The 43633-nt window shown below is 66.5% G+C and carries 39 protein-coding genes, 2 tRNA genes and 2 pseudogenes; 14 read left to right on the top strand and 29 right to left on the bottom strand.

Annotation, left to right across the window (positions count from 1 at the left end):
• The coding region (locus D5S19_RS33280; RefSeq protein ID WP_233574093.1) for a hypothetical protein at nt 1-361 on the top strand (361 nt) is incomplete at its 5' end.
• A gap of 197 nt (nt 362-558) precedes the next feature.
• Here the strand turns inward: D5S19_RS33280 and D5S19_RS22735 are convergent.
• From D5S19_RS22735 to D5S19_RS22690, 10 genes are all read right to left on the bottom strand, one after another.
• Nucleotides 559-1305, bottom strand: coding sequence for a M48 family metallopeptidase (locus D5S19_RS22735; protein WP_120025426.1), 747 nt, complete (start codon nt 1303-1305; stop codon nt 559-561).
• Nucleotides 1302-4601, bottom strand: a complete 3300-nt coding sequence (locus tag D5S19_RS22730) for a type I restriction endonuclease subunit R (RefSeq protein ID WP_233574092.1) — start codon at nt 4599-4601, stop codon at nt 1302-1304. The genes D5S19_RS22735 and D5S19_RS22730 overlap by 4 nt, the downstream gene beginning before the upstream one ends.
• 294 nt (nt 4602-4895) lie before the next feature.
• Nucleotides 4896-5069: a restriction endonuclease gene (locus D5S19_RS34230; protein ID WP_120025425.1), complete on the bottom strand. Its 174-nt coding sequence runs from the start codon at nt 5067-5069 to the stop codon at nt 4896-4898.
• Between the two features lie 964 nt (nt 5070-6033).
• Nucleotides 6034-7215, bottom strand: coding sequence for a restriction endonuclease subunit S (locus D5S19_RS22720; RefSeq protein ID WP_120025424.1), 1182 nt, complete (start codon nt 7213-7215; stop codon nt 6034-6036).
• Nucleotides 7208-9607 (bottom strand): type I restriction-modification system subunit M, encoded by a 2400-nt coding sequence (locus tag D5S19_RS22715; RefSeq protein ID WP_120025423.1) that lies wholly within the window; start codon nt 9605-9607, stop codon nt 7208-7210. The genes D5S19_RS22720 and D5S19_RS22715 overlap by 8 nt, the downstream gene beginning before the upstream one ends.
• 433 nt (nt 9608-10040) lie before the next feature.
• A tRNA-Ala gene (locus D5S19_RS22710) sits at nt 10041-10113 on the bottom strand.
• Between the two features lie 72 nt (nt 10114-10185).
• Nucleotides 10186-11052 carry a divisome protein SepX/GlpR gene (gene sepX, locus D5S19_RS22705; protein WP_120025422.1) on the bottom strand — a complete coding sequence of 289 codons (867 nt, stop codon included), beginning with the start codon at nt 11050-11052 and terminating at the stop codon, nt 10186-10188.
• A 161-nt stretch (nt 11053-11213) separates the two neighbouring features.
• On the bottom strand, nt 11214-11873 hold the full coding sequence (locus D5S19_RS22700) for a GNAT family N-acetyltransferase (protein ID WP_120025421.1): 660 nt from the start codon (nt 11871-11873) through the stop codon (nt 11214-11216).
• A 12-nt stretch (nt 11874-11885) separates the two neighbouring features.
• Nucleotides 11886-13241, bottom strand: a complete 1356-nt coding sequence (gene glp, locus D5S19_RS22695; RefSeq protein ID WP_233574091.1) for a molybdotransferase-like divisome protein Glp — start codon at nt 13239-13241, stop codon at nt 11886-11888.
• A complete protein-coding gene (locus D5S19_RS22690) occupies nt 13238-14143 on the bottom strand; it encodes a UTP--glucose-1-phosphate uridylyltransferase (protein ID WP_120025420.1) in 906 nt (301 codons plus the stop codon). The genes glp and D5S19_RS22690 overlap by 4 nt, the downstream gene beginning before the upstream one ends.
• Nucleotides 14144-14167: 24 nt before the next feature.
• Between D5S19_RS22690 and D5S19_RS22685 the strand changes: the two genes are divergently transcribed.
• From D5S19_RS22685 to mscL, 4 genes are all read left to right on the top strand, one after another.
• A complete protein-coding gene (locus D5S19_RS22685; protein ID WP_120025419.1) occupies nt 14168-14752 on the top strand; it encodes a 5-formyltetrahydrofolate cyclo-ligase in 585 nt (194 codons plus the stop codon).
• Between the two features lie 94 nt (nt 14753-14846).
• Nucleotides 14847-15203 carry an FmdB family zinc ribbon protein gene (locus tag D5S19_RS22680; protein ID WP_120025432.1) on the top strand — a complete coding sequence of 119 codons (357 nt, stop codon included), beginning with the start codon at nt 14847-14849 and terminating at the stop codon, nt 15201-15203.
• Between the two features lie 129 nt (nt 15204-15332).
• Nucleotides 15333-15992 carry an RcpC/CpaB family pilus assembly protein gene (locus D5S19_RS22675; RefSeq protein ID WP_233574090.1) on the top strand — a complete coding sequence of 220 codons (660 nt, stop codon included), beginning with the start codon at nt 15333-15335 and terminating at the stop codon, nt 15990-15992.
• Nucleotides 15993-16064: 72 nt separating this feature from the next.
• Nucleotides 16065-16481, top strand: a complete 417-nt coding sequence (mscL, locus tag D5S19_RS22670; protein WP_120025418.1) for a large-conductance mechanosensitive channel protein MscL — start codon at nt 16065-16067, stop codon at nt 16479-16481.
• Between the two features lie 3 nt (nt 16482-16484).
• Here mscL and D5S19_RS22665 read toward each other — a convergent pair whose 3' ends face one another.
• The 10 genes from D5S19_RS22665 to D5S19_RS22620 all read right to left on the bottom strand — a co-directional run bounded on the left by D5S19_RS22665 (nt 16485) and on the right by D5S19_RS22620 (nt 25822).
• Nucleotides 16485-16628, bottom strand: coding sequence for a hypothetical protein (locus tag D5S19_RS22665; protein ID WP_199730642.1), 144 nt, complete (start codon nt 16626-16628; stop codon nt 16485-16487).
• Nucleotides 16629-16719: 91 nt separating this feature from the next.
• Nucleotides 16720-17220, bottom strand: a complete 501-nt coding sequence (locus D5S19_RS22660) for a MogA/MoaB family molybdenum cofactor biosynthesis protein (RefSeq protein WP_098513089.1) — start codon at nt 17218-17220, stop codon at nt 16720-16722.
• 724 nt (nt 17221-17944) lie between these two features.
• Nucleotides 17945-19231, bottom strand: coding sequence for a S1C family serine protease (locus D5S19_RS22655; RefSeq protein ID WP_407641776.1), 1287 nt, complete (start codon nt 19229-19231; stop codon nt 17945-17947).
• A 481-nt stretch (nt 19232-19712) separates the two neighbouring features.
• A complete protein-coding gene (gene galT / locus D5S19_RS22650) occupies nt 19713-20870 on the bottom strand; it encodes a galactose-1-phosphate uridylyltransferase (RefSeq protein ID WP_120025415.1) in 1158 nt (385 codons plus the stop codon).
• Nucleotides 20867-21667, bottom strand: a complete 801-nt coding sequence (locus D5S19_RS22645; protein ID WP_120025430.1) for a DeoR/GlpR family DNA-binding transcription regulator — start codon at nt 21665-21667, stop codon at nt 20867-20869. The genes galT and D5S19_RS22645 overlap by 4 nt, the downstream gene beginning before the upstream one ends.
• 108 nt (nt 21668-21775) lie before the next feature.
• Nucleotides 21776-23179 (bottom strand): sensor histidine kinase, encoded by a 1404-nt coding sequence (locus tag D5S19_RS22640; protein ID WP_120025429.1) that lies wholly within the window; start codon nt 23177-23179, stop codon nt 21776-21778.
• Nucleotides 23180-23193: 14 nt separating this feature from the next.
• A complete protein-coding gene (locus D5S19_RS22635; protein ID WP_120025414.1) occupies nt 23194-23886 on the bottom strand; it encodes a response regulator transcription factor in 693 nt (230 codons plus the stop codon).
• A 52-nt stretch (nt 23887-23938) separates the two neighbouring features.
• Complete coding sequence (locus tag D5S19_RS22630) at nt 23939-24559, bottom strand: trimeric intracellular cation channel family protein (RefSeq protein WP_120025413.1); 621 nt, start codon at nt 24557-24559, stop codon at nt 23939-23941.
• Nucleotides 24560-24650: 91 nt separating this feature from the next.
• The gene (locus tag D5S19_RS22625; RefSeq protein WP_120025412.1) at nt 24651-25055 is read right to left on the bottom strand and encodes a cold-shock protein; all 405 of its coding nucleotides are present in this window, start codon (nt 25053-25055) and stop codon (nt 24651-24653) included.
• Nucleotides 25056-25168: 113 nt separating this feature from the next.
• A complete protein-coding gene (locus D5S19_RS22620) occupies nt 25169-25822 on the bottom strand; it encodes a response regulator (RefSeq protein ID WP_120025411.1) in 654 nt (217 codons plus the stop codon).
• Nucleotides 25823-26088: 266 nt separating this feature from the next.
• On the opposite strand from D5S19_RS22620, the gene D5S19_RS22615 reads away from it, so the two are divergent.
• Both D5S19_RS22615 and D5S19_RS22610 read left to right on the top strand, forming a co-directional pair.
• Nucleotides 26089-27243, top strand: a complete 1155-nt coding sequence (locus D5S19_RS22615; RefSeq protein ID WP_120025410.1) for an acyl-CoA dehydrogenase family protein — start codon at nt 26089-26091, stop codon at nt 27241-27243.
• Nucleotides 27244-27313: 70 nt separating this feature from the next.
• Nucleotides 27314-27386: transfer RNA gene (locus D5S19_RS22610), tRNA-Arg, on the top strand.
• A gap of 50 nt (nt 27387-27436) precedes the next feature.
• Here D5S19_RS22610 and D5S19_RS33880 read toward each other — a convergent pair.
• From D5S19_RS33880 to D5S19_RS22595, 4 genes are all read right to left on the bottom strand, one after another.
• On the bottom strand, nt 27437-28195 hold the full coding sequence (locus D5S19_RS33880; RefSeq protein ID WP_325050307.1) for a hypothetical protein: 759 nt from the start codon (nt 28193-28195) through the stop codon (nt 27437-27439).
• 222 nt (nt 28196-28417) lie between these two features.
• Nucleotides 28418-29158, bottom strand: a complete 741-nt coding sequence (locus D5S19_RS33875; protein ID WP_325050306.1) for a DEAD/DEAH box helicase — start codon at nt 29156-29158, stop codon at nt 28418-28420.
• Nucleotides 29155-29301 (bottom strand): hypothetical protein, encoded by a 147-nt coding sequence (locus tag D5S19_RS33275; protein WP_233574089.1) that lies wholly within the window; start codon nt 29299-29301, stop codon nt 29155-29157. Before D5S19_RS33275 ends, D5S19_RS33875 begins: the two co-directional genes overlap by 4 nt.
• Before the next feature lie 255 nt (nt 29302-29556).
• Nucleotides 29557-32895, bottom strand: coding sequence for a DEAD/DEAH box helicase (locus tag D5S19_RS22595; RefSeq protein WP_120025428.1), 3339 nt, complete (start codon nt 32893-32895; stop codon nt 29557-29559).
• Nucleotides 32896-33108: 213 nt separating this feature from the next.
• On the opposite strand from D5S19_RS22595, the gene D5S19_RS32090 reads away from it, so the two are divergent.
• A complete protein-coding gene (locus D5S19_RS32090) occupies nt 33109-33264 on the top strand; it encodes a hypothetical protein (protein ID WP_158605611.1) in 156 nt (51 codons plus the stop codon).
• A gap of 178 nt (nt 33265-33442) precedes the next feature.
• On the opposite strand, the gene D5S19_RS32545 is transcribed toward D5S19_RS32090, so the two are convergent.
• On the bottom strand, nt 33443-34588 hold the full coding sequence (locus tag D5S19_RS32545) for a PucR family transcriptional regulator (protein ID WP_199730636.1): 1146 nt from the start codon (nt 34586-34588) through the stop codon (nt 33443-33445).
• A gap of 152 nt (nt 34589-34740) precedes the next feature.
• Between D5S19_RS32545 and D5S19_RS33870 the strand changes: the two genes are divergently transcribed.
• Both D5S19_RS33870 and D5S19_RS33865 read left to right on the top strand, forming a co-directional pair.
• The gene (locus D5S19_RS33870; RefSeq protein WP_325050305.1) at nt 34741-34977 is read left to right on the top strand and encodes a hypothetical protein; all 237 of its coding nucleotides are present in this window, start codon (nt 34741-34743) and stop codon (nt 34975-34977) included.
• Nucleotides 34893-36329 carry an alpha/beta fold hydrolase gene (locus tag D5S19_RS33865; protein ID WP_325050304.1) on the top strand — a complete coding sequence of 479 codons (1437 nt, stop codon included), beginning with the start codon at nt 34893-34895 and terminating at the stop codon, nt 36327-36329. The genes D5S19_RS33870 and D5S19_RS33865 overlap by 85 nt, the downstream gene beginning before the upstream one ends.
• Nucleotides 36330-36746: 417 nt before the next feature.
• Here the strand turns inward: D5S19_RS33865 and D5S19_RS32085 are convergent, their stop codons facing one another.
• From D5S19_RS32085 to D5S19_RS22565, 3 genes are all read right to left on the bottom strand, one after another.
• On the bottom strand, nt 36747-37100 hold the full coding sequence (locus D5S19_RS32085; RefSeq protein WP_158605610.1) for a putative quinol monooxygenase: 354 nt from the start codon (nt 37098-37100) through the stop codon (nt 36747-36749).
• A gap of 28 nt (nt 37101-37128) precedes the next feature.
• A complete protein-coding gene (locus tag D5S19_RS22570) occupies nt 37129-38886 on the bottom strand; it encodes a CocE/NonD family hydrolase (protein ID WP_120025407.1) in 1758 nt (585 codons plus the stop codon).
• A 251-nt stretch (nt 38887-39137) separates the two neighbouring features.
• Nucleotides 39138-39761 carry a TetR/AcrR family transcriptional regulator gene (locus D5S19_RS22565; RefSeq protein ID WP_120025406.1) on the bottom strand — a complete coding sequence of 208 codons (624 nt, stop codon included), beginning with the start codon at nt 39759-39761 and terminating at the stop codon, nt 39138-39140.
• 70 nt (nt 39762-39831) lie between these two features.
• On the opposite strand from D5S19_RS22565, the gene D5S19_RS22560 reads away from it, so the two are divergent.
• Together D5S19_RS22560 and D5S19_RS34225 are read left to right on the top strand one after the other, a co-directional pair.
• On the top strand, nt 39832-40725 hold the full coding sequence (locus D5S19_RS22560) for an NADP-dependent oxidoreductase (RefSeq protein WP_120025405.1): 894 nt from the start codon (nt 39832-39834) through the stop codon (nt 40723-40725).
• Nucleotides 40726-40921: 196 nt separating this feature from the next.
• Nucleotides 40922-41758, top strand: coding sequence for an aspartate/glutamate racemase family protein (locus tag D5S19_RS34225; RefSeq protein WP_120025404.1), 837 nt, complete (start codon nt 40922-40924; stop codon nt 41756-41758).
• Nucleotides 41759-41923: 165 nt separating this feature from the next.
• Here D5S19_RS34225 and D5S19_RS34220 read toward each other — a convergent pair.
• Nucleotides 41924-42910: pseudogene (locus tag D5S19_RS34220) on the bottom strand (RNA-guided endonuclease InsQ/TnpB family protein); the annotation flags it as partial.
• 41 nt (nt 42911-42951) lie between these two features.
• Between D5S19_RS34220 and tnpA the strand changes: the two are divergent.
• Both tnpA and D5S19_RS22540 read left to right on the top strand, forming a co-directional pair.
• Nucleotides 42952-43216, top strand: a pseudogene (gene tnpA, locus D5S19_RS22545) (IS200/IS605 family transposase); the annotation flags it as partial.
• 71 nt (nt 43217-43287) lie between these two features.
• The coding region (locus D5S19_RS22540) for a transposase (RefSeq protein WP_147397490.1) at nt 43288-43633 on the top strand (346 nt) is incomplete at its 3' end.

Below are 43633 nucleotides of genomic sequence, written 5' to 3'. Positions count from 1 at the left end.
CTTTCGTGCAGCACCGCTTCAGCCACCTACTACATCAGGCGACCTCCAGCGCTCGTGGCACACAGGCTTTTACCAGGAACGCGTTGTCCTTCTCCAGCTCATTCACCTGGCGGCGCAGGCGCTGCAGTTCGGCCCGCTCGGCCGCCTCCAGGGGCTTGTCCCCGTGGACCTCGGCCGCGTCGATCCGGCGTCGTTCGTCTTTGACCCACTGGAAGGAAATCCGCTCCTACCAGAGCCAGCCCCATCGAACCGCAGCGTTAAACAGCCGACCGCTTCACTGACGTCGGCAGACGAGGTCGCGGAGCTCAGTGCGAACGTCATCGCGAGCATGACAATTCTCGCTATGCTCGTCGAGGGGTGACCGATGCTGGCTGGCCCCGCGGGTGCGGTGCGCGACCTTTAGATATGCAATTTCTTGTCAACGTACAGCAACTAATTGTTCTCCGACTAGATACGACCCGCAGCACGGAGTCGCCCTGCCTGTTTGATAGGTCTTAATCGATTGACAGCTTCAAAAGGTCTGGTCCGACCCACGCCCGTTGGACTGGAAAGACCAGCTCAGTCGTGTATCCGGCGAACACTAGCAGGGATCCACAGACTCGTTCCGGCTTCAGACAACCGGGACTTTCTTTGATCGTAGTCAGGTAGAACTCGCCGTACCGCGGCCCAGAATCTCGTTGTGTGATTAGGCTCATCGACGTGTGCTAGTTCATGCACAATCACATAGTCAATCAGGCTCGGGGAAAGCTGCATGATGGCCCAGTGCAGGTTCAACCGCTCGCCCTTCCCGAGCGATCCCCACCGATAGCCGAGGTCACGTACGTCGAGTTGCCGAGGCCGCGCTGCCATTTTGGCCGCCCACGGCTCGATACGCGCCGGCAGCCAGTGTAACGCCTCCTGCCGGTACCAGGCGATTAGCTCCTCGGCGCCACGGCCGGCCTCCGCCGACTCTCTCGACATTCGGAGCCACCCGTCCCGTAGCTGGACCTCGGGCTCGTCGCCAAGTCGCAAGCGATAATGACGGCCGAGCAGGTCGAATCCTTCGCCGGAGAGGAACTGCTTGGTGACCGGAGTGGCGACCAGCCGGTCTTTGTCGGCGAGCTTCCGATAAACCCAGGCTGCCCTCGCCCGCGCCCAATCCACCAACGCGGACAACTCCGCGTCCGCGGGCGCGCGCAGGACTAGGTCACCGTCCCGTTCGATGGTGATGCCAAAGGTCGACCGCGCCGCTGAGGCGCGCACCGCGAAGTCGAGCCCACCGACGCGGACTGTGAGAGGCAGGTTCGAGGAAGCGACCGGGATCATCGTCCCCCAGTAAACCTTGAGTGGTTGGCTCTGGCCAACTCCAACACGCTGGTCGACAGATCTTCGAGCCGGTCGAAGTCGAACAGGTCGTCTCCGGCGACATTGACGACAAGTCGGTCAAAGATCCGCATCCGCAGCTGGTCCTGTTTGAACGTGTTGCCCCAGAAGCCGACGAGCTGGATGTCCTGCCTGATGTGGAATATCACGTCGACTGTGGCAGCACGCACGGCGCTGTCTCTGTCCTCATCGAGAGCGCAGTCCTTGGTCAGACCTGTCACCGCACTACGCAGGAGGTCGTACAACGCCGCCTCCACCGGTGAAAACTCCCCGTCGCCAGCTTGGCGGCCCGCACGCGCCTCCTCGACAAGCGGCCACAGTGCCTGCACCAGCTCCTCCGCCTGGTCCTTCAGGTCTTGCAGGATTCTCTCCAATCGTTCGGAGAGCCGATCGTAGAACTCGGGATCCTCATCACGGTGTTGGTCGATGTGATGCCGGATCGCGTGTTCCATCTCGGAGGCCCTGGCCCGCGCATTGGTCATGGCGCACACCTTGCGATCGAAGTCGGCCGCAGTGACGGAGACCGGTGGAATCGTCTGGTCGACTCCATGTGCAATCACGTAGTCATCGATGAGCTGGCGTACCTTCGCGCCGTACAGCGAAACGTCGAAGCCATTCAGATCGCGGTAGCGGTTGCGGGCCTGACGCTGGATGTTGCCGAACGTCTTGAACGGCACGATGTGCGGCTTGGCATCCAGTCGCGGGAGCACGATCTCCATCGTCTCGGCGAATTGCTTGAGCGCGTCCTCGAACTCGGTGCGCAGCTTCTCGTCTTCAAGTAGCTGAACACATTTCTCGATGTCGTCCGGCGTGTCAAAACTCGTCACGCCCCGCTCAGCGAACAGCTTTCTGACGATGTGTTCCCGTTCACGCAACTTCGGGATCTGCTCACGGATGTCGGCCAGCACACCTTCAAGATCATCACGTGCATAGGCGGCCAAGGCGGCCCGCAGGTTGTTAGCAACCCCGAAGAAGTCGATGACATAGCCGGCCCGTTTGCCCTTGCGCGACCGGTTCACCCTAGCGATCGCCTGGAGCAGCTCGGCTTCCTTGATGTGCCGATCCAAGTAGAGCACCTGCTCTACAGGCGCGTCGAAACCGGTCAACAGCATGGACTTGACGAGCAGGAACGCCACCGGTGATGTCTTCTCCGGATCGCTGTTGCCGCCGGTGGGCAACGGCTTCTTGAAGTCCTGGATGGCTTGATTCTGCCGCGGCTTGTTGGTCCAGCGCGACAGTTCCGCCTCATCGTTGTGCTGGCCAGAGATGACCGGTACGAAGTCGAGCCGCGCGATGAGGTCGCGGTGACGCCATCCCCGGACCAGTCGGGCGGTCGGACCGCCGCGTAGGGCGTAGTCCTCGGCTGCCTTGGCAGTGCGCATACCGGGCGGGAGGCTGTCGAGCTGTGCCAGCAGTTCTCGTTGCGCCTTCTGAAATGCCCCGCGGTAGCGCACCGTCGCTGTCCTGCTAGTCGCCACTACCTGCGCTTTGAAGCGGTTGGGCAGGATTGTGTCCACATAGTGCGCGAGCATGTTGCGGGCCTTGGCCTCGATCAGGTTGGGCGCCTCCAGCACGTGGCCCTTAGTCGCCCAACGCTGCTTGATCCGCTCCAATTCTTCTGGAGTGCGCTCAACGAACATATCGTCGAACAGCTCGTCTAGATCATCATGATCGCGTACCGAGCCACGTGTCGTTCTGCCTTCATACAGAATAGGTACCGTCGCACCGTCCTCTTCGGACTGCTTGATGGTGTACCTGTCGATATAGGTGCCAAAAATGTCCAGGGTCTTCTTCCGCTTGCCCATGATGATCGGCGTGCCGGTGAAACCGATTCGTGCACAGTTAGGCAGCGCGGTCAGCAGGCTCATGTGCAGGTCGCTACCGTGGGACCGGTGCGCCTCATCGACAAGCACCAGGATGTTGTGATCAGTGTTGAGCTCACCGAGATCGGCGAACTGCTTGGTGAGTTCAGCGGCTTCGGCGGCTTTCTCCTGCTTGGTCGAGCCATCTGGGTCGCGGTGCTTCTGGATCATCGCGAAGACCAGGTCCTTGCCCTTCCGGGCTAGGTGTCTCTTGAGATCCTTGACGTTCTTGGCAACCTCAACCGTCTCGTCGGCGAGCTCCGCGGTATCGCTGAGCTGCTGTTGAAGCTGTGCGCGGTCGGTGATCACCACGACCTTGAAAGATCTCAGCGCGGGATCGCTGCGCATTGCCTTGATCAGGAAGACCATGGTCAGGCTCTTACCGGAGCCCTGGGTGTGCCAAATGATGCCGCCGCGTCCGTCATCAACCCCGGGCGCTTTGGGCTGGCCGGTTTTGAGCCGCTCGATGGCTCGGCGAACCGCCCGGTACTGCTGATAGCGGGCGACTACCTTGATGGTCTGGCCGTCATCGGTTTGAGTGAATAGCGTGCAGTGCCGGATGAGGTCGAGCAACCGCTCTGGCCTCAGCATACCCGCGGTGATCTGCTCCTGGAGGGAAAAGGGCGTTGCGTGGCTGACCTCGGCGCTCACCTCGTCCTCCGTCGCCGGTTCGATGGTCTTCCACTGTGCGTAGTGGTTCGGCGCCGCGGTGATCGTGCCGGCCCGAGCGTCGTCGAAACAAGTGCCGATCATGAGCTGGTTGGTATGGAACAGCCGCTCGTTACCCTCTGTGATGTCCCCACGTCGATTGGCGTACCGCCGCAGCTGGTCGATGGCGTGCATGAGCGGGTCGGTAACCTGCCCCGCCTTGGCCTCGATCACCACCAGGGGAATGCCGTTCACGAACAACACCAGATCAGGGATGATGGCCTTCCGGTTGTTTGCGGGCAACTGCACGCGGAACTGGTCCATCACCACGAAGTCGTTGCGTTCCGGATGTTCCCAGTCGATGTAGTCGACACGCACCTGCCGCTGCCGGGCACCACTGGGCGGCGCGACCTCGATGCCACCAATCAGCAGGGCCGTCAGCTCCTGGTTGATCTCCAGCAGGTCCCGCCCCGCCGGTCGTTGCAAAGCGCCCACCATCTGCGAGATGCGGGCATCATCCAGCCATGGCTCCCCGTCCGCGCCAAGGTTGATCTTGCGGAGTGCTGCCCGCAGCCGGCGTTCGAGCAGCACATCCCGTGTCGAGTCACGCTCAAGATACCTCCCGGCGACCCTGCGGCTCTCGACATGCTGCCATTGCATCGCCACCAGCTGCTCGATGAGCGGCAGCTCGGCCACCATGCGTTCGGACAGCGGCTTGTTAGACGCCATGCAACCTCCCTGTTACCTGAACATGGTGCAGGAAAATCATCGATTGGGTGAGTGCTTTCCACTACGACTTGGCAAGAAATTACTGGCGGTCCGTCAACAATGTAGTTGATCACTCAACCTGATTCTTCGACAAGGGCCCAGACCTGCTTCAGCAGCAGATCGGCCTGGATGCCCGCAGGGAGCTGTCACGGCGATGGAAGATCCCTGCCAGCACATCGTCGGCATTTCGCAGCTTGAGCACGAACCGGTGCGCGTTCAGCAGGTCACGAGCCGATTTGGCGACTCCGCCCCACACTACGAGTAGCCCAGGTCGGCCTTCTGCCCAGAGACCGCGCCGAGCAGCTGTTGTACCACGGGACTGCCGACCTGAGTGGTGCCGGATTTGGCCAATACGACAAGTCTCGGCGCGTCCAATCTCAGCAGACCGGTACCTGCAAGATTGTCAATGCCGCCGTCCGCACCTCCCAGCGAGGCGTCGCGTGAATCCCTGCGCCCGCAGAATCGCTGCGATGAGCGCGGTCAGCCGGTGACCGGTGAACACCTCGCCAACCTTGGCAGTGGCCTGATCGCGGGCGTACCGCTCGATATCAAATATCCGAAGACGATTCACCTTCGGTAGCGTCGTCGCTGACGGAACTCTTGGGTCGCGACCCTGTCGGCTTCTCCACAGGGACGAGCTTCGCCCTAGGATCACGCTTGGTCCATAGCAACTCGGCGGTGCGCCGCGTCCCGTCGTCTTGGTGAGATCTCACAGATGGTCGAGAACGCACCGAGTGTGCGTAACCGGTCCTGCTTGATGACGGTTCTCGACACATCGGTAACAACCCACTCAACCGGACAAATATGGTGACGCTCCGGATCAGGCTCATCGAGATGCACGCAGTCGCCGAGAATACAGCCAATAGCGAGTTCTAGGCCCGGCCTCAGCGACATGACCACGAGGTTATTTTTTACATGACACCGCGCAGCGCCCACAACTGGCTAGTGAAAGTACGAAAACGCGGCTTCCTTCAACGTCGGCAGGCCTGCACGAGAACAACAGCGACGAGTTCCTGACCGTGCGCGTCGGCCAGGTTATCCACTTCACCGGACCCACCGCCGGTATAGCCTTTGTCGAGCGCTCACCCGATTCCGCTCACCCGCCTTACCGGAACACGCTACCCAGGCCGCGTGCATTTCTCCTTTACCGTGATCTCACCATGCCGCAGCAGACAGAAGGGTCAATTGCCAGGGCTCGGACCTAGTCGGATCGGCTTCACTGCACGGCGCGATCTTGCATACCTGTCTAACAGTTCACGCGCAAACAGGGCCTCGTAAGAGCTGTTCACGCAAACCGTTCCTTATCGGCTGCACCAACCGACCTTGACCCAGGCGCGCTTTTTCCGTCCTGACGTGTCAGGGCGATTCACCACTTCTGGTCGGCCCATGACGATCAAACTTTTACTCGCACCCGCCCAGTCAGCAAGTCCCGCATCAAACCGAGTTTCAGCCGTCGAAGCTTGGTCAGATCATGCATTTCAGCGATAATCCGATCGTCGGCAGCGCCAAGAATAGACATGATTCTGCGCTGTTCGTTGATCGATGGCACAGGAAGTTCAAGGTTCCTAAATTGATTCAGGTGTATATGCTTCAGTCCGCTGCCAGAAGATTGCGAACCCAGCTGACGATAGAAATACTCACTAACAAAGAATAATGCAATAAACTCTGGCATCACCACTGTCGGCCGAGGCCTGAGCATTGCAACGGAAACAAAGATACTAAAAGCCCCATGCTGTTTGCCAACGACCCGAGCAACGCCAAGCGTTCCATCCTTCGAAACAAGGACGTCACCCGGCCGAGGGTCGGCACGGACGGAAAACGCCCTATGATCACTTGCTGTGATATAGCGACACGGACTAAGTGAGATGCCGCGAGTACGCGTCAGGTTCTCCACCGTAACAAATGGAACACCTTTCTCAACATATCGCGGCGTGGCATGGACCCCATCGACGATCTTGGTTGTTAACTGCCCAAGGGTAAGGAGGCGCCAATCCTCTTGAGCGGATTCGAAAGACAATAGATTATTGAGAAGGCCCTGCTTAGCCTGCTCAAGCTTCGCGATCATCCGCTCGGTGGAGCGGATCGACTCATCGACCGCGTCGAGAATGTCTGCAATCTTCCGTTGCTTATCGAGGGATGGAACCGGTACTGAATACCGGAGAACATCGGACTCATTCACGGCAGGATAGTTGGATCCAGCTTCAAATTTTCGAGACTCGCGTTTAACTATATCGCTCATTATGAGATGGTAAATGTAGCGGGAGTGCGAGCGAGAATTCGACCTCAAGACCGCAAAGCCGGTGGAAGCAACACAGGTTTCGTCAGTGTCGACATAGGCATGGGAGCACAGTGCAGGCCGGACGGTTCCGTAAAGAATGTCGCCACGTCTAACCAGTCGCCTGGCCCGGCTTGGAGCTGAACGAAACGAAAATCTGCCAACAGCAGGCCAGTTGATCGATCCCCTGTCAACAGATCCTAGATCAATGTATTTGAATACGAATTCCGGAGGAGTTCTTGCACTCAACAGGTCAGGACTTGGGTCTACCAGGTCCCTAATCTCACCAATACTATTCATAGCCAAGCTCCCGGAGAAAAAGGTTGAGCTTCATGGCTGCAGCGTCGCGATCAGCTTCGATCTCGTGAAGCGGTACCGTGTACTTCTCTGCCCAGTTCTCCAAAGCAGTTGCGATTCTACGACGCTGGGATACAACCTGCACGTCAAGATGCACGGATACCTCATTTCGGAGGACGGCCAGTATGAGGTCGCGTTCAGCCTCTCGACCGAGAATTTCGCGGGCCATACTCAGGCTTCCAGGGAAGCCCTGGCGGATGGCCTTCCACTTCTTTCTGGCGGCGGTCAGCTCTTTCTTGCGTTTCGCCAATTCAGCGTCGGAGACAGCGAGTTCGGCGGGTTCATCTTCGTCGTCCCCGGCGGCGCCCGATGCTTCCTTGACCTTGGCTTCGATTTCGGCGCGGGCAGCTTCGGCGTCGGCCAACTCGCGGAGAAAGTCTGGCACTAGGAACGGGACCAGTTTGTGATTAAAGGGATCGAGTTTGGATTCGGTGTCCTCGAAGCCATAGAGCACCGTGTCGATCCAGGCGTCAATCAGGCCGCCGAAGCCGCTGGTGGCCAGGGTACGCAGGTCGTATTGGACGCCGTCCCACCAGCGGACGATCACGCCGGCTGTCTGGTAGTGGTCGAGCAGGCCGACCGGTTCAATCGTCTCTGCGAAGGCGTCGAGTAGTTCACGGCGGGCGAGCATCAGTTGCTTAGTCTCGGGCAACCGCTCCAGGACCATGACGTGCTGGCCCCACCACTTGTCCATGGCCGCGTGTAGTTCGGCCTCGCGAGTCTGCACACCGACGCTCGACTCGACGATGTCCTTCAGGTCCGTCTTGGACAATCCGTCGGCGAAGTCAAGGTAGTCGGCGTCGCGGTCAACGAAGACTCGCTCACAGGGGTCGAAGCCGTGGGCAGTGAACAGCTTGGCCTTCGCAGCTACCTCGGTCCGGGGGACGCCGCCGTGAAGGTGGGCACGAACGTCATGGGGTTCCGGGGGCGGGGCGTTGTCGGCGTATCGGCGGATGTTGAGGTTGTCGTCGTTCTCCCTCAACTCCTCGCGGGTGACGACCTTGGCGTAGCCCGGGATATCCTTGAACGCCTCATACGCGGTGACGATCTTCTCTGCATGTTCGGGGAGCAAGTGGTTCTGGGCGCGGCCGGCGACGAATTCGGCGTCGGCGTTTATGAACAGGACTTTGCCCGTCTTCTCCGCGGGTTTCGAACCGGGAGAACGGAACACGATGACACAGGCGGGGATACCGGTGCCGTAGAACAGGTTCGACGCAAGACCGATCACGGCTTCGATCGCGTCGTCGTCTAGCAGCTTGGTGCGGATCTCCCGTTCAGGGCCCCCACGGAAGAGCACACCGTGCGGCATGACGGTGGCGCCGATACCGTCGCTCTTCAGCACTGTGACCATGTGCTGGACGAACATCAGGTCGGCCTTCTTGCTGCCCTCGGGCACTGTGCCCCAGCGGTACCGGTGCGGGAACCGCATGCCATCGGTGAAGAAGTTGATCGAGAACGGCGGGTTCGAGAGCACCCGATCGAAGTGCTCCAGTTCGCCGCCCTTGGTGTGCATCGGCTCGGTGAGGGTGTCACCGTTGCGGATATCGGCGTCCGCGATACCGTGCAGCAACAAGTTCATCTTGGAAATCGACCAGACACCGCCGTTGTACTCCTGGCCACACAGCCGCAGGTCGCGGGAGTTGCCGCCGTGTTCCTCGACGTAGTCCTTGGAGAAGATCAGCATGCCACCGGAGCCGGAACACGGATCGTAGATCGACTTCCCAGCTTCGGGCTTGACCAGCCGCACCATCATTCGCACTACGGAACGCGGGGTGTAGAACTCGCCACCCTTCTTGCCTGCGGAGTCAGCGAACTCGCCGATGAGATACTCATACGCCGCGCCGAGCAGGTCGGGGAACTCGAAGTCCTCGTTACGCAGCCGATAGTTGCCGAAGTGCTTGATCAGTTCTCGCAGCTTCTTGTCCGGCAGTGTGCTCTGACCGACCTTGCGGGTGAAATCGATGTGCTGCACCACACCCTCCAGCGCGTGGTTCTCCTCCTCTAGCCGCTGCAACGCGATGTTCAGGCCGTCGCCCACCCGGTTGTGCACCTCGTCGCGCAGGTACTGCCACCTCGCCTCGTCCGGCACGAAGAACGCGCCGTGGTAGAAGCTCTTGACGTACGCCCGGCGCTCTGCCTCTTCCTTGCTCACACCTTCGGCGAGCTGCCGCTTGACCACCTGCTCGCGGGCGGCTTCGAACTGGTCGGAGGCTCGCTTCAGGAAGAGCATCCCGAAGATGTACTCCTTGAACTCCGAGGCATCCATCTTGCCTCGAAGGATGTCGGCCGCAGCGAACAAGTGCCGCTCCAGCTGCGGTAACGTCAGCTTACGCACTCCAACCCCGTCCTAGTTATTGATCTTGCGTCAGTGAGCGTAAGGATGACCACCGACAATCCGCGCGACTGCCGCGTGCGGTGAGAGACCTACGACCCTAGCGACCCCGTGGCGATGCGACGACACATGGTCGGTATTCCGGCGCGTAATCATACTGGCGTGTCGTTGATCGTGTAGGCCACGTCTTGAAAGGAAGTCGTCGAAGGAAACTCTTGCAGAGGTACCTTGTCGAAGGTCCGATGATCGCGATCCTGAGGGTACCGCTACCACTCATAGGCGTTCGCGCGCGGATGACCACGTCTGTGGACCCTAGGGGAGCCTATTCGAACCCCGGACCGCTCAATGCAACCGAACGGGGTCCCGGAGCTCGGCCCCGGAGGACACGCGGAACAGAAAAAGCTCGCGCTCTATGCGAGCGCGAGCCTGCCATCTGTGGAGCTGAGGGGAATCGAACCCCTGACCTTCTCGATGCGAACGAGACGCGCTACCAACTGCGCTACAGCCCCTAGGAGCACAAGGCCCCGTGTTCAGTGCTCGTAGAGCGTATCAGTGGCCCAGAGAAGCACAGAACACGGGGGTCACTCTCCGACGGCTCGGCGGTACGGGCCGCCCATGCCGGGTTCGTCGAGTTCCTCGAAGGCCGGGTCCTCGTCGTCCAGAGCGACCACCACGGCCTGGCGGCGGACGCGGGACATCGGCGAGGGCTTGCGTTCCACGATCTCGCGCGGGGCCGGGGCGACGACCTCCACGTCGTCTTCGGGCTCGTCCCGGTCATCGGCGACGGGTTTGGCGGTCGAACGGGCAGCAGACGGCTTGGCCGAGTCGGGGCGCCGCGCCGGGCCGGTGGTCGCGTAGCGGGCCATCCGGCGTTCGCGGATCTCGCCCTCGATGCGGACCTGGCGGCGCAAGTAGATCAGGTAGCCGATCAGGGCGAGGTCGACCGCGCCGTGTGCCCACCAGGCCAGAGAGAACATGAATCCAGCGATCACGGCCGTGAGGATGGCCAGGATCAGCAGGATCACGACCACCCGCTGACGGAAGGCGTACTTCGCACGGGCGGCGATCTCGGCTGCTTCCGGATCGAAGCCGCCGCGGCCGGGCCGGTAGCTGCGCGGTTCGCGCTTGGACTCGGCACGCCCGGACTCGGCCCGTTCCGCGCGCGCGGGCTGCGGCAACGGTTCCACCGCTGGTGCCGGCTCCTCGTCAAGGTCGGCATCGAGTTCCGACTCGAGTTCCGCGAGATCGTCTTCGACCGACGGCTGCACACTGTCGGACACGGCGTGTTCCTCCTGTCCTTCGCTGCGAGCGCTCCCGCTGCGCACCACCCGTGCGGCCAGTGCCGAGGAAGGCGTCCTTGCGACCTGCTGGCGCTTGCGGGCCACCATGGGCACGAGAACCACGAGCCACGCCGCGGCCAGTGCAACGATGATCAGCGAACTGGGCATCTCCCGTCACCTCCCCCGATCCTCTGCTGTAGTCACGCTAGCCACAACAGTCACACAGGGGTCGCAGACTCGCCGGGTTCGATCACGAAAATGCATCACCGCATTAGGTGAATCTCACATGATGTGGTAACGCGTGTTCGGAGGTCGACGCGGAGTCACCATCAGGCCCGTTCGGCACGCCCCGTGGTGAGCAGCCGCGAGACCAGGCCATCCCCCGTCTCCTCTTTCGTCACGGCGAAGCACAGGTGGTCCCGCCAGTCGCCTGCCACGTCCAGATAGCGTTCGAACAAGCCTTCCTGCCGGTAACCTGCCTTGCTCAGTACCCGCAGGCTGGCGTTGTTCTCCGGACGCACGGTCGCCTCCAGCCGGTGCAGCCCGGCCGAATCGAAGGCGTGATCCGTCACGAGTGCCACCGCGGCGGTCGCCACCCCGCCGCGCACGATCTCCGAAGAAACCCAGTACCCGATCCAGGCCGAGCGCAATGCCGCACGAATGACGTTACCCACGGTGATCTGCCCGGCGAATTTTCCGTCGACCGTGATCGTGAACGGAAGGCACTGCCCGCGCCTGGCCAGCCCCCGCAACGCGGCCCATTGCGAAGGCCACGACCAGAACGCATTGCGGTCCGACCACTGTCCGATACCGGTCGGCTCCCACTGCTCCAGGTGTCCCCGGTCGCGCAGCCGGACGCGGCTCCAGTCCGCCGCGTCACGCAACCGCACCGGCCGCACCGCGACGACCCCGGCCGGGACGCGCAGCGGGCCTAGCCGTGCGGGCCAGCCGGGATGGCGGCTTTCCACCGGGTAGGCGAGTGCGGCCACGAACCGAGCCCGTTACGCGCGCTGCGCGAGGAACGTGACCTTCACCTGTTCGCCCGCGGCGACCTCGGTGAGATCCTCGTCCACGGTGATCAGGCAGTTCGCCTCGGCGAGCGAGGCGAGCAGGTGCGCGCCGGAGGTGCCGAGCGGCTGCACCAGGTACTCGCCGTTGGCCTCGTCGCGCAGCAGCTGCCCGCGCAGGTAGCCCCGCCGTCCCTTGGTCGAGGTGACCGGCGACAGCAGGCGCGCGCCGACAACGCGACGGTGCGGGTTGCGCGTCCCGCGGGCGGCCCTGATCAGCGGCCGCACGAGCACCTCGAACACCACGAGCGCGCTCATCGGGTTGCCCGGGATCAGGAAGGTCGGCACCGAATCCGGGCCGAGACGGCCGAATCCCTGCACGGAGCCGGGGTGCATGGCGACCCGGGTCAGATCGATGTGCCCGAGGTCGGACAGCGCCGCGTGCACCTCGTCCCCGGACGTCCCGCCTGCCCCGCCCGCGACCACCACGATCTCGGACATCAGCAGCCTGCCCTCGACGACCTCGCGCAGCCGCTTCGGGTCCCCCGGCACGATGCCGACCCGGCTCACCTCGGCGCCGGCGTCCCGCGCGGCCGCCGCCAGCGCATAGGAGTTGACGTCGTATACCTGGCCGACCGACGGGGTGCGATCGACGTCCACCAGCTCGTCGCCGACGGACACGATCGACACCCGCGGGCGCGGATAGACCAGCACCTTTGCCCGGCCGACGGCGGCAAGCAGGCCCACCTGGGCGGACCCGATCGTGTCCCCCTTGCGCACGGCGACGTCGCCGATCTGGACGTCCTCGCCGGCACGGCGCACGTAGCCCGCCGACGGCACCGAGCGGTGCACGGTGACTTTGGCCTGGTGCCCGTCGGTATAGGCGGTGGGGATCACCGCGTCGGCGAGTGTGGGCAGCGGCGCGCCGGTGTCCACGCGCACCGCCTGCCCCGGCTGCAACCGCCGAGGCTGCCGCGAGCCGGCCGGGATCTCGCCGACCACTGGCAGCTGCACAGGCTCCTCACCGGCGGCACGCACATCGACGCTTCGTACCGCGTACCCGTCCACAGCGGCCTGGTCGAACCCGGGCAGCGCGTGCTCAGCGACGACTTCTTCCGCACACAGCAAGCCTTGCGCTTCGGAGATAGCCACCCGAACCGGCTGAGGTCGTACCGCCGCGTCCAGGGTCAGCGCGATCTGCGCGTCGACAGAACGGAACTCCGCGTTCGAATCGTCGGCCTCGTCCGTCGGCGCCACCGTCAACGGAGTCACGTTCGGCGGGGTCACGTTCGGCGAGGCGGCTTCGGGCGGAGTGACGTCAGCCGCGGTGGTCTCTGGCGTTTCCGTCATGAGCGTTCGTTCCCGATCCGGTCGGTCAGCCAGGTGCGCAGCGCCGGTCCGTAGGTCGGGTCCTCGAGCGCAAAATCGACGGCTGCACGCAGGAAACCGCCCGGATTCCCGAGGTCGTGCCTGCCCCCGTGATGCACCACCACGTGCACCGGATGACCCTCCCGGATCAGCAGTGCGACGGCATCGGTCAGCTGCAGTTCGCCGCCGGCACCCGGTTCGATCCGCCGAAGCGCGTCGAAGATCGCCCGGTCAAGCAAGTAGCGGCCGGCCGCGGCGAAGGTCGACGGAGCGTCCTCCGGCTTCGGCTTCTCGACCATCCCGTGCACCTGTTTGACGTCCGGGTCATCGGTCTCGGAGACGTCGAAGACGCCGTACGGCGAAATCTCCGCTTTCGGGATGTCGAACGCACAGAGCACGCTGCCGCCATACCTGGCCCGCACAGCCGCCATCCGCTCGAGCACACCGGCCGGCAGGACCAGATCGTCCGGCAGCAGCACCGCGACCGCGGCGTCCTCGTCGGTCAGGTTCGGCTCGGCCTGCGCCACCGCGTGCCCGAGCCCGAGCGCCTGCTCCTGGATGGCGATCTCGACGTCCAGCAGCCCTGGCCCGCGCCGCACCTTCTCCAGCAGTTCGGTCTTGCCCTTGTCCTCGAGGGTCCGCTCCAGCTCCGGCTGCGCCTCGAAGTAGCGGACGACCGCTTCCTTTCCGGGCGAGGTCACGATCACCAGCCGTTTCGCCCCGGCGCTCGCCGCCTCGGTGGCGACGATCTCGATCCCGGGTGTGTCGACCACCGGCAGCAGCTCTTTCGGCACCGCCTTCGTGGCCGGCAGGAAGCGCGTGCCGAGGCCGGCGGCCGGCACGATGGCGGTTCTGAACGTCTGAGTGGATTCGGCGCCCGTCATGGGCGCAAAGCCTAACCTGGTCCCATGCACGAGCCGGGCAATGAGCACCTGAGCAAGGCGGAGTGGCGAGCCCGGGTTCTCCGTGCCCGCGCCGAGGTGCCCCCCCAGCAGCACGCCCGGGAAGCCGCCGCGCTGGCTGCCGCGGCCGCGGCGATCCGCGCCGAAACCGTGTGCGCGTACCTGCCCTTCGGCACCGAGCCGGGTCTGCTGTCCCTGGTCGAAGCGCTCTCCGGGACCGGTGCCCGGGTACTGTTGCCGGTCATCCGGCCCACGCCCGGACCGCTCGATTGGGCCACCTACACCGGGCCGGACGACCTCGCGCCGGGTCCGCTGCGCGGCATCCTCGAACCGGCCGGACCGCGGCTGGGATCGGACGCGGTCGCCGCGGCGGAGGTGATCCTCGTACCGGCGCTCGCGGTCGATCGGCGGGGAGTGCGGCTCGGCCGCGGCGCGGGCCACTACGATCGCTCCCTGGGCACCGCCACCGCGGATCTCCTGGCGGTCGTGCGGACCGAGGAGCTGGTGGACCTCCTGCCCGGGGAGCCCCACGACGTGCCGATGGCCGCGGCGCTGACCCCGGACGGCCTGGTCCGGCTGCCCGCCCCGTGATGTGAGCAAGGGGCAATTGCGCTGGGGAATGCCATCCAGCACAATTGGGTTAGCACTCTGGTAGGTCGAGTGCCAGTGCATGAAGGAGCTGTCTGTGCCCACGTACCAGTACGCCTGCAAGGAATGCGACCACCGCTTCGAGGCTGTGCAGTCCTTCTCCGACGCCAGCCTGACGGTCTGCCCGCAGTGCTCCGGCGTGCTGCGCAAGGTCTTCAGTTCGGTCGGTGTGGTCTTCAAGGGCAGCGGCTTCTATCGCACGGACTCGCGTGATTCGGGCAAGTCCACCACCACCTCGAACTCTTCGAACTCCACGAAGAGCGAGACCAGCAAGTCTGATTCGTCTGCATCCAGTTCTTCCTCCTCGTCTTCGGATTCGGCCGGTTCGTCCACTCCGGCCTCGGCTTCATCTTCCTCCTCGAGCACGAGCAGCACCTCCTCCGTGGCCTCCTGAGCCCCGGGTTATCCACAAGGGGGCAGTTGTCCACAGGCGCGTGGTCCGGCCCTTTCCACCGGCCCGGACCGTGCCTAACGTCGGATTCGTGCGGCACCCCGCCGCACGTGAACCGATGAGGGGACGACCGTGGACACCTTGCTCAGCCGCTTTCCCGCGTTGCCCGGCCTGCGCTGGTTGCGCGGCCCACGGGGTCGGCTGATCCGCCGATTCGCGGCGCTGGCGTTACTGCTGGCCGGTCTGGTCCTGATGGTTCTGCCGCCGGTTGCCCGCGGCGCGCCGGCGACCACCACGGTGGTGGCCGCGCGAGATCTTCCGGCCGGCGCGGTCCTGCGCTCCGCCGACCTGCGGCTCCTGGCGATGCCTGACGACGTCCGCCCCACTGGCGCGCTGTCCGCGCCGGAAGCCGCCGTCGGCCGGCTGCTGTCCGGTGCGGCGCGGGCCGGAGAACCGATCACGGACGCCCGGCTGCTCGGCACCGATCTCCCCGCCACGGGTGAACCGGGCGCGGTCACCGTGGCCGTCCGGCTGGCCGATGCAGGCGTCGCGGAGCTGCTCCGACCAGGGCAACATGTCGACGTCGTGGCGCGCGGCAACGCCGGAAACCCGACGTCTGTGCTGGCCAGCGGGGCCACGGTGGTCGCCGTGCACCGGTCCGGCGAAGCCGGGAGCCGCGCCCTCGGGCCGAAGGAACAGGGTCCGCTGGTGCTGCTCGCGTTGCCGGAACGGATCGCCACGCAGGTTGCAGCCTCTTCGTTGGAGCAGCCGGTAGCAGTTACTCTCCGCTAACCCTTCCCTGTTCCGACGGGCGATGGCTGCCGAAGTCGGTCCGGCCCCGTCCCGAATACCCCTGGAGTGGCAGTGCTGAAAGGCTTCAAGGACTTCCTGATGCGCGGCAACGTCGTCGACCTCGCGGTCGCGGTCGTCATCGGCGCCGCGTTCACGACGATCGTCACAGCGTTCACCAACGGCCTGATCAAGCCGCTGATCAACGCCATCGGTGGTTCGGAAGCTGCGCAAGGCCTCGGCTTCCGGATCCTCGACGCCAACGGCGCCACCTTCATGGACTTCGGTGGCGTGATCAACGCGGCGATCAACTTCGTGATCGTCGCGGCGGTGGTCTACTTCGCGATCGTGTTGCCGGTGAAGCACCTGCAGGAGCGGCGCAAGCGCGGCCAGGAAGCCGGGCCGGCGGAGCCGACGGACACCGAGTTGCTCACCGAGATCCGTGACCTGCTGCGTGCGCAGGCCCACGGCTCCGCCCGCTCCGGCGGATGAAGGTCACCGATCATGGTGCGGCGGCCGGTTCTCGAGATACCAGGAGTCCGGGGTGTCCCGGTCCCGGCCGCGCTCATCGGAGGTGGTCTCCGGAAGGACGTCCCCGAAGACCTCGTCCAGCCGCCTGCGGCGTTGCACCTCACTCACCTGTGGGCGTCGTTCCTCGTGCGGCATTTCTCCATGGTCTCACCAGCTGTTTGACAACTACAGAGTGATTGCGTACCCGGCCGGCCGATGGTCAGACCTCTTCGAGCCCGGAAAGCTCGTCGATCACGTGCGGCACCAGCGAGGACAGCGTGGCCATGCCATCGCGCACCGCGGCACGCGAGCCGGCCAGGTTGACCACCAGGGTGCTGCCGGAGACACCGGCGAGGCCGCGTGAGATGCCGGCGTCCACCGCCCCAGCGGCGAGCCCGGACGCGCGCAGCGCCTCGCCGATACCCGGGATCGGCCGGTCCAGCACGCCGGCCGTGGCATCAGGAGTGCGGTCGCGCGGGGACACCCCGGTACCGCCGACGGTGATCACCAGGTCGGCGCCACCGATCACCGCGGTGTTGAGCGCGTTGCGGATGCCCGCGGTCTCGGCCTCGACCACTACTACGCCATCGACGATGAACCCGGCTTCTTCGAGCAGCTCGGTGACGAGCGGTCCGGTCGTGTCCTCGTGCTCGCCATGCGCGACCCGGTCGTCCACAATCACCACGAGTGCCCGGCCCAGCCGCTGTGCGCTCCGTTCCATACCGACACCGTATCCGGTTTCGGGCCTGCTCCGCCCCTGCGGGCCCGGCCATTCGGCGGAGGCCGGGCGGCTGGGCCGCCCGGGGTCGTCGCTCGGCGACGTCTGATGCCCTCGGTCACGGGCCTGCCGCCAGCACGGCGCCCCGGCAGTCCGATGTGGACGCCGGTCGATTTCGAGTCGGGATGCGGGCGATGCCGGTCCACGCTGAGCTGGCTATTGGCCCTTACCTCGCAACGAAACTGGCGCAGGAATAGCTACCGGGCATCGAAGTTGGACAAGCCGGTGTGGTGCTTGGGTGGCGCCATTGGCAGGCCATGCCGCTCCGGCATGGCCGGAACGACATCGGCACGATCTTGCGGCTGACGTACCGGAACAGGCCACCGAAACCCCCCGGGCGAAGCGGAATGGCCGACCAGAGGGTTTCGGCCGGATCGGGAATTTTTCCGCAGATCCGGTGTTTGAGACCTCGAGCGGCGGGGCAGTTCACCGCCACGGAGAGGCTTTCCGTGCCGAGTCGGAGGCGGTACGGAGAGCCTCTCCGCGTGTCTGTGTCTCCGCGTGTCTGTGTCTCAGCGCAGGTCTCGCGGCGCCTCGCTCGCCGGAAAAGCCACGCGCGACCGGGCCGGATTCCGCCTGGTCGCGCGTTGCCTTCGAGGGTCCGGCCCTGCCCAGGAGGTCGAGCCGTGGTTGGTCTCGGCCGCGACACGGCGGCCGAGCGTTTCGGTTAGTTCACCGGCACCGGCTGGCCGCCCAGGGTGACCTCGACGGTGCGTCCGCCGGCCAGGGTGAAGGTGGCCTTCTCGTCCGGGGCACGGGTGCGGATCGCGGCGACGAGCGTGTCCGCGCTGTCGATGACGCGATCGTCGATCTTGGTCACCACGTCACCGGACTTGAGGCCGGCCTTGTCCGCCGGGCTGCCCGGCGTGATGTCACCGAGCTGGGCGCCGCCCTGCGGTGCGTCGGCCACCTTGGCCCCGATGAAGGTCTGGTTCGCATGCCCGGTCTTGATGATGTCGTCGGCGGTGCGGCGGGCCTGGTCGATCGGGATGGCGAAGCCGATGCCGACGTTGCCGCCCTGCCCGCCGCTGCCCTGGCCGGAGTTGGGGCTGTAGATGGCCGAGTTGATGCCGATGACCTGGCCGCTCGCGTTCGCCAGCGGGCCGCCCGAGTTGCCCGGGTTGATCGCCGCGTCGGTCTGGATCGCGTCCATCACGGTGTTCTGGTCGCCCTGCTGCTCGCCACCCGCTTTCACCGGACGGTGCAAGGAGCTGACGATGCCCGAGGTGACCGTGCCGGCCAGCGCGAACGGCGAACCGATGGCGACCACCGGCTGGCCGACCCGCAGATCGTCGGAACGGCCCAGCTGCACCGGAGTGAGGTTGGCGACCCCGGAGACCTTGACCACGGCGATGTCGGTCGTCGGATCGCGACCGACCACCGACGCGGTGGCCTTCCTGCCGTCCGGGAACGCTGCCTGGATCTGCCCGCCGTTCGCGCCGGCCTGGACGACGTGGTTGTTGGTCAGGATGTATCCGTCACTGCTCAGGACGAATCCGGAGCCCTCGCCGGACGAGGTGCGACCGGAAACCTTCAGCTCGACCACGCTCGGCGAGAGCTTCTGCGCGACCGACTCGATCGACCCGGTCGGGGCGTTCCCCGTCTGCTGCGCGGGCTTCGGCTGGTCGAGCGCGTTCACCGACGGCCCGGACGATCCGCCGGTCAGGTACCCTACGGTGCCACCGGCCACCCCGCCGATGACGAGTGCGATCGCTGCGACGCCGGCCAGCAGCTTGCCCGGACCGGGCTTCTTCGCCGGCTGCGACGAGACGCCATACGCCGAAGTGTCCGGCGTGCCATACGGATTGGTCTGCGGCCCACCCGGCGGATACGACTGGTGCTGACCGTAGCTCTGCCCCGGGCCTCCTGGATACGCCGAGCCGACAGGAACGCCATACGGCGAGGAGGCCGCGGTCCCACCGGCTGGCGTGCCGTACTCGGAGCCGCCCTGCACCGCACCCGCACCCGCCGAGGTGGGGTGCGCGGGGTTACCCGGCGCTGTGCTCTCACCAGCCGAAGCTCCATACGCAGCACCGCCCGACGACGCGCTGGACGCCGAGCCACTCGAGGCTGCGCCTGATGCGGAACCGGTCGGCGAAGTTTCCGCTGAGGACCCCGAAACCGAGCCACCAGAAGCCGTTCCACCGTAAGCCGAACCTGCCGGGCTCCCGGTGGTGGCGTCCGGCGTGCCTTGGCCGCCGGAAGCCGGGTTGCCGTGCGCGGCTGCCGCGCCCTGCGCCGACCACGGGCTGGGCGCACCACCGGTGGTTCCGTATGCCGGGCCGGGCTGTCCGGCAGGTGGCTGGCTGACCGGTTCACCGGAAGCAGGTTGCTGCTGGTTCCAGGCCGCCTGGCCCGGGGCGCCCGGCTGGGCTCCCGGATCCTGGCGACCCGTCGCGGAATCGGGCGCGTCGGGGTCGTTCTCGGTCATGTTCTCACCTAAGCGGCTGGGCCTGAGAAGTTCCTGAGTCGAACCTGTGTTTCGCAGATGAGTATGCCGGGCTCACCGCGCACTCCGCTGCGCGAAGGCGCTCCGCGACCTGTTCCGGGGTGACATCGTTGATCCACACCGACATTCCGGATTCGGAGCCCGCCAGGTACTTCAGCTTGTCCTTCGAACGCAGCACCGAGAACAATTCCAGGTGCAGCCAGGACAGGTCGCGATCGCGGTGCACCGGCGCCTGATGCCAGCCGGCGATGTAGGGCAACGCTCGGTTGTAAAGCGCGTCACACCGGCACAGCACGTCGAGATACACCTTGGCGAAGTCATCGCGCTCGGCGTCGGTCAGCGACGGAATGTCCGGTACATGCCGATGCGGCACCACCTGAATGTGCACCGGCCAGCGCGCGGCAGGTGGCACGAACGCGGTCCAGTGTTCCCCCTCGGCGATCACCCGGGCGCCGGATTTCCGTTCGGCGGCCAGGACATCACCCAGTACCGGACGACCGTGCTCGGCGGCGTAGGCACGGGCGACCTCGAGCATCCGCTCCGTCTTCGGTGTCACGAACGGGTAACCGTAGATCTGGCCGTGCGGGTGGGAAAGCGTGACCCCGATCTCCTCACCACGGTTCTCGAACGGGAAGACCTGTTCCACTCCCGGGGTCTGCGCGAGCCCGGCCGTGCGGTCCGCCCAGGCGTCCACGACCAACCGCACTTGTTCCGGACTCAGCCGGGAAAACGCGCCAGCGTGGTCGCTGGTGAAACACATCACCTCGCATCGCGCGCGGCCCGGCGCGACCGGCACTAGGCCGAGATCATCCACAGTGGACGGTGCACCGATCACGTGCTGGGAGAACGACGGGAACCGGTTCTCGAAGACGACCACGTCGTAGCCCGCCTCCGGGATCTCGCTGGGCTTGCCCGGACGGGTCGGGCACAGAGGACAAAGGTCGGCGGGCGGTTTGTAGGTGCGGGTCTGCCGGTGTGCGGCCATCGCCACCCACTCGCCGGTCAGCGGATCACGGCGGATCTCCGAGGCGGCCGCGACCGGAGTCAGGTCCCTGGTGTCCGCGGCACACCGTTCCGGTGCGCCGGCGTGGTCGAAGTAGATGATTTCCCGGCCATCGGCCAGGTGCCGCACAGTGCGCTTCACGCTTCTTCCGCCTCGAGATTCTCCGCCGTCTCGGCGATCAGGAGTTCTCCCACCCGGTCGGCGAGGATTTCCCGCGCCGGTACGGAAAGGCCGTCGTCGGTCACCACCGCGTGCGCCTCGTCGAGGTCCGCGATGGTGGAAATGCCGACCGTGCCCCACTTCGTGTGGTCGGCCAGCACCACGAGCCGGCGGCCCGCCTCCACCAGCGCCCGGTCGGTTTCGCTTTCGGTGAGATTCGGGGTGGTGAACCCCGGCCCCTCGGCCATTCCGTGCACGCCGAGGAAGACCAGATCCAGGTGCAGGTATCGGAGGCTGTGCACGGCGACCGGGCCCACCAGCGCGTCGGACGGGGTGCGCACCCCACCGGTGAGCACCACCGTGCGGTCGGGCTGGGTGGAGGCCCGCAGCACGTCGGCGACCTGGATCGAGTTGGTCACGACCGTCAGGCCGGGAACGCCGGCGAGGGCATGGGCGAGCGTCCAGGTGGTGGTGCCCGCGGACAGGCCGATCGCGGTACCCGGCTTCACCAGCGAGGCGGCCAGCCCGGCGATGGCCTCTTTTTGCGCGAGCTGGCGCACCGACTTGGCCTCGAATCCCGGCTCGTCGGTGCTCTTGCCGACGACCGACGTGGCACCGCCGTAGACCTTCTCCACCAGGCCCCGGCCCGCGAGCACGTCGAGGTCCCGGCGCACCGTCATATCGGACACGCCGAGCCGCGCCACGAGGTCGCTGACCCGGACCGCACCGGACCGCCGGGCCTCCTCGAGAATCACTGCCTGTCGCTGCCGCGCAAGCACCGCCCACTCCCCACGCACGTACTTCTGAACCACACAAAATCCTACGCGATCAAACATGCCTGGCGTGGGACGTGCAGTTCCGTGTCCCCCGGCTGGACGAGCCGGTGATCAGCCGGGCTCGCCGGGCAGCCGGATGGTCAGCAACGCACCGCCTTCAGGCGCGCGGTTCGCGTACACCGTGCCGCCGTGCCGTTCCGCGGCGTTCTGCACGATGGCCAGCCCGAGCCCGGAGCCCGGCAGCGTGCGGGCCTCCGCGGAACGGTAGAAGCGGTCGAACACGTTGGGCAGGTCTTCTTCGGCGATTCCAGGCCCGGCATCGGCGACCTCGACCACCGCGGTGCCGTCGCCGAGCGGCCGCAGCACCACGCGCACGCGCGAGCCCGGCGGGGAGAACTTGACCGCGTTGTCGAGCAGGTTCAGCACCGCGCGTTCCAGCGCGCTGTTGTCCCCGGTGAGCACCCACGGCTGCATCGTCACGTCGAACTCGATCTCGCCGGCCCGGCGGCGGGCCCGGTCCAGCGCCCGTTCCACCACCTCGACCAGCTCGACGCGTTCGTTCTGCTCGCGCGGTTCGTCCTGGCGGGCCAGCTCCACGAGGTCACCGATGAGCTGGGTCAGCTCGTCGAGCTGACCGCGGATATCGGTCTCGATCTCCGCGCGGTCCTCGGCGGGCAGCGAGGGCGCACCCGGCCGGTCGGCCGAGAGCAGCAGCTCCAGGTTGGTCCGCAACGAGGTCAGCGGGGTCCGCAGCTCGTGTCCCGCGTCGGCGACAAGCCGGCGCTGGCGTTCCTGCGAATCCGCGACCGTGCCGAGCATCGTATTGAAGCTGTGCGTGAGCCGGGCGAGCTCGTCGTCCCCGCTCACCGGGATCGGCCGCAGATCGCCGGTCGCGGCGACCCGTTCGGCGGCCGAGGTGAGCCGGTCCACCGGCCGCAGCCCGGCCCTCGCCACCGCGGTGCCCGCGCCGGCGGCGACCACGATCCCGGCACCGCCGACGAGGAACAGAACCACGGCCAGCTCGTTGAGCGTGCGCTGGGTGGGCGCCATCGACAACGCCAGCACCATCGCCTCGCCGTGTCCCATCGGGAGCGCGATCACGCGGGTGTCGGTCTTCTGGTCGGTCCGCAGCGACTGCGCCGTGCGCCCGGTGGCAACGTCCAATTCGGACTGACTCACCGGTGGCGGCGAACCGGCCTGCGGATAGGCGAGCGCCTCGGTCCAGCCGTTGAGCTGGCCGATCTTCAGGTCGGCACTGGCGAGGAAGGCCCCCGGCACCTGCTGGAGCTGCGTCTGCACCTGCGGTGAGTTCACCGCCGCGTTGGCGCGGGCCAGCAGGTTGTCGTCGAGCTGCTGGTAGAGATTGCTCTGCACGATCAGGTAAGCGCACAGCGAGACGAGCGCCACCGCACCGGCGACACAGGCCGCGGCGAGCAGAGTGACCCGGCCGCGCAACGAGAATCGGCGAGTGCCCCACCGCTGTCCACGAGGATCGCCGACATCGACGGTCGACACCGTGGGCTCGTCGGTCACGGTGGAGTTTCGCGCAGCACGTACCCCACTCCCCGTACCGTGTGAATCAGCCTCGGCTCCCCGTCGGCCTCTGTTTTGCGGCGCAAGTAACCGACGTAGACCTCCAGCGCGTTGCCCGACGTCGGGAAGTCGTAACCCCATACTTCCTCCAGGATCCTTCCACGGGTCAGCACGTGCTTGGGGTACGAAAGAAACAGCTCGAGCAGCGCGAATTCGGTTCGGGTGAGGCTGATCTCACGGCCGCCGCGGCGGACCTCGCGAGTGCCCGGTTCCAGGGTGAGATCGGCGAACGACAGCACTTCGCTAACGTCGCCCTGCTGGTTGTCCGGCACCGCACGGCGCAGCAAAGCGCGCAGCCGGGCGAGCAGTTCCTCCAGCGCGAACGGCTTGGGCAGGTAGTCGTCGGCGCCGGCATCGAGACCGGAAACCCGGTCGGAGACGGTGTCCCGCGCGGTCAGCACGAGGATGGGCAGGTCGTCCCCGGTGCTGCGCAGCCTCCGGGCCACCTCGAGCCCGTCCAGCCGCGGCATCATCACGTCGAGCACCAACGCGTCGGGCCGGTTGGCGAGAATCGTCTCCAGCGCCTGCGCACCATCGCTGGCCAGCTCCACGGTGTAGCCGTTGAACTCCAGAGACCGTCTGAGTGACTCACGGACGGCACGGTCGTCGTCCACCACGAGGATGCGCATGCGGCCAGTCTTACGCAGAGTGCTGAGACCCGCCTAAGAACATACGCAGAACTCACGAAGGACCTTCGCCGGCCGGCCGCGCGACCGGTGCGTTCCAATGCCGCCAGAGCGAGAGCATCCGGATCGTCACCACCACCGCCGCGGCCACCACCGTGACCGGACCTGCGGGAAGCCGCAGCGCGTGCCCGACACCGACGCACACCGCCCCGGTAAGCGCGGCCACCGCGTAGATCTCCTTACGCAGCACCAGCGGGATCTCACGCAGCAGCAGATCGCGGACCGCGCCACCGCCGATTCCACTGGTCATGCCGATGAGACAGGCCGCATACACGGTCGCGCCCGCGTTCAGTGCGAGCGTCGTCCCGGCCGTGGCGAACACGCCGAGCCCAAGGGCGTCCGCGACCAGCACTGCGCGCCGGAGCCGGGCAACCTGCGGGTGGAAGGCGAACACGATCAGTGCGGTGGCCGCGCAGACCGCCAGATAAGGCCAGTTACGCAAGGACGTCGGCGGATGAATGCCGAGCAGCACGTCGCGGAGGATGCCGCCGCCGAGGGCGGTGGTGAGCCCGAGAACGATCACGCCGAACACGTCCAGCCGCGCCCGCACGGCGGCGAGCGCACCGGACGCCGCGAAGGCGACCAGCCCGAGGAATTCGAGCGCGGTCAGGACCATGGACTGGCCCTACCGGCCGAGCCGGTCACCGGGGTAGCCGGTCGGCCTCCGACACCCGATGCTCCGGCTTGACACGCCCGACCACGGAAGCTCAGTCGTCGATCCAACGGTGCACCTGCGCGACCCCGACGACGGCCTTCCGGACCGCCACGATCTGCTCGCCGGTGAGCGTCGGCACCGCCAAGAGCAGCCGCTCGGTCAGCTCCGTGGTCAGCTGCGAGGTCGAGAGCAGGTCGCAAAGCTCGTCCTGCTCGTGCGATCCCGTGAACGAGCCGACCGGCGCCGCCGGCTGCTCGGCGAGCCGGACCTGGGACGCCTTCAGCCCGCGGTCGCCTTCCTCGAGCAGGAACTCCACCCGGGCGCCCGGTACCACCAGCCGCTTGTCGAAAGTCAGATCGTTCACGTGGAGGAACGCGTCCTCGCCACCACTGTCCAGGGAGATGAACCCATAACCGCGCACGTCGTCGAATCGGCTTACTTTGCCCGTTGCCACCATGACCACAACCCCACAAGCATTCGCACCACACTGTTCGACGCGACCCAGCCAAGCGCCGCGCGATGCGGAGAGTAGCAGCCCCGTCGCCGACCTTTCGGTGCCGGCCCGGTTATCTACTTGTCGAGCAGGCCGCCCCGATAGGCCAGCAGGGCGGCCTGCACCCGGTTGGCAGCGCCGATCTTCGAGAGCACCGCCGACACGTACCCCTTCACCGTCGCCTCGGACAGGTGCAGTCTGGCGCCGATCTCGGCGTTGGACAGCCCCTGGCCGATCAACGCGACCACCTCACGTTCCCGTTCGGACAGCGAGGCCAGCAGCTTGCGCGCCGGCTGCGCGGCGCGCTGCTCGTCCCGATGGCTCTGCACCATGCGCGCGGCCACGCCCGGGTCGAGCACCGCGCCGCCCTTGGCGAGGTCCCGGATGGCCCGCAGCAGCGCGGATGGGTCGATGTCCTTGAGGAGGAAGCCATTCGCGCCGAGCCGCAGCGCGAGGCTGACGTACTCGTCGATGTCGAACGTGGTCAGCATCGCGACGCTGGGCGGGTCCGGCAGCGCGAGGATGGCCCGCAGCGCGCGGATCCCGTCATCCGGAGCCCGCATCTTGATGTCGAGCAGGACGACGTCGGGGTGATAACGCCGCGCGACCTCGACCGCGGTCCTGCCATCGTTCGCCTCGCCGACGATCTCGATGTCGGCGGCCCCCGACATCATGGCGCGCAGTCCCGACCGAACCAGTTCCTCGTCGTCGGCGAACATGAGCTTGATCAACGAAGCCCTCCGGCAGCCCTGGGTCGGAGCCGGCTCCCCGCACCCGTTACGGAAGATTACCTACTGTTGCCCATGGTTTGGAAACCAGACACGAACAGGTGATGTTACTGGTCCACTGGAAGCAGATGAACTGCTGGTCAAGCCCTTCTGAAGTAACCCACAAGGGTGATATCGGATCGTGGTCATCGGCCCGCCGCACCGGTGTCGTGGCCGCCGCTCACCGCCGTACCCTGGCCGAGACTCCCGCGAGAACAGGTGGTCGGACTGTGTACACCGGAAACCCGGACGTTCCGGACGACGTCTTCGCCGACGTCCTCTCCCAGATCGACGACTTCGTCCGCACCCGGGTCGTGCCACGGGAACGCGAGATCATGGCGACCGACGACATCCCTGCCGACCTGCGGGCGCAGGCCAAGGACATGGGCCTGTTCGGCTACGCGATCCCCCAGGAGTGGGGCGGCCTCGGCCTCGATCTGGTGCAGGATGTCGAGGTCGCCATGGCCCTCGGCTACACCTCACTCGCGCTGCGCTCGATGTTCGGCACCAACAACGGCATCGCCGGACAGGTCCTGGTCGGCTTCGGCACCGCGGAGCAGCAGGCCGCCTGGCTGCCGAAACTGGCGTCCGGAGAGGTAGTGGCCTCGTTCGCACTCACCGAACCGGGCGCCGGCTCCGATCCGGCCGGGCTGCGCACCACCGCCGAACCCGCCGATGGGGGCTGGGTCATCAGCGGAAACAAGCGGTTCATCACCAACGCCACCGAGGCCGACCTGTTCGTGACCTTCGCCCGCATCCCGGATACCGGCATTGCCGTGTTCCTCGTGCCTGCCGGCACTCCCGGAGTGGGCGTCGGCGTCAAGGACGCGAAGATGGGCCAGGAGGGCTCACGCACTGCCGACGTCACCCTCGACCAGGTCCGGGTCGGCCCGGAAGCCCTCGTTCAGGGCGACGGCTACCGAGCCGCCATGACCTCGCTGGCCCGCGGCCGGGTGCACATCGCCGGCCTTGCCGTCGGCACCGCCCAGCGCGCACTGGACGAATCCGTCACACACGCCGCGAACGCCACCCAGGGCGGCACCCCGATCGGCGAATTCCAGCTGGTCCAGGCCATGCTCGCGGACCAGCAGACCGGCGTGCTGGCCGGCCGGGCACTGGTCCGGGACACCGCCCGGCGCTACGTCACCGGCGAAGACCGCCGCATCGCCCCGTCCGCCACGAAGCTGTTCTGCACCGAAATGGCCGGCCGCACCGCCGACCTGGCAGTCCAGATCCACGGCGGCAGCGGATACCTGCGCGAAATGCCCGTCGAACGCATCTACCGCGACGTCCGCCTCCTGCGCCTGTACGAAGGAACCAGCGAGATCCAACGCCTGATCATCGGCGGCGGCCTGGTCCGCGCCGAGCAACGCCGACCGGGCTGATCCCACGGCCCACGACCTGCTGCTTGCCACCGGACGAGGAGCCAGTAGGCTTCACCTCGGCAGTACGCACGCCCTCGTAGCTCAGGGGATAGAGCACCGCTCTCCTAAAGCGGGTGTCACTGGTTCGAATCCAGTCGGGGGCACATACGACAACTACACAGGCCCTACGTTCAAGATGCAGACGTCTTGCGTCTTACTCCCGCACGACAAACCGGACAGGCCTCAGCAGCAGCTCACGAGCGGCGTCAAGGTCCGCCAGCCGGGTTGCCAGCGTTGCCATCGCCAGACGATGCGGCAGCGCATCGGAGAACTTCAGCCCTGCCAATGCCCGCTCATCCACCTCGGGCAAGCAGATGCGGGCGAGCACCCTTTTCATGCCCGATTTCCAGGATTCACGGGTCAAATCGCTGCGCAGCCGCACGGAAACGTCGTCGTACCGTTGCTTCTCATCGACGAGTCCGGACAAGGTTGCGGCAAGGGTAGCGTTTCCCCGGAATCCTGCCCACGTCCACCACCGCACGTCGGTGGCATCGCGGGTGACGATGGTCCCCGCCGGATGTACGGCCGCATAACGATCATCACGCAGGCCGGCCAAGACCCGTCGAGCCCGGTGAGTCAGCTCGACACGAGGATCGGAGCCGAGAAGGACATCCCGCGCAGCTTGGGCCAGCGCGAAACTGACACCGCCGACACCCGGTGTCAACCAACGTGCTCGCCCGCCCCCGTCAGCTGTCTCGACGAAACACCGGCGGCGCTTCCAATCGGTCCAGGTCACCTTCCAGCTCCGACCACCCAATAGCAGCAGGCGGGGGCCGTCCACCTTTTCCGTCAGCAGTGCAGGATCGGTGCGCTCGACCTTAGGACCGATGAACATCCTATTTTCGTCACGCTCGATAAATCCTTCGCCCAGAAAATGACGCAGAATCGGCTCATTCCGGCGATCGAACGGCACCAGGCCGTTCCACGCCTGCCCCCATTCGTCCCCGATCGCATTTTCTTGCAGACACAGGGCGAGGAACTGCTGAGCGACGATATGCCGAGGATCAGGTGGCGCGGTAACATGTTCGACAGAAATGTCGCGACACCACGCACACGCAGGGCTGCGCCGATCTCTTCACCGAGTTGTCGCGAGTCGCAGAACACGAGAGCTTTTCACCACGATGCGGTGCGGCGATCACGTCGCGGCATTGTCCACCGGGCCGACGTAGTCTAATTCGGTGTCACCGGCGGGCGGACCCGAAACCGGTACCTCGACGCCAGGAGAAACGACCGCACACGGACGAATCCCGCGATCAGAGCCCCGCAACCATTCAAGTAGTTCCGGCGGGTTGCCGACCGTCGCGGACAACCCGATCCGCTGGATCGGCTGCCCCGTAACGCGGCTCAGTCGTTCAAGGAAAGCCAGCAAATGCCAACCGCGGTCATCCCCGGCAAAAGCGTGCACTTCGTCCACCACGATGGCGCGTACGCCGTCAAGGAAATGTGCGTGATCCACGTTGGCGCTCACCAGCATCGCTTCCAGCGATTCCGATGTGGTCAGCAGGACATCAGGCGGATCACGGAGGATTCGCTTCCGCGCAGGCCCGGTCACGTCGCCGTGCCAAAGCGCGACTCGCCGCCCGAGCCACGCGGCATATCCCTCCAGCCGAGGCAGCAGATTGTTCAGCAGCGCCTTCAGCGGGCACACATACAGCACCGACAAGCCGGTCCAGCGCTTCTCCTCCATCGCGGTCAGGACGGGAAAGAACGCTTCCTCGGTCTTTCCGCCCGCGGTGGGTGCGAGCAGCAAAGCATCCTTCCCATCGACGACCGGCTTGATGGCCTCCTCCTGGAGCGGCCGCAACGTTCGCCGGCCCAACGTGTTGACGATATGGTGCACGAGGGCCGGGTGCAGCCGGGTGACCGAGCCCGTCACGGCAGATCCAGATCAATTTCACCCGCGCTGGTCGCCGCGCCGCGCTCGCCGGCGGTCAGCTCGGCGGCAGTCACGGTCAGTTCGTAGTGCTCACGCGGGTCGAAGTCCGGATGCTCGTCTACCCGGTCGAGTACCTCGGCCACCAGCTTCCGGAGGGAGATCCGCGGGGCTACTCCGGCCTTCCCCCGAGTTCCCCGGTCAGCGCGCGGGCGAGCAGGTCGACGTACCCGTCGTCGACCGCCGCCGCCACCCGGTCCGGATGACGCGCTCCACCGGCGTAGAGGTCGCGAAGCGAGCGAGCTGTCAGTCGTCCTCCCCATGCGCGCAGCTACGGATCATCACTCCTCACCATTCACGTGCGTGCACTTGTATCCGCAGCTGTGCCCGAAAGCGATGGCTCAGGCGAACAGGCCGCGGATGTCCTCGGCGTCCAGGCTGCCGCCAAAGGCGTTGCCCTCGTCCATGACCCCGGCGAACAGTGCGGCCTTGCGGGCCTTGAGCTCCATCACCTTCTCTTCGATGGTGCCCTTGGCGATCAGCCGGTAGACCATGACGTTGCGGGTCTGGCCGATCCGGTGCGTACGGTCGATGGCCTGGGCCTCGGTCGCCGGGTTCCACCACGGGTCGAGGAGGAAGCAGTAGTCGGCCTCGGTGAGGTTGAGCCCGAAGCCGCCCGCTTTGAGGCTGATCAGGAACACCGGCGCGGTGCCGGTCGTGAACTTCTTCACCACGGCGGCTCGGTTCCGGGTCTTGCCGTCGAGGTAGCAGTACTCCACCCCGGCGGCCTCCAGGTTCCGGCGCACGACATCGAGGAAGCCGGTGAACTGGCTGAATACCAGAGCACGATGCCCGCCGTCGACGACGTCCCGCATCTGTTCGAGCAGTGCGTCGATCTTCGCGCTGGGGACGCTGCCGTGTCTCTCGTCGATGAGTCCGGGATGCAGGCTGAGCTGGCGCAGCAAGGTCAGCGAACGCAGGATGGTAAAACGGTTCCGGTTCAGGTCGTCGATCAGGCCGAGCACCTTCTGCCGCTCACGCTGCAGGTGAGTCTGGTAGATCTTGCGGTGCCGCGGTGCGAGGTCGACTTCGAGCACTTGTTCCTGCTTCGCCGGCAGGTCTGCGGCGACCTGTTCCTTGGTGCGGCGCTTGACCAGCGGCTTGATCCGCTGGCGGAACCTGGCGAGCAGGTCGGCATCGTCCTGCTTTTCGATCGGCCGGGCGTAGTACTCGGCGAATCGGGCCGGGTTGGGGAACAGTCCGGGCGCGGTGATCGACAGCAGCGACCACAGTTCCATCAGGTTGTTCTCCATGGGTGTTCCGGTGATCGCGAGCTTGAACGGCGTCGCGAGCCGGCGGGTACACTGGTAGATCTTCGACTGGTGGTTCTTGGCGAACTGGGCTTCGTCCATGATCAGCCCAGACCAGGACAGCTCGGCGTACTCGTCGAAGTCGAGCCGGAAGAGCGTATGCGAGGTCACCACGACATCCGCGCCCGCGACCGTTTCCGCCAGGGTGTTTCCGCGCCGACGGGTGGTGTCACCGATGGTCACCACGGACAGCTCCGGCGCGAACCGGGCGGACTCGGCGGCCCAGTTCGAGACCACACTGGTCGGGGCGATGATGACAAAGGGGGCCAAGGCCGGGTCGGCCAGCTTCGCGTGACAGATCAAGGCAAGGGATTGCAGGGTCTTGCCCAGCCCCATGTCGTCGGCGAGGATGCCGCCGAGCTGGAACCTCCAGAGAAACGCCAGCCATTGGAAGCCTTCCAGCTGATACGGGCGCAGCTGTGCGTCGAGCGTTGCCGGCGGCTGTGCCGTGTCGGCCCCGCCGTCGATCGAGCGCAATGCGGCCAATTGACGTTGCCAGGCCGCGGCTTGGCTGCCGACGACCCCGAGCGCAGCCAGCTCGTCCCAGAGGCCGACCTGGTAGCGGCTGATCCGCAGCGAGTCCCCGGAGGTCTCCTGCAACGCGCGGGCTTCCTCGATCAGCTGACGCAGCGCCTGCAGTTCCGGCTTCTCGAGGGAGAAGTACGCGCCGTCGTCGAGCAGCAGGTACGGCAGGCCGGTGGCCAGCGCGGCGAAAACCGAGGCGAATGGAACTTCCCGGCCCTCGACGCTGATCGTGATACCGAGATCGAACCAGTCCGTCTCGCCCGCGATTTCCTCGGTTGAAATGCTGACGGACAGTGAATCGCCGGCCTCGCGATAATCAGCGGGGCTGCCACTGATCTCGACCTCGATATCAGGCAGGTCGGTCAGCAGGGGCAGTACCTCGGTGCTGAAACGCATCGTGTCGATGCCGCGCAGCACACCGTCCGGCACCGATTCGATCCGGCCCGGTTCGCCGGGTAAGGCCGGATCGGCCGGTGTCATGCCGAGCCGCTCCGGCGGGAACTCGAGTCCGGTGAGAATGGCGCGTTCCCGCTCGGGGTCGCGGAAGCCGTCCTCCGGCCGGGCCGGCGTGAGCGGCGCGCGTACCTGGGACTCGCCGACCTGGTACGCCCACTCCCAGCCGAGCTCCAGCGCGTGGCCATCGTGATAGGACGCGTGCAGCGTCAACGTCGGAGCGGAGATCTCCGGTGGCGTAAAGGATTCGTCGGAGGAGACGATCGGGGCGATGTGCCGCAGACGTGGGTAGTACTCGTCCCGGAAACGGGAGGTCTGGCCGGCCGGGATCTTCATGCGCTCGTCAGTCAGGAGCATGCGTTGCAGCTGTGACGCGGCGGGGATCGCCAGCCGGGCGAGCCGGAGGTGCCAGTGGCTGGGATCGTCACTTGCCTCGACGTCCGCCTGCTCAGTGTAGAGAAGGCCATGGCCGTTCGCGCCGAGGAACCGTATCGGGACGACGTCGGTGTTTCCGCCCGCCACGGTGAGTACCGGCGCCACCGTGAGCGATCCGGACGGGGTGTCTTCGGTGACGTCCAGGCACAGCTCAGCGGTGGTGTACGGGGCCACGTCGCCGAGCAGTTTCTTCGCATGTACCAGGCGAATTCCGACAGCCGCCGCTTCGTCGAGGATCGGCCAGAGCCGACTGCTCTGGTAATTGGACAGATCGATCGACTTCATGTCCCCATAGCCGTAGAAGGCCGAATTCTGATTGTCCGACCGGTGGACGGCGTAAAGCTCCCTGAGCACCCGCAGCTGGGCGGTGTGGTAGCCCTGGTAGGTCAGCGTGTCCAGTTTGTTCCAGCTCAAGGTGCCGCCGACCCAGCCCACCCGGCCCGGCTGCACCAGCCGGGCGGAAGGCACCGGCTGGCCTGCGCTCACCGACAACGACAGCTCGATCGCCAGCGGTATGGACTCCGCGCCATGCGGCGACCCAGTGGATGACGAATCGAGCAAGGCTCCGAGAGACTGCTGCCAGCTCGGTGCCTTCGCCGCGCGGCGGGCACTACCGGCCGGGGCCTGCCGCCTGCCCGGCCTGGCGGGTGGCTGATCAGCCGCGAGGGCCTTTACTACCAAGGCCGCGACGTGCTTGCAGTCGAAACCGACCGGACAGCTGCATTCGCCATGCTCGAGTTCGAAGGACGACCCGTCGACGGACGAGAAGTAAGCCGACGTTGTGTAGACCTTGCCCCGGCCCAGCACCTGTCCATGCAGCGCTTCGTCCCGGGGACTCCATCGGAGGCTGAGCACCGCATTCCGCCGCGCGTAGTCGAGACCCCGGGCGTAGAAAGTGCTACCCACCACCGCTTCGATCTCGCCGGCATCGATGTCGAGCATGGTGACTTTCTGCATGAGGACCACGATATCGTCCGGAACCGACACAATTTCGGCCGACATGCCGAGCCCGCATTCGGCCAGGACCGGAGCTGACCGGCAGTGAGCTGATCACGATGGCGGTGGCGCAGGCGCCGCAGCGTCGCGGCCGTGAGCGACGCTGGATCCGGCACATCCACAGCGACGCCGGGTGGCGCGTGGCATTGCTCGTCAAGCACAGCACGATCGCCCGTGTCGATCTGCCATGTGCTCTGCGCGCACGGAATCCAGTTCGCGCCCAGGACCTACCGCAAGGCCCGCCGCCGGCCACCGTCGGAGCGGGATGTCGCCGACGCCTGCCTGACCAACGCCCTGCGGGACGCGCAGGACACACCCGAGGCCGGTTGACCCGCCGGCTGCGTCGCCAGGGCCACGAGGTGGCATTCTGCACCGACGATCGCATCATGCGCGAGCTGAGGCTGCGGGCGCAGACCCGGTGGGCCTGCTGGGAAAGCGCCCCGCCAACTCCGGCGTGGCGACATCGGAGTTGCTCAGCCGAAGGCAAGGTTTGTGGCTCTCGGCTTCGTCACGGCGTGGTGAGGTGGCGACGTTGCAGTGCCCACCACAGTTCGACGACGGCCTCGGTGTCGCGGAGGGATCGTTGCGTGGTGTTCTCGAAGCGGCCCAGCCGTTGTCGGACGGTGTTGGGGTGGATGGCGAGTTCTCGGGCGGTGATGTCGACGCTGCGGTCGTTGACCAGGTAGCGCTCCACTGTTTTGACGATCGCCTCGCCGCCGGGGAGGGCGAGGACGGGTTCGAGGTAGCGCTGGAGCAGGACGTCGCCGACTTCGTCGTCGGTGACCAGGGCCGGGTGCACGCCGAGGTCGCCGATCTCGAACAGGCCCTTGAAACCCAGGGTGAGCGCGGTGTCCAGCGCGCGGGTGGCCTGGCGGAAGGCGCTGGGCATGGCGACCAGGGGGGCGGGCGGTGCTACACCGACCGCGCACGGCGGCCCGGTGCGCGGCAGGGTGGCGATGAACCCGCAGGCGTCTCCGTCGATGAGCGCGAGCAGTCCGTTGCCGGTGCGTTGGCGGCCGTCGGCGTCCAGGAAGCGTTCGATCGCCTCCATCTCGAAACCAGGCATGGGCCGGACCCGGACCGCGTGGTAGCTGCCGTGCGGATCCAGGCCCAGCGGTCGGATGGCCGCGCGGATCTCGGCGGTCGAGGCGGTGCCGGACAGGACACGGCGCACGCAGTTGGTCTGTGAGTGCTGGATTTCGCGGGCGACGCTGAGCTCACCGCGGCGGTTGCCCTCGGCGGCGTGCATCATCGCGAAGTCGTCCCACGCCAGGGCGAGTTCGAGGAACTCCAGCAGCAGGGCGTCGCGACCGGGGCAGGGTGCGGCGACGCGTCGGGCCAGGGCGTGCAGGTTCTCCAGTCCGATGCGCCAGAGCGCCAGCATGTCCCGGATGGTGACGCCTTGCCGTCCCCGGGTCTCGCCGGCCTGCTGGAAGAACTCGCCGTCCTCGCTGCCGTCGGGCCGACGCCGATCTTGCATGCCGGTCAGTACCGTCGTGTAGCTGTGTGTCACCAGCGCGCGCTTGGCGTCGTCGCTGACGCCCTCGTAGGTGGGCAACGTGCGCGTGCCGCGTAACGTGTTCTCGATCGCCTCGTCGATTTCGGCCCGAACGGTGCCGATCAGCTCCGCCCACGCCGCCCGATCCGCCACCATGTCCGGGACTGTACCGCTGCGCTCCACATCGAAATGGAGCATCGCACATCTGCGGGCGCGGCCGACTGGTGATCACTCCATTGCCCGCCTCGCCAGGCATCACAAGACTCCAACCCGCACGGGCCACACGACGTCGGCCCAGAGGAGTCGCCATGCCCGCCAACCCGCACCACCTGTCACTTGAGCCCGCTACCCACGCCACCGCGAACCCGCCGTTCCGCTGCCAGCTGCCCTCAGCCGAAGACCGCGCGGCCGTGGACGAAGCACAGCGCAGCGAGATCGCCAAGCCCGAGGTCCACGACAAGTGGATCACGATCAAGGGCGGCTCGACCGGGACGGCCAGGCCCGCGTGGTCCGCCCGCCGGATGCGGAGGGCACGCTGCCGGTGATCGTCTACGTGCACGGCGCCGAGTGGGTGTTCGGCGACGCGCACACCCACGGCCGCCTTGTCCCGGGCGACTCAGTGGGCGGCAATTTGGCCATCGCCGTGACTTTGCGGACCAAGCAACGTCGCGATGTCGGCTTCGTGCAGCAGGTGGTGTTCTATCCGGTCACCGACGCCGCCTTCGACATCGATTCCTACCACCGCTTCGCCTGCACCCGCGCGGGCATGCGGTGGTTGTTGGCGAGACCGCCACCGGCGTTGGTGATCACCGCCGACGCCGAGGTACTGCGCGGCCACGCTGCGCGCCGCGGGAATGCCGACCACGGCCGTGCGCTACAGCGGGATCATCCACGACTTCGTGATGCTCAACGCGCTGTACGACAGCCAGGTCGCGACCGCGGCCAGTACACCGGCCACCACAGTGCCGCGCGGCACTGCATCCAGCACATCCCGCACATCCCCCGCCGAAACGACCGCCTGATGGCAGACGGAGACTTGATCATGACCCTCACCCCCCGCGAACTGGCCGAGATCGACGATGCGAACGCGTCCGGGCGACAGCCGGTGGTATTCGTGCACGGACTATGGCTGCTGGCCGGCAGTTGGGATCCCTGGCGGCGCCTGTTCGACGCGGCCGGGTTCGCGACCGTCGCGCCAGGCTGGCCGGACGACCCGGCCGGCGTGGCCGAGGGCCGCGCCCACCCGGAGGTGTTCGCCGGCAAGTCCGTCGGAGCCGTGACCGATCACTACGCCGAGGCGATCGGCAAGCTGCACCGCAAGCCTGCCATTGTCGGACATTCCTTCGGCGGCCTGATTACCCAGCGCTTGGCCGGGCGCGGGCTGGCCGTGTGCTCGGTGCCGATCGACCCGGGGCCGTTCCGCGGTGTGCTGCCGTTGCCGTTCTCCGCACTCAAGGCGGCCTGGCCGGTGATCGGCAATCCCGCCAACCATCGGCGGTCGGTCATGCTGACCTTCGAGCAGTTTCGGTTCGGGTTCGCCAACGCCGTGTCCGAGCGGGAGGCGCGCGCGTTGTACGACGCGTTTCCGGTGCCGGGCTCGGGTATTCCGTTGTTCCAGGCGGCGTTCGCGAATCTCAACCCGCGCAGCGAAACCAAGGTGATCACGAAAGGACCCGACCGCGGACCGATGAAACTGCTGTCCGGCGAGCAGGACAACATCGTGCCGTGGGCGATCGCGAACGCCTCCTACCGCAAACAATCCCGCAACGCCGACCTCACCGAGATCCAGGAAATACCCGGCCGTGGCCACTCGCTGGTCTTCGACTCCGGGTGGGAGGACGTGGCCACGATCGCCGTGGATTTCGTGCGGCGACACACGAGCGGGCCGGATGTGTGATCGGGGCCGGAGGGAGCCCGGCCGATGTCCGACTGGTACCGGGCGGCCGGGCGCAACGGTGATCCTTGACCACGTTGCCGCTCTGGATGACGAGCGCGACCCGATTGGCGTGGTTGAAGATGTTGGGTCGTCGAAGGGGTTGTCGTCCTGCCGGGGACAGAACAGGTCACTCGGTGAACAGCGGAGGTCTTCGTCGCCTGCCACGACACGTCCTCCTTGCGCAGGACCTGCCGGGCTCGCGGTGCCCGCCCCGGTCCAGGCGCGTTCGGCGAGGTAACCGACCAGCTTGGCGGGGGTTCCAGGCGGTGAACGGCAAGCCCGGCTCGACGGCGATGCGCCAGCACGATCCCGGACCGCCGCAACCGCACCTCCACAGCCAGCCGCACGACCACCGGCCTGGATACCCACACGAGGCGGCTAGACGCTCAGCCTGGCAACGGCGGCCTCGTCGTCGGTGGAGACCTTCATCTCCGCCGGTTGCAGCTCGACTGTCACGGGAGCCACGTCGAGGAGTTCGAGCAGCCGAGGGAGGTAGTTGGTCAGCACCCCGGTGTTGTGTGCGTCGGCGGCGGCGCGCGAGGCATAGCCCTCGATCACCGTCACTCGCAGCGGGTCGGTGTCCGGTTCGACGAGAAACGCGTAGCGCAAGGTGCCGGGTTCGGTGCGCAGCACCTCGGCGGCCAGGTCGGACAGCAGGGACAGCAGCTCGGGGCCTTGGCCCGGCTTCGCCCGCAATTGGGCTATGACAACAAGTTCTGAAACTTGAGACACTGTGGACTCCTCTACTCGTATTGGTTGTTCAGGACTTGCGGACGGGCAGCCGCAGCGTCGAGGGAGCCGCCGCGGCGTGGTGCAGGGTGTGCTGCGCGACGGATGCTTCGTCGAGGGTCGCGAATTCCGGAACGGTGCGCGTGTGGAGGTTGCGGCTGTATCGCGGGAAGCTGAATCCGGCGACTTGGACACGGATGCGATGGCCGCGGCTGAACTGGTGTGCGACGTCGGACAGTGTGACGGTAACGGTGCTGGGCTCCTCGGGGTCGAGCCACGCATCGTCCGTGCCGTCGCGGTAGCGCGCTCGCTGCACGCCATCGGCGACGTTGACGGCGAAACCGTCGGGTTCGACGTCCACCAAGGTGACGCACACGTCCGCGTCCGGTGCGGTGCTGGTGACGAACGCGACCAGCTCGGCCTGCCCGGCGATGGTCAGATCCTCGGTCAACGGCGCACTGGTATAGACCAGAACATCCTCGCGTCCGTCGACCACGCGCTGATCCTGGATACCCTCCGGTAGCGCCGCGCCGCCGCCGGCGTCGAACATGGCCGCCCCGCCGTGTGAGGGGAACGGGTTGTGCGGATCGGCGGTGAAAGTGTCGGAAGCGGCGCCCGTGTGGTCGCCGGCCGTGGTGGTCAATCGGCCGTCACCACTCGCGGTCCGCGCGTCGCCATCGGAGGCCAGGAACCACTCTTGAGCCGTCGACGCCGGGGGCCACGAGGGCGCGTGTGCCCAGGTGTTCGACCCGCCGACGAAGTAGGTGACCTGTCCGGGCCCGGACAGGTATGGCGCGGCGAGGGGATAGTCCGAACCATCGCCGCCGCGCAGGTGACGGTCGAAGTACGCGGCGAGCACCGGGCCCCACGTCGGCACGCCGGCCGCGGCGTTGTCGAGAACGCGTGCGCCGACCTGGCTGAACGCGGTGTAGGTGCTCATGTGGGTCCACGGCCCGGCGATCAGACTGGCGTTCTCGTTGCCGGCCAGCCGGTTGGCGAGCCGGAACTGGGTGGGAGCGCAGAAGTCCCGATATCCGCTGATCTGCAGGAACGGGATGGTGACTCGCTCCGGTTCGGTGAGCAGGTTCGGCGTGTCCCAGAACGGGTCGTGCGGTGAACGAAGCCAGTCGGTCCAGAACGGCGCGATCCGGCTGTCGTCGAGCGGAGCGATATCGGTCAGCGGTAGCCGGCTCGCGATGCTGTACCGGTCGGCGAGGGCCTCGGTGAGCAGTTTGCGCGCATGCTCCTGTTCGGCAGGGTTCAGAGAACTGTGGTCGAGGCCGGCGAGAGCCAGGCCGAGGCCGTAGGTCACCAGGAACCCGAGTTCGAACGCGCCACCCGGACGGGCGGTGTGGCGCATGTCGACCGTGCCGATCATGGCGGCCGCCGCTTTGAGGTGCGGGTTGCGCGAGGCAACGGCCTGCAGCACGGTCATGCCGAGATAGGACGAGCCGTAGATCCCGACGTTTCCGTCGCTCCAGGGCTGTGCCGCGGCCCAGTCGATGGCATCGTAGGAGTCGTTGTACTCCTGGGTGATGAAGTCGAACTCGCCGCCGGACCCGAACCGGCCGCGAACGTCCTGGACCAGCACGGCGAAGCCCTGGCGGGCCAGCCACAACGGGTCCGCGACGATCCCCGACACGCGGAAGGGATCCGTGCGGTCGTAGGGCGTTCGGTGCAGCAACACCGGCCAGTGACCGTCGTCGGCCGGACGGTACAGGTCGCCGACAAGAGTGACGCCGTCGCGGGTCGTCATGTGCACATCAGCGTCGATATGCGGCTTATACATCTCGTGCTCCTCTTGCTGTCAGCACCACAAAGGGGCCAGACCCGGCAACAGCGCTGCGCGGGCAGTGTCGGTCTGTGCTTGTGCGGAAGGGCGGAAGCCGGCCGCGCCGGGAGGCCGAGCGCGGCGGACCTCTGCGTGGGGAGCCATCAGGGGGGTGAATTCAAACCGACCGGTATATCAGGTTTCTTGCGAGGCTAGCCATTGCCGGCCATCGGCGCAATGGGCGGCGACGATCGCGTGGAAGGGGACCGCTAGCTCCTCACCGCGCCCGGGCGAGCAGTCCCGCGCAGGTGCCGCGCACCGCCCGCAACCTCCCAGGCCGCCTCGATCATCCGGAAGATCTCGTTCACGGCGGCCTCCGGATCGGCGGCTTCGCGGCCGAGCGAGAAGGCGTCGATCACGAATCGCGCGATGGTCCGGCAGGCTATGGCGCCCTCCGGCATGTCGCGGTCGGCCGCGATAGCGGTGGCCAGCGACTCCGCATGGCGCAATCTCATCGACTTCTCGAAGTCCCGCAGTGCCGGCGACTCGTCGATCATCTGCCAGTACGGGGCGGTGCCCTCGGCGGTGCAGTGTTGTATCAGCCCCTGGATCTCGCGGCGCAGTGCCGCCATGAGCGGCTCGTCGGCGGAGCGGTGCGTGACCGCCCGTGTGAGGCGCTGTTCGAAGTCGTCGTCCCGCTCGAACACCAGCGACTCTTTCGAGGCGAAGTGCGAGAAGACCGTGGTCACCGCCACGTCGGCGGCGGCGGCCACCTCGCGGATCCCCACCGCGTCATACCCGCGTTCGAGAAAGAGCCGCAGTGCGGTGTCGGCGATCTTCTGACGGGTCGCGGCCTTCTTGCGCTCGCGACGTCCCAACGGCACATCGGTCATGAAGTAGACCCTATCAGGTACAAAACTGTATCTGTTGTGAAACAACAACTGGTAGTGCTATCTTCGAGTCATGAAAAAGGTGATCTTCGCCGAGTACGGTGGGCCGGACGTCTTGCAGCTCGTCGACGCCGAGGAGCCGCACGCTGGCCCCGGCGAGGTGCGCATCGCCGTGCGGGCCACTGGTGTGAATGCCCACGACTGGCGGGTTCGCGAAGGCCAGTTCCGGGACGCACACCCGATCGAGCTGCCCTCCGGGGTGGGACTCGACGCGTCGGGCGTGGTGGACGAGCTCGGCGAGGGCGTCACCGGGGTCGAGATCGGCGACCGCGTGTTCGGCGAAGGCTCACAGACCTACGCGGAGTTCGCGGTGCTGTCGGCGTGGGTTCCGATTCCCGAGGGCCTGACGTTCGAGGAGACGGCCGGCTATGCCTCCATCACCGAGTCCTCGCTGCGTGTCCTGCGCCAGGTCGGCGTGCAGCCCGGACAGACGCTGCTCGTCAGCGGCGCCTCTGGTGGAGTCGGATCGGTGGTGCTGCCGGTCGCCCGCGAGCGCGGCATCGCCGTCATCGGCGTCGCCGGGCCGGACAGCCAGGACTACGTTCGGAGTCTGGGCGCCGTCGCCACCACCTACGGTCCCGGATGGGTCGAGCGAGTGCGGCGACTCGGCAAGGTCGACGCGGCGCTCGACGTCGCCGGTTCCGGGGTGGTTCCCGAACTGGTCGAGCTGACCGGAGACCCGCAGAAGGTCATCTCCATGGCCGATCTCAGCGCACCGGAGCACGGTGTGCGGTTCTCCGGGACGGCAGGCAGTGTGCAGGACGCTCTCGACGAGATCGTCGGCCTTGTCGCCGCGGGCAAGCTGCGTATCCCGGTGGAGCGGACCTACACCCTCGCGGACGCCGCGTCCGCGCAAATCGACAGCCAGGCCGGCCACACGCGCGGACGCCGGGTCATCGTCATCTGAGCGTGCCGAGTGCACGACCTGACGCGCCACCGATCGGCATGCGTGGCGGCACGGGCACCACCCTTGCCGTCGCCGGGATCACGGCGGGAAAGCAGCCACGAGCGGGCGGACGCCGATGACGTCGGGCATCAACCGAACACGCTTGCCGTGAACGGACCGAACCGGGCCACCGGAGGTCCGGTGGGATTGGAGTGACATGTCAAAGATGCGTATCGCCAACCTGCACCCCGTCGGCGCCGAAGGGCACCGGTACTACGAGGTTCCGGGCTCCGTCATCGGGAACGGATTCTCCTCCGAGGTCGTCGCGCCCTTGGTGCCCACCGTTTTCCTGACCGAAACCGACCGCAGGTTGATGGATCTCGCCTACCTCGAAGCCGGTATGCGTGCTCAGGAAGCCGGCTTCGACGCCATGTTCATCAACTCGGTCGCGGATTACGGGCTGCACCTTTTGCGGGAGTCGGCCGAGATTCCGGTGATCGGAGCGGGCCAGGCGGCCATGCAGTTCGCGGCCGGGCTTGGTGCGCGTTTCGCGATCCTCACGGTGTGGCCGCCCGCCACCCGGTCGCTCTATGAGCGGCTGCTGTCCGACTACGGCCTGCGCGACCGCTGCATGGCGGTTCGTCATGTCACCGAGGACGCCGAACTGTCCGGGGTGATCTCGGAGGACGGCCTGGTGGCCAGGATGCACGCCGGCCGCGAGGAAGTGATCGAGCGGATCGCGCTCGAAGGGGCACGCCTGGTGAGTCAGGGCGCGGAAGCGATCGTGCTCGGATGCGGATGCATGAGCCCGATTCATCGAGACCTCGCCGACCGTGTCACCGTGCCCGTGGTCGACTCGATCACTGCGGGGCACAAGCTGGCGGAATCGCTGGTATCGCTCGATCTGCGTCCGGCACGGCCGTGGGTACCGCCGGTCGGCCTCGACTACCTGCGGCACATGATCCGGGAAACGGCGCACCTGGCCTCGGAACTCAAGCTGACCGCCGACTCCTGCGGTGACAGCTGCTCGATTTTGACGTCCTCCCGGCCGTGAACGGCCGGGATTCCTACCGCGCCTTCGGCGCGGGCTTCGCGCCGATAGGTCGCCTCGGTGGGTTCCTGGTTCAACGAGACGTGCTCCCCGCCAGGCGGAGAGGCTGACAGTCTCTCCGCAGGCGTTGAGCCTCTCCGCCCGTCCGGCGGCAAGGATGTTCTTGGCAGCGTTGAGGTCTCGGTCGTGGTGCGCGCCGCAGGGGCACGACCATTCCCGGACCGACAGCGGTTTCGGTCCGTCGACGCGCCCGCACTCCGAGCAGATCTGCGACGACGGGTAGAACCGGTCGATCTTGCGCACGACGCGCCCGTACCGCTGGGCTTTGTCCTCCAGCATGCGCAGGAACGTTGCCCACGCCGCGTCGTACACCGATTTCGCCAGACGGGTGCGCGCCAGGCCGGACACCGCAAGGTCCTCGACGTAGACCGCTTGGTTGTCGCGGATCAGCGCCGTGGTGTTCTTGTGTGCCCAGTCGGTACGCGCGTCGCGGACCTTGGCGTGCGCCTTGGCTACCCGTAGGCGTGCTTTGGCGCGGTTGTTGCTGCCCTTGGCTTTCCGGGACAGGGCTTGCTGCGCTGTGCGGAGCTTGCGTTCCGCGCGGCGCAGGAACTTCGGGGACTCGATGGTCTTGCCGTTCGACAGCACCGCGAACGTCGACAGGCCCAGGTCGATACCGACGTCCGTGCCGGTTTCCGGGAGTGGTTCGTGGTCTACGCCGACGACGAACGACGCGAAATAGCGTCCGGCAGCGTCCTTGATCAACGTGACCGACGACGGAGCGGACGGAAGTTCCCGAGACCACGTGATCCGCAGGTCGCCGATCTTCGCCGCATACAGCTTCCCGTTCGGTTTCACGCTGAACCCGTTGCGGGTGAGCCGGATCGTCTGCCGGTTGTCCTTGCGGGACCGGAACCGAGGACGACCAACACGACGACCTTTGCGTGTGCCGGACATCGAGTCGAACCAGTTCCGGTACGCCGCACGGGCGTCCTGGCACGCCTGCACCAGCACGACGCTCGCGACATCGGATAACCAGGCTCGTTCCGGCGTTCGCTTGGCTTCGGTGACAACCCGCTTCTGCACGTCGGTGTCGGAGATCTTCTCTTCGGCCTTGTACGCGTCCTGACGGGTGCGGAGCGCGTCGTTGTACACCACCCGCGCGCACCCGAACGCCCGGGCCAGTGCGATCCGCTGGCGAGGCCGACCACGTGCACCTGCTCGTGAACTACCCACCCACGGTGACCGTGTCGAAGCTGGTGAACAGCCTCAAGGGTGTGTCCTCACGGCGAATGCGCTACGAGTTCACCGGGCGAGTGAACCGATTCTCCATGCAGGGGGCACCTGTGGTCGCCGTCCTACTTCGCCGCCTCGTGCGGCGGGGTGCCGTTGTCAATCGTGCGGCAGTACATCCAGCAGCAGCAGCGACCACCACGCGGACCGGGCCGCCCACAGAGCTGATGCGCTAACCCGGCCCTAAGACCGTGTCTCATTTGGTTGTGTTGCCAAGTGGGCGATATCGTTGATCAGCGATGAGTGATGTGGAGAAGTGGTGTCCGGAGTCGTTGTGGCTGCTGGCGTATCCGTTGTTGCCCGATGCGCCGCAACGCCACCAGGGCGGAGGTCGGCGCCGGTTGGACGACCGTGCGGTGATGGCCGCGATCCTGTTCGTGTTGCAAACCGGTTGTGCCTGGTCAGCGTTGCCTGCTTCGTTCGGGGTCAGTGCTGCGACCGCGCATCGCCGGTTCACCGAGTGGGTCGAGGCGGAGGTGTTCGCCCGGCTGCATCAGATGATGCTGGATTTGCTCGGTTCTGCCGGAGCGATTGACTGGTCACGAGCGTCGGTGGACGCGATGCAGGTCAGGGCGGTAAAAGGGG

This window comes from Amycolatopsis panacis, from assembly GCF_003600245.1.
Lineage (GTDB): Bacteria > Actinomycetota > Actinomycetes > Mycobacteriales > Pseudonocardiaceae > Amycolatopsis > Amycolatopsis sulphurea.
Note: the sequence above shows the minus strand (reverse complement) of the source record. Positions and strands in the feature narration are given on the sequence as shown.

Bases quoted from the DNA above. Each gene is read 5' to 3' on its own strand.
- D5S19_RS34225 (WP_120025404.1), top strand. From the start codon at position 40,922: ATGTCAAAGATGCGTATCGCCAACCTGCACCCCGTCGGCGCCGAAGGG.
- D5S19_RS22635 (WP_120025414.1), bottom strand. From the start codon at position 23,886: ATGCGCATCCTCGTGGTGGACGACGACCGTGCCGTCCGTGAGTCACTC.
- D5S19_RS22595 (WP_120025428.1), bottom strand. From the start codon at position 32,895: ATGCAGAAAGTCACCATGCTCGACATCGATGCCGGCGAGATCGAAGCG.
- D5S19_RS22730 (WP_233574092.1), bottom strand. From the start codon at position 4,601: ATGGCGTCTAACAAGCCGCTGTCCGAACGCATGGTGGCCGAGCTGCCG.
- D5S19_RS22560 (WP_120025405.1), top strand. From the start codon at position 39,832: ATGAAAAAGGTGATCTTCGCCGAGTACGGTGGGCCGGACGTCTTGCAG.
- D5S19_RS22720 (WP_120025424.1), bottom strand. From the start codon at position 7,215: ATGAATAGTATTGGTGAGATTAGGGACCTGGTAGACCCAAGTCCTGAC.
- D5S19_RS22735 (WP_120025426.1), bottom strand. From the start codon at position 1,305: ATGATCCCGGTCGCTTCCTCGAACCTGCCTCTCACAGTCCGCGTCGGT.
- D5S19_RS22660 (WP_098513089.1), bottom strand. From the start codon at position 17,220: ATGGAACGGAGCGCACAGCGGCTGGGCCGGGCACTCGTGGTGATTGTG.
- D5S19_RS22690 (WP_120025420.1), bottom strand. From the start codon at position 14,143: ATGACGGGCGCCGAATCCACTCAGACGTTCAGAACCGCCATCGTGCCG.
- D5S19_RS32545 (WP_199730636.1), bottom strand. From the start codon at position 34,588: ATGGTGGCGGATCGGGCGGCGTGGGCGGAGCTGATCGGCACCGTTCGG.
- glp (WP_233574091.1), bottom strand. From the start codon at position 13,241: ATGACGGAAACGCCAGAGACCACCGCGGCTGACGTCACTCCGCCCGAA.
- D5S19_RS22570 (WP_120025407.1), bottom strand. From the start codon at position 38,886: ATGTATAAGCCGCATATCGACGCTGATGTGCACATGACGACCCGCGAC.
- D5S19_RS22625 (WP_120025412.1), bottom strand. From the start codon at position 25,055: ATGGTGGCAACGGGCAAAGTAAGCCGATTCGACGACGTGCGCGGTTAT.
- D5S19_RS33870 (WP_325050305.1), top strand. From the start codon at position 34,741: ATGCCCGCCAACCCGCACCACCTGTCACTTGAGCCCGCTACCCACGCC.
- D5S19_RS22565 (WP_120025406.1), bottom strand. From the start codon at position 39,761: ATGACCGATGTGCCGTTGGGACGTCGCGAGCGCAAGAAGGCCGCGACC.
- sepX (WP_120025422.1), bottom strand. From the start codon at position 11,052: ATGCCCAGTTCGCTGATCATCGTTGCACTGGCCGCGGCGTGGCTCGTG.
- D5S19_RS22630 (WP_120025413.1), bottom strand. From the start codon at position 24,559: ATGGTCCTGACCGCGCTCGAATTCCTCGGGCTGGTCGCCTTCGCGGCG.
- D5S19_RS22685 (WP_120025419.1), top strand. From the start codon at position 14,168: ATGCACGAGCCGGGCAATGAGCACCTGAGCAAGGCGGAGTGGCGAGCC.